Source organism: Peptococcaceae bacterium, from assembly GCA_024655825.1.
GTDB lineage: Bacteria > Bacillota > Peptococcia > DRI-13 > PHAD01 > JANLFJ01.
Window position 1 is genome coordinate 1 of the sequence record JANLFJ010000027.1, and the last position, 42,655, is coordinate 42,655.

General features: G+C 42.4%; 36 protein-coding genes and 2 pseudogenes. 1 reads left to right on the forward strand and 37 read right to left on the reverse strand.

The window, feature by feature from the left end:
* Positions 1 to 51: 51 nt before the first annotated feature.
* The 30 genes from NUV48_10635 to NUV48_10780 form a co-directional block, all read right to left on the reverse strand.
* Entirely contained in the window at positions 52 to 993 is a 942-nt protein-coding gene (locus NUV48_10635) for an NAD-dependent epimerase/dehydratase family protein (protein ID MCR4442595.1), read from the reverse strand.
* Between the two features lie 22 nt (positions 994 to 1,015).
* Entirely contained in the window at positions 1,016 to 2,317 is a 1,302-nt protein-coding gene (locus tag NUV48_10640; protein MCR4442596.1) for a hypothetical protein, read from the reverse strand.
* Positions 2,318 to 2,667: 350 nt separating this feature from the next.
* Positions 2,668 to 4,572 carry an asparagine synthase (glutamine-hydrolyzing) gene (asnB, locus tag NUV48_10645; protein ID MCR4442597.1) on the reverse strand — a complete coding sequence of 635 codons (1,905 nt, stop codon included), beginning with the start codon at positions 4,570 to 4,572 and terminating at the stop codon, positions 2,668 to 2,670.
* A gap of 12 nt (positions 4,573 to 4,584) precedes the next feature.
* Positions 4,585 to 5,877, reverse strand: coding sequence for a hypothetical protein (locus NUV48_10650; GenBank protein ID MCR4442598.1), 1,293 nt, complete (start codon positions 5,875 to 5,877; stop codon positions 4,585 to 4,587).
* 8 nt (positions 5,878 to 5,885) lie between these two features.
* Positions 5,886 to 7,058: a hypothetical protein gene (locus tag NUV48_10655; protein ID MCR4442599.1), complete on the reverse strand. Its 1,173-nt coding sequence runs from the start codon at positions 7,056 to 7,058 to the stop codon at positions 5,886 to 5,888.
* A gap of 25 nt (positions 7,059 to 7,083) precedes the next feature.
* Positions 7,084 to 7,878: an ABC transporter permease gene (locus NUV48_10660; GenBank protein MCR4442600.1), complete on the reverse strand. Its 795-nt coding sequence runs from the start codon at positions 7,876 to 7,878 to the stop codon at positions 7,084 to 7,086.
* Entirely contained in the window at positions 7,875 to 9,101 is a 1,227-nt protein-coding gene (locus tag NUV48_10665) for an ABC transporter ATP-binding protein (GenBank protein ID MCR4442601.1), read from the reverse strand. Before NUV48_10665 ends, NUV48_10660 begins: the two co-directional genes overlap by 4 nt.
* Positions 9,082 to 10,245 carry an ABC transporter ATP-binding protein gene (locus NUV48_10670; protein MCR4442602.1) on the reverse strand — a complete coding sequence of 388 codons (1,164 nt, stop codon included), beginning with the start codon at positions 10,243 to 10,245 and terminating at the stop codon, positions 9,082 to 9,084. The genes NUV48_10665 and NUV48_10670 overlap by 20 nt, the downstream gene beginning before the upstream one ends.
* A 21-nt stretch (positions 10,246 to 10,266) precedes the next feature.
* Complete coding sequence (locus tag NUV48_10675) at positions 10,267 to 12,741, reverse strand: radical SAM protein (GenBank protein ID MCR4442603.1); 2,475 nt, start codon at positions 12,739 to 12,741, stop codon at positions 10,267 to 10,269.
* A 13-nt stretch (positions 12,742 to 12,754) separates the two neighbouring features.
* On the reverse strand, positions 12,755 to 13,759 hold the full coding sequence (locus NUV48_10680) for a hypothetical protein (GenBank protein ID MCR4442604.1): 1,005 nt from the start codon (positions 13,757 to 13,759) through the stop codon (positions 12,755 to 12,757).
* Positions 13,760 to 13,828: 69 nt separating this feature from the next.
* Positions 13,829 to 14,944, reverse strand: coding sequence for a radical SAM protein (locus NUV48_10685; GenBank protein ID MCR4442605.1), 1,116 nt, complete (start codon positions 14,942 to 14,944; stop codon positions 13,829 to 13,831).
* The gene (locus NUV48_10690; GenBank protein MCR4442606.1) at positions 14,945 to 15,928 is read right to left on the reverse strand and encodes a radical SAM protein; all 984 of its coding nucleotides are present in this window, start codon (positions 15,926 to 15,928) and stop codon (positions 14,945 to 14,947) included.
* Positions 15,915 to 16,670, reverse strand: coding sequence for a WbqC family protein (locus NUV48_10695; GenBank protein MCR4442607.1), 756 nt, complete (start codon positions 16,668 to 16,670; stop codon positions 15,915 to 15,917). Before NUV48_10695 ends, NUV48_10690 begins: the two co-directional genes overlap by 14 nt.
* Positions 16,657 to 17,460: a methionyl-tRNA formyltransferase gene (locus NUV48_10700; GenBank protein MCR4442608.1), complete on the reverse strand. Its 804-nt coding sequence runs from the start codon at positions 17,458 to 17,460 to the stop codon at positions 16,657 to 16,659. Before NUV48_10700 ends, NUV48_10695 begins: the two co-directional genes overlap by 14 nt.
* Positions 17,450 to 18,196, reverse strand: a complete 747-nt coding sequence (locus NUV48_10705; protein MCR4442609.1) for a hypothetical protein — start codon at positions 18,194 to 18,196, stop codon at positions 17,450 to 17,452. Before NUV48_10705 ends, NUV48_10700 begins: the two co-directional genes overlap by 11 nt.
* 55 nt (positions 18,197 to 18,251) lie before the next feature.
* The gene (locus NUV48_10710) at positions 18,252 to 18,902 is read right to left on the reverse strand and encodes an acetyltransferase (GenBank protein ID MCR4442610.1); all 651 of its coding nucleotides are present in this window, start codon (positions 18,900 to 18,902) and stop codon (positions 18,252 to 18,254) included.
* 132 nt (positions 18,903 to 19,034) lie between these two features.
* A complete protein-coding gene (locus NUV48_10715; protein ID MCR4442611.1) occupies positions 19,035 to 20,033 on the reverse strand; it encodes a class I SAM-dependent methyltransferase in 999 nt (332 codons plus the stop codon).
* A 10-nt stretch (positions 20,034 to 20,043) separates the two neighbouring features.
* Entirely contained in the window at positions 20,044 to 21,921 is a 1,878-nt protein-coding gene (gene asnB, locus NUV48_10720) for an asparagine synthase (glutamine-hydrolyzing) (protein MCR4442612.1), read from the reverse strand.
* 1 nt (position 21,922) lies between these two features.
* Complete coding sequence (locus tag NUV48_10725; protein MCR4442613.1) at positions 21,923 to 23,089, reverse strand: DegT/DnrJ/EryC1/StrS family aminotransferase; 1,167 nt, start codon at positions 23,087 to 23,089, stop codon at positions 21,923 to 21,925.
* Positions 23,082 to 24,098, reverse strand: coding sequence for an NAD-dependent epimerase/dehydratase family protein (locus tag NUV48_10730; GenBank protein MCR4442614.1), 1,017 nt, complete (start codon positions 24,096 to 24,098; stop codon positions 23,082 to 23,084). The genes NUV48_10725 and NUV48_10730 overlap by 8 nt, the downstream gene beginning before the upstream one ends.
* A gap of 17 nt (positions 24,099 to 24,115) precedes the next feature.
* Positions 24,116 to 25,138 (reverse strand): Gfo/Idh/MocA family oxidoreductase, encoded by a 1,023-nt coding sequence (locus NUV48_10735; GenBank protein MCR4442615.1) that lies wholly within the window; start codon positions 25,136 to 25,138, stop codon positions 24,116 to 24,118.
* A 57-nt stretch (positions 25,139 to 25,195) separates the two neighbouring features.
* Positions 25,196 to 26,317, reverse strand: a complete 1,122-nt coding sequence (locus NUV48_10740) for a DegT/DnrJ/EryC1/StrS family aminotransferase (GenBank protein MCR4442616.1) — start codon at positions 26,315 to 26,317, stop codon at positions 25,196 to 25,198.
* Positions 26,314 to 26,892 carry an N-acetyltransferase gene (locus NUV48_10745; GenBank protein MCR4442617.1) on the reverse strand — a complete coding sequence of 193 codons (579 nt, stop codon included), beginning with the start codon at positions 26,890 to 26,892 and terminating at the stop codon, positions 26,314 to 26,316. The genes NUV48_10740 and NUV48_10745 overlap by 4 nt, the downstream gene beginning before the upstream one ends.
* Positions 26,889 to 27,332 carry an ArsR family transcriptional regulator gene (locus tag NUV48_10750; protein ID MCR4442618.1) on the reverse strand — a complete coding sequence of 148 codons (444 nt, stop codon included), beginning with the start codon at positions 27,330 to 27,332 and terminating at the stop codon, positions 26,889 to 26,891. The genes NUV48_10745 and NUV48_10750 overlap by 4 nt, the downstream gene beginning before the upstream one ends.
* Positions 27,333 to 27,545: 213 nt before the next feature.
* On the reverse strand, positions 27,546 to 29,768 hold the full coding sequence (locus tag NUV48_10755) for an O-antigen ligase family protein (protein ID MCR4442619.1): 2,223 nt from the start codon (positions 29,766 to 29,768) through the stop codon (positions 27,546 to 27,548).
* Positions 29,769 to 29,997: 229 nt separating this feature from the next.
* Positions 29,998 to 32,274, reverse strand: a complete 2,277-nt coding sequence (locus NUV48_10760) for a copper amine oxidase N-terminal domain-containing protein (protein ID MCR4442620.1) — start codon at positions 32,272 to 32,274, stop codon at positions 29,998 to 30,000.
* Positions 32,275 to 32,666: 392 nt separating this feature from the next.
* Positions 32,667 to 33,407 (reverse strand): WecB/TagA/CpsF family glycosyltransferase, encoded by a 741-nt coding sequence (locus NUV48_10765; GenBank protein MCR4442621.1) that lies wholly within the window; start codon positions 33,405 to 33,407, stop codon positions 32,667 to 32,669.
* A 197-nt stretch (positions 33,408 to 33,604) separates the two neighbouring features.
* Positions 33,605 to 34,540 (reverse strand): LCP family protein, encoded by a 936-nt coding sequence (locus NUV48_10770; protein MCR4442622.1) that lies wholly within the window; start codon positions 34,538 to 34,540, stop codon positions 33,605 to 33,607.
* Positions 34,541 to 34,637: 97 nt separating this feature from the next.
* On the reverse strand, positions 34,638 to 35,531 hold the full coding sequence (locus NUV48_10775; protein MCR4442623.1) for an LCP family protein: 894 nt from the start codon (positions 35,529 to 35,531) through the stop codon (positions 34,638 to 34,640).
* 97 nt (positions 35,532 to 35,628) lie between these two features.
* The gene (locus NUV48_10780) at positions 35,629 to 36,204 is read right to left on the reverse strand and encodes a copper amine oxidase N-terminal domain-containing protein (GenBank protein MCR4442624.1); all 576 of its coding nucleotides are present in this window, start codon (positions 36,202 to 36,204) and stop codon (positions 35,629 to 35,631) included.
* Positions 36,205 to 36,514: 310 nt separating this feature from the next.
* Here NUV48_10780 and NUV48_10785 point away from each other — a divergent pair, with 310 nt between their 5' ends.
* On the forward strand, positions 36,515 to 36,703 hold the full coding sequence (locus tag NUV48_10785) for a hypothetical protein (protein ID MCR4442625.1): 189 nt from the start codon (positions 36,515 to 36,517) through the stop codon (positions 36,701 to 36,703).
* A gap of 62 nt (positions 36,704 to 36,765) precedes the next feature.
* Here NUV48_10785 and NUV48_10790 read toward each other — a convergent pair whose 3' ends face one another.
* The 7 genes and pseudogenes from NUV48_10790 to NUV48_10820 form a co-directional block, all read right to left on the reverse strand.
* Positions 36,766 to 37,125 carry a rod-binding protein gene (locus NUV48_10790; protein ID MCR4442626.1) on the reverse strand — a complete coding sequence of 120 codons (360 nt, stop codon included), beginning with the start codon at positions 37,123 to 37,125 and terminating at the stop codon, positions 36,766 to 36,768.
* A 17-nt stretch (positions 37,126 to 37,142) separates the two neighbouring features.
* Positions 37,143 to 37,982 (reverse strand): flagellar basal-body rod protein FlgG, encoded by an 840-nt coding sequence (gene flgG / locus NUV48_10795; protein MCR4442627.1) that lies wholly within the window; start codon positions 37,980 to 37,982, stop codon positions 37,143 to 37,145.
* Positions 37,983 to 38,106: 124 nt separating this feature from the next.
* The gene (locus tag NUV48_10800; protein MCR4442628.1) at positions 38,107 to 38,844 is read right to left on the reverse strand and encodes a flagellar hook-basal body protein; all 738 of its coding nucleotides are present in this window, start codon (positions 38,842 to 38,844) and stop codon (positions 38,107 to 38,109) included.
* A gap of 113 nt (positions 38,845 to 38,957) precedes the next feature.
* Positions 38,958 to 40,001: a rod shape-determining protein gene (locus NUV48_10805; GenBank protein MCR4442629.1), complete on the reverse strand. Its 1,044-nt coding sequence runs from the start codon at positions 39,999 to 40,001 to the stop codon at positions 38,958 to 38,960.
* 119 nt (positions 40,002 to 40,120) lie between these two features.
* Positions 40,121 to 40,276, reverse strand: a pseudogene (locus tag NUV48_10810) (sporulation transcriptional regulator SpoIIID).
* Positions 40,277 to 40,823: 547 nt separating this feature from the next.
* Positions 40,824 to 41,882, reverse strand: a pseudogene (locus tag NUV48_10815) (recombinase family protein).
* 56 nt (positions 41,883 to 41,938) lie between these two features.
* Positions 41,939 to 42,136 (reverse strand): hypothetical protein, encoded by a 198-nt coding sequence (locus tag NUV48_10820; protein ID MCR4442630.1) that lies wholly within the window; start codon positions 42,134 to 42,136, stop codon positions 41,939 to 41,941.
* Between the last annotated feature and the right edge of the window lie 519 nt (positions 42,137 to 42,655).

The following is a 42,655-nucleotide window of genomic DNA, read 5'->3' on the forward strand; positions in this document are numbered from 1 at the left end:
TCCGAGTTCCTTCTAATTTTTGCGATTTTTATACGATTTTTTCAGGGGAAACTATTTAGGATTAACAGGTTTTAAATGAGTATACGTCTGGGTAATCCCATGGGTTTTGTACCACTCAATAGCTTTGTGAACTCCTATTTCCAATGGAGTACTAGTCTTCCAGTCAAAATCATTGTTGGTTTTAGAAGGATCTAACAAAATTGTATAAACATCATCTGCATTACGTGGACGAACTTCCACTTCTTTTTCGAGACTAATATTAAGGGCTTTTACGGTTGCATCAAATAACTCTTTGATAGAATAGTCAGTGCCTGAAGATATATGATAGGCACCTTTAATACCCCTTCCATCTACTGCCTTCATTACTACATCAACAAGGTCATCGATATAAATGAAATCTCTTCTCGTATCCATTACATAACAGGGTTTACCCGTTGTTATACGATGAAAGAAAGTTGGTAGAGGACCGCTTAAGTTTCTAGGGCCATATGCGTTAGCCAAACGAAACGTAATATATTCCAGCCCACTAAGTTTAATGTATAGTTCACCCGTCGTCTTGCTGATGGCATAACTGCTACCTTCAGGACGAATAGGATGATTAATGGTAATAGGTTGCTCAAGGGGATAAAGTCCATAGCAAAGAGCGGTCTGGAAATAGATTAACCTCATTATACCGACTTTCTGGGCAGCCTTAACTACATTAACTGTCCCCAGTTCATTGGTTCTTATATCTTCTACCCAGTTTTCAGGGTCTTTATAAGATGCTGCCGCATGTATTACCACTTCAGGAAGAAATTCAGCAAACATTTTACCGACCAGTTCATCTTCGGCAATACTGCCCTCGACTACCATCAGGTTTTTGTGGACATTCAGGTTATCATATCTTCCTGTGGAGAAATTATCAATTACTAACACCTCATCACCTCTGGCCAAAAGCCTGTCAGCAAGATGTGACCCAATAAAACCGGCGCCTCCTGTAATTAATACTTTCATAATTCTTCACTCCTTAATAGTTTTATGCGCGTTTCTTAAATTTCATATATTTTTCCCACCAGGGCTTAATAAATTTAAAGATAAACCTCTTGCCGGGAAACTGGTTAAACAAAAATGACAGCATTCTCTTTTTTATCCATCGCACTTTTTCGCCCTCTGAAAGATGCTGCTGAATCTTTTTCACTTCATAAGTATTCAAGTTAACTGGTATAAAGCCCTTTAATACTAAATCCTCATCAAAATCTTTTACAAATGCCTTATAACTGTATCTACCTGATGCTATAAGATCACGATATGCGTTTTCTGTTAAGTCTTTTCTTACATTTTCATTTTTAAATAAAGCTATAACTTCATTTAGATTGGAAAAATCTTTCTTTAAAGGGATATAATGTACCATCGGTTTCATAATACCGGAATATTTTCCTTCATATAGTATCTGACATACACGGAACGCAGCAGCTTCAAAATGGCGAGGGCTAATGGTACGATAGTAAATGTTGTCTTCCCATTTGTACAACAAATCTTTGTATATATCATCAAATGTGGCCATTGGATTCTTCGCAAGGTATACCTCGGACTCTCGGAAAACTGTATCATCCAGGTCAAAAATTGAGACACCTGCTTCAACCCCCAAACACCCCTTGCAATTTCCCAAAAACTTATACCAGTCTAATCCATAAATTCTTTTATCCTCCCTAGTTTCAATATCAAATATCAGTCCTAACTCTTTGGTTCTTTCCAGGAATTTAACAGCAATTTGGCTTTTTTCCTGTCCTCCTTTTCCCCAGTAAAAGGGAAGCTCTCTTCCCCGATATCCAATATCTATAGTCCTTTGATTATCCGGTTTTGAATATTTGTTTGCCAGCAATACTAAATTTTCGCTTACATATCCGGGAAGGATAGTTTTGATATCAATATTACCAATATTAGAATAAACAAGGTTTGCGTAATGCGGTTCTAGCAGTGTATAAATGCAATTAATATTATATTTTTTTATAAAGTCAAATCTCTGTTTACAAAAACAGTGTTCATCTTGAAAAATAGCAATATTATAGCTATTTAATCGTTTAATATAGTTTAAAAACTGTGTATTTAATGTATAAAAGCGATGAGCAAAAAGAGAATAATGCAAAATTAATACAGGAAAATGTATCTTATTTAAACCTTTGGGGAATCCATATTCTGTATTAACCGGCCATATTTTGTAAATGGAGTTGTTTACAAATTCCCTGACGTACTCTATAAGTGTAGGCGCCAAATTATAGACTCTATTATTATATATTAATAATATGCTGTTAGGGGATATTGCATTATCATATTTCATCAAAAAAGACTTCCTTTAAAATTTATTCTATTCGTAAAACGGGGCGCGAAGCCCGCGCCCCGATAATTGGACGAGCGAGCGCAGCGAGCGATGTCCGATTATCATAATGTTGGCGCACTTTGAATTTACTCTTGCAAAAAGTTAGCTAATATTTCACGCCTTGTTCATTATACCCAAAATGGGCTCAACGTCGCTATTTTTTGTTGCTGTTAATCCGTTTAACAGCAAAATTTTACTTAATATTTCCTAATATTTCCTAAGAATAAACCTGCTTAAAAGCCTGCAAACACGAATTTTTTCAACTAATCTAGCCCTGTGGAATTTACTTTTGCAAACTGGAAGTTACTTTTTCAATTGACCATTTTTTTGTAGACTCCTCTTTTGTCATGAAACTCTTGCTGCCAAATTTCTAAAGAAAGCAGTCCCCAAATAGTACGACCATATTTTGATTCTTTATCGATTTTTTCCAAAACTATACGGTTATTTATCAAATCCCTTGTTAGTGCTTTTTGTGTGGAAAAAATATCATAAACAAAATCTTTAACCTCTCCTCTAAACCATTCTTGTAAAGGTACGGGAAAGCCCATCTTATCCGTTCTATTAAGTATAACAGGCGGCAAATAATGTTTAATTGCGTTCTTTAACACATTTTTCATTGTACCGTCTTTAAATTTGATATTGGAAGGGATAGTTGCTGCCAATTCAACTAAAGGATGGTCAAGAAAAGGGACCCTTGATTCCAAGCCGTGGGCCATACTTACTCTATCTTCGACATGTAGTAATGCCGGCAATAATGTTTTAAAGTCAAAGTGGGTCATACTGTCAAAGTAGGATTCCTTATTTACATTGTCTGCCCTAAATATGCTCCTAAAAGTCTCAAAAGCAGAATAACCATCCAGAGCTTCCCAGTTTATCTCTTCCCCTAATTGAGGAGCACGGTTGATTAACCGGAAATATCTTTTATCAAGGTCCTCAAATAAACCTTCCCGCCAAAATTCCTGTAATAATGGCTTATAATCTTTAAGGGCAGTTAAATTAGGAATAATGGACTCATAGGTTACAATAAAATTTCCCGAATGCATGGTACCGTCAATGGCAGCTTTGATACACTGCTCAAAATAAGCAATTAAATAACGAGTATATCCTCCAAAAATTTCGTCCCCGCCTTGGCCCCCTAGTACTACCTTTCTATGCTTGCTTGCAAGTTTTGATACCATGTATTGAGGAAAGGAACCAGGTCCGGCCACAGGATAATCCAGGTGGTAAATTACTTTGCGTATGTTTTCAACAAAGTCTTTAGCTTCAATATCTAATTCCCTAAGGATAAAGCCCCTCCAATTCGCTAATTCCCTTGCATAATGACTTTCATCATAACTTTCGTTGATGGAAAATTTCCCGTTATATCCTTCAAAATCCCGACCACTGTTCCGGGTAGCCATGGAGGCCACTACTGCAGAGTCTACCCCACCACTCACATACGCCCCAATAGGGACATCGCTGCGCAAATGCATGTCCACTGACTCAAGAAGCAACTGCTCAATCTTTTCTTGAAAATACTTTTCAGTGTGATAGAAATCGAGGTTATAAAAAACTTGCCAGTATCTCTCAGTATTGATTTTACCGTTTTTTACGCTTAAGTAATGTCCTGGTAACAGCTCAGAAATACCCTTGAACAAGGTTTTCCCCGCTAGGCAAAACTGGAATGTTAGGTAATCTTTAAAACCCTCCAGGTCTGTTTCAATATATTTAACAAACGGTAGAAGCGCTTTAATCTCAGAAGCAAAATAAAAAACTCCGTCAACAAGGGTATAATAAAACGGTTTAATTCCAAAGCGATCCCTAGCACAAAAAAGTTCCTGTTTTTGTTCATCCCATAAGGCAAAGGCAAACATACCACGAAAATGTTTGACGCAATCTTTTCCCCATTTCCGGTATGCATATAAAATTACTTCCGTATCGGAAGTGGTCTGAAAATGCTCAATTCCCAATTCTTTTCTTAGTTCAATATAATTGTATATTTCTCCATTATAAGTCACCCAATTGCCATATTTATCTCTCATGGGTTGAGCGCCAGTTTTCAGGTCGATAATGCTTAAACGTCTGTGTGCAAAGCCGACATAACCTCTTTCATGCTCCCAGACCCCTGCTCCATCCGGTCCTCTGTGTTTTTGTAGTTCATTATAAATATATAATGCCTTTTTGAGATTGTATATTGGTTCCCTTGAAATATTAAATATTCCCGCAATGCCGCACATATAATGTCTCCTTTATTTCATTAGTTTAAAAAGCTTAAAGACTTTTTTTAATATTATAATAAGGTATTTTCTACCGGGGAATTGGGTTATAAGTATTCGATATTTAACATTGATAAAGAAGAAACGAACTTGATAGTCTTTATAAAGATAGTAATCAACTATTTTAATATTTTGATTAGAAATATCAGATATAATTCCTTCATTCTTTAATTCCTCATCAAATTCATTAACAAAACTTTTATAAGTGTATTTCTCGGATTTAATTAGATCATTATATGCATTCTCGATAATTTTTTTGCATTTTTCTTTATCAAAAAATGTATCGATTACTTCATCAAAGTTCGAGAAGTCCTTTTTCAAAGGAATATAATGTATCATTGGTTTTAAAATATTTGAATAGCTGCCTTCAAAAAGAATTTGACATATTTTAAAGGCTGCAGCTTCAAAGTGTCGGGGGCTTATTGTTCTATATGGTATATTATCTTCCCATTTAATCAAGATTTCCTTATATACCTCATCGAAGCTAGCAAGAGGATTTTTTCTAATATATTCATCATATTGTTTTTTTACAGTATCTTCAATATCATAAATTGATACTCCTGCCTCAACACCTAGGCAGCTGCGGCAATTTGCTAAAAAATTATACCAATCATATCCATATAAACGCCTGTTTTCTTTAGTTTCAATATCAAGCTTTAAACCCAATTCGCTTGCCCTCTTTTTGAACTCATGGGCGATATATGATTTCTCCTGGGCACCTTTGCCCATATAATACGGTAATTCACGGCCGCGGTAACCAACATCAATCTTTCTTTTCTCATAAGGAATACTCATTTTTCTCGAGATTTCAACCAGTTCATCACTGACATATCCCGTTAAGGTATGTACCAGTTTCGAGACACTGGTATATTTAAGATAGACTTCTTTGTAATAAGCTGGATCTAGCAAAGTATATACACAATTAATTTTATATTGGTTGATGAACTGGAATCTCTGTTGACAAAAATGGTATTCATCTTGAAAAAAGCAAATTTTATAGCTGTCAATACAACTCTGAAGATATTTTCTATATTTTTTGTTCAATCTATAATTACCAGTACCAAAAAGAGAGTAATGTAAAAGAATTACCTTAAATTTTAGGTGCCATAAATATCTGGGAAACCCTAATTCAGTATTTATTTTCCATATTTTAAAATGAGAGTATTTCTCAAATGCATTTACATGTTCCATTATCGTTGCGGCATTAGTTCCTAGAGTATGATGATAAATTAACAATATACCATTAATTTCTTTCATTTTATTCACTGTTTAAACTACCCTTTCAGTAAACTTAAATAGATTTGTTCACATCGTATTGCAGCAGCATCAGCAGAATGCCATTTTACAGCGAATGCCCGGCTTCTTTCTCCTATTTCCCGTCTTTTCTTGGGATTAATTATCAATTCCTTTAATAAATAATACACATTATCCGGAGTAGCGCTTATAATCGGTATTTCGTCAACATACTCAGGTACCTCTTTCCTCATACTTCGTAACCACTCAGGTCTCAAATAACAAATCACAGGTTTACCCAACATCATAGCCTCTCTAGCATTAGCTCCAAAAAAACCAAAAGTCAACATGTCCACCACAATATCTGCCTGAACCTGGTAATATCTTAGTTTTGGGTTAGGTACATCATGAAAAAATATTAATTCTACATTATATCCTTCCTTTTTTAATCGTTCAATCAAAGGAACATATATATGAGTACATTTAATATTTATTTGATTTTTATCTGTACGCATCTCATAATTCCCCACACAATGAAAAATTTTAATTGTATCATTGCTAAAAGGCAATTTATAGTTTGTTGGAACTAGCAGATTTGGATGCCAAAATGCGGGATCGAGGCAATAAAACTGAGGGACCTCATGTACTCTAGGATCATCGTTGTAATCTTTTCTATTACCACCAATTGTAATTTGATAATCTGCAAGACTGTTACGCAGTTTCCCCCAGGAAAGGTTACGTTCATCACTGCATACATCAGGATTGTTGCGCCACTGGCAAATATCACATACTGGTTCAGGCGCCCAAGAACGAAATGAGCTTTGAGATACACCATCAAGGCAGGAATTATTGCTGTATACAATCTTTTTGCCCAGTTTTTTTAACAACTTGATATCCCATCTTTCAGGGAGGATGTCTTTTATATAATCATCAAAATCATATAAAAACTTTAAGCTGTGAGCATTGCTAAAATGAAAAATATCGTATTGTTTTATTGAGTTTATAAAAAACTTAAGGTGTTTAAACTTATCTTTCCACCCATTATACGAAAATTTGAAGTCCTCCCCATGATAATATATTTGGGAATCCTCATTCGGGTCATAGTTTAGAACATCTGCTTTCCAGCCTAGCTTCCTTAAAGCCCTTGATAAATACCATGTATTGTAATAACACTGTCCTACAAATAAAACTCTACCCTTAATATTATCAGGCAATTACTTCTCTCCCCCTTGTAATAGTTTACATTACAATGGTAAAAAATCCTTTCAATGCTCTATAATACTTTAGACCTACAATAAAACATAGCAGAGAAACACATGTTAAGTATATAAAACCGGATAACTCAGGTAAAGTATGACTTATTAAGATGTTACGATATGATTGGATAACATGATAAAAAGGATTAAAATACTCTAATCTCCGAGCAATATCGGGTAGTGCATCAATAGAATAGAATATGGGGGTCCCAAAGGTTATCAGTAAAACAATGGTAGGTATTATTTGTGACAAATCACGGATAAAAACTGCTGTGGCACTTAATATAAGACCTATTCCTGCTAATAATATTACTTGCACTATAATAAGTGGAACTAAGACAATAAAATGCCAACTTGGGTATATCCCATTTATAAATAGCAAACCATTTACAAACAATAATCCCACAGTAAATGGCACCATGGCTACAAATGTATCAGCGATAGGTATGCATTCAACTTTAAATACGATATTTTTTACCAGACTTGCACTGCGAACCACTGAAACTGTGGTAAAACTCATACTTTCAGAAATACTTAAAAGAGGAACAAATCCACTTAAAAACCAAATAACATAAGCCATTCCAGAACTAGCTCCGGGGATCCTAGCTTTAAAAACAAAAGTGAATAAGAAAGAGTATATCACAAGAGTTAGGAGTGGATTTATGATAGCCCATAAGGGGCCAAGTCCTGAACCAAGATATCGGTCGCGTAAATTTATCTTAAAAAGGTTTATTATCATGATTAAGTCTTCACGCTTAAATCCAAAGAACGATGTCATTGGTCCTCCTCCAGCTCTTCAATACTCCAGGATTCAGGATAGAAATATATTGGATTCTCATATGGATAATTGTGATTATTTATTTTAAATAATTCTTTACCCCAGGTAAGCGTCCTCTTAATTCCATTATCCTGTATATCTTTAACTTCTATCACCGCTTCATAAATCCCTTTCCCTAAGAGTATATTCTCATATAAGGCATCAATTATATTTTTACCAGGGGATAAATTTATTTCCAATCTCTCTGCTCGCATGGAATTCTGTGAAATAAGTAGACCGTCAATACGTCTTAATGAAAATATTATATCTGGATTTAAAAAGGTATGAGAAACTATTTCTATTTTTGTATTTATACATTCTCCTACTTCAAAAACATTTTTTACTAAACCGTTTTTATCATAAAAATTTATACTTTCAATCCTGACTTTATCGCCCGGACAATACATTGTCCTTTCCTTGTACCGTTCCCTAATTAATTTTTCTTCCTTTTCCCTGCAGGACTGTAAATATGCTGCTGTTACTGTTTTAGGGTCACCATCCATTATTACTTTGCCTTTTTCCATCCAAATACACCTGTTGCATAAAGCTACAATTGAGGGCATGCTATGAGAAACAACAATCACAATATGACCCTTTTGACATATCTCTTTCATTTTGTCAAAAGCCTTTGTAGTAAAACGGGCATCTCCAACAGAAAGAGCCTCATCAATTATTAAAATCTCCGGGTCTATGTCAATATTCATAGCAAATGCCAGCCTGGCCTTCATTCCTGTGGAATATGTACGGACAGGGTAATCAATAAATTCTCCCAGTTCAGCAAATTCAATTACCTCATTAATAATTTCGTTAACTTGAAGCCGGCTCTTACCATTGAGTTCTCCATTAATGTAAATGTTTTCGCGCCCAGAAACGTCATCGCGTATTCCGGTAGCCAAAGACATTATACAGTTAACTCTTCCTTCAACTTCCACAATTCCATGAGAAGGTTTAAGAAAACCGGCAATCATCTGCAGTAGTGTAGTCTTACCTGCACCATTTTCTCCTATTATCCCAACTCTTTCTCCCGGGTTAATATCTAATGTTACATTATCTACAGCTTTAATAATTCTATTTGTTTTAATATTAACAGGTTTCTTATAAAGAGCATCACGGAAAACGGATATTGCTACATCAAACAATGACTTGCGGTAATATCTTGTTACATTACTTAATTTGATGTTCATAACTCCACCTTATCGGTATTTGAATATAAGGTATATGATTGCTTGATTTCTCTTTGTTCATTCCGAAGTATACCTGTTTTGAGTTATCCCAACCCCAAGCATCTTCTATTACCCCATCCCAGGTATTAATGCCTCCGCGAAAAACAACAACCGACACTATGCCTGACTGTAAACCCTGTGGTACCGGAATGCTAGAAGAAATCCGTACAGGCCCTGTTCCCTCAGGAATTTTTATGTTTCTCCATCCTGTATTAACAAGGCCAGCTATTAAGCCTCTTCTTGAATCGTGAATATATAATTGGCAGTTTAAGCTGGGATCAGGTTTTATCCTTTTAACAACTACACTTATATACAATTTATTATTACCAGATTCTACTTGGACTGATTTTATACAGGCAACCTGGCGCGGATATGTGCTGTCAACACTTCCAGCGTCCTTGCCAAGATAGGCCATAATAACGTCCTGTGTCGGGCCGATAGCTTTAATTTTCCCTTTATCAAGCCAAATAGCTCTTTTACATAGTCTTTCAATATAAAAAATGTTATGTGATGCAATAATAGCAGTTCTTCCGGAGGAACATATTTCCTTAATTCTTTGAAAACATTTTCCTTGAAAATATTCATCTCCAACCACCAATAATTCATCGATCAGAAAAATTTCATTAATATGGGCAGTCGCAACCGCAAAAGCCAGTTTAGCTATCATTCCCCTTGAGTAAGTAAAAATCGGCTGGTTTATTATATTGTTAAGCTCCGAAAATTCTATTATATCCTTTTCTATACTGGAAATTTGTTTTTTGGAAATACCTTGAAGTAATAAATGTCTATAAACATTATCCCGTCCTGATAGATAAGGCGAAAAGCTGGTTGTCACTTCAAGGATTGCACTGACCTTACCTTTGATATCGACTTCGCCCTTGTAGTCTTTCATTACCCCTGAGAGAATTTTTAAGATGGTACTCTTACCTGCTCCATTGGCACCAATAAGGGCAATCGCCTCTCCTTCTTCAACTTCGAAAGAAATATTGTCTAAAGCCCTATAATATTTTCGTTTACCCCCAAGCAAAGTGCGAATTACTTGACCTGGAGTGTCAAGAATTAAGTAATCCTTTGTTAGATTATTAACAATTACAGCTTTACTCATTTAACTCTCCATTAAGTTTTATTAGTTGATCCTCGTGTAGGTTTCGCTAATCGCAGTTCTAGTCACTTTCCAGTCGCCATTTTTTTCTGTTACAGAACGCATTCCAGCCCAATCGGGACATCCTTTACAATATAATATGCTCATATCATTATTAAGCTGAGCATCTCGCCAATGCCAGAACTCCTCCGAATTCCATATATCAACAATTGATGAATTTTGAATATTAAGGCCTGAAGTATCTCCACCAATATCAAATCCACAAAAGCTTATATCACCATTCCAGCGAACATAAAGAGTAGTCCATGCCGCCCAGCAAGCCTGTCGTTTACCCAAAGGATACCAAACAGGCAGTACCGGCTGGCAATTGGAGAACTGATCCTGCATAATGGCCCTGGAAACATAATCCACTTTATTTCCCCAAAACTCGAGAAATTCTTCAAACTGATAATGATTACGTTTTTCCATAACAAAATGAACACCAATACTAGGCTTTTTTTTATGCCCCCGCAACTGAATAAGCTTTTGAAGATTATCCCTTACTTTTTTTAGGTTGCCAGGAGGCTGTAGTAAACGATAAGTTTCCTCGTCCACTGCATCAATACTTACCACTAAAGAGTCTATCCCTAATTCCAGTAAATACCGGCTTATTTTTTCATTTAGAGCAAGACCGTTTGTGGTTATACCGATAGGAAAACCCATTTTTTTTGCATATTCCAGTACGTCGTACAATTGTGGGTATAATAAAGGTTCTCCACTAAAGGTAGGCGCTAAAGTAGGCTTTACTTTCCATGACTTTGTTTCATCTATAATCTTTTTTACCAACTCTACTGGCATCATCTTTGCTTCCGATAACTTAGAAGAATAAGGACTGCGAGCCGAGTGAAATTGACATTTATTACATTTCATATTACAGAAAGGCGACAAATCTAATGATATACATTTAGGAACACTAAAGTAATTCTTGAACTTTTCTTTTAGATAATATTGGTAATCCCCGTCACCTGGCCAAATAACAGGAAAATCCTTAGTAAAAGGAAGGTCTACAAGGTTGTCTTCATAATCATTTGTTTCTTTAATATTTTGTAATTGGTTACCGCTAATTATTTCCCATCGCGCCTCAGTAAACTGGCGGTAATCAACGAATGAGTATTCTCGACCCTTTTCTTGATGAATTTTATAGGAATTTAAAAGGCAATCATCTTTTAAGTCAGCATTATCCAGACGAAGGGCTATAGTTTCATCTATTCTAGGACTGTTTGATATTAGCCACTTCCAAAAGGATGTTCGGCTTTTAAAAAAATTGGGTGGTTTAGTAAGAAACAATTGCTGAGGGTAATAATAAAGTTTAAAAATACCCCGGGGAAACTTTTTTAATACGATAGTATTTCTACTCATGCCGCTTTTTTCACCTAGTTTCAATGCTAGTTTGATATCTTCATCAGTTTTACATTCAGCTATAAATAGCCTTCTATAATAATAATCCTCCGGAGGAAGAGTATGGTTATATAGTCGAAAATTGGATATTTTTAAACATAACATGCTAAATATTTGGGGGATTTTAAACTTTTTCCCTCCTAAATTAAAGTACTCATTAAGGCTGTATTCGTATGCCTTTTTGGCAAACCTATTGGATTTGTAATAGTCCTTCACATACTTATTAAAATTTTTTATTCTTAATTCATAATTATCGCCCTTTTCTCTGAAATCATAAGTTAGAGGAACCGTATCTTTCTCGGCAATACAGTACTGATAGGGATAATGATATCCCTCAAAAGTTACATGACCTGTATTGTTCTGGTTAACAATCCTAAAGCCCTGGGATTCCAACAGTATACGAAGTGTTTGTAAAGAAAACGTAACCATATGATCTGGAAAGAAGTTCTGCCATGGAAAACCGTGTAGCTGAGCCACATCATTAGTAGCAATAAAAATCTTACCACCTTTGCGAAGCAGGTTGTATACATTTCTGATAACTTCTCGAGGATTTTTAATATGCTCGAGCACATTATCCATAATAACCATATCAAAGTATTGGGGGGGAAAGTTTTGTTCCTCAAACATTCCTACCCTTATATCTATTTTATATTTCTCACGCCCATACTGGGCAAGGTCATATTCGGGATTAACCCCGACAAGTTCTAATTTAAGTCCGCTCTCCTCTTTAAGAACTTTCATTAAAGCACCAAAACTACAACCAATATCAAGAACACTATCCCCCTCTTTTAGATAATCTTTTAGGTAACTTAATCTTAATCTTGCTATAGCTAAAACATGTTCCTCAAATTCATGTGGGATATGGGCTATTTTTTTTTGAGTCATTTTAATGTAGTTCTCATAGTAATTTTTTAAATCATTATACGTGCTGTCTGTATTCTGGTATACTAACCCGCAATTAACGCAGATAACATTTTCTACTTTAATTCTTCTAGGAGCCCCATATTTATAAAAAGGTACACTGTTATTTGAGTAGCAGATTGGGCATTCCATCTTTGTCATTACATCCCCTCTATTAAAAAATATCAAAATTATATATTTCCATAAATCTCTGCCCACGATATCGGCGTATTAACTTTCTTGAATTACCATGTAAATCAAAAATTATAATTCTTTGTTTTCTTCTATCCTCGACCGCTATACATCTTCCATCTCGATTCCATCTAGGTAAATAGAGTTGACTTTGATCGCTACCTATTACCAACTCTTCCTTCAATTTATTCTTAAAAGATAATATTACTATTTGGGTGCCGCCGTTATTCTTTCTATGACAAGCAATTTTATCCCCATGTGGCGAAAACCTGGGTGAAGGGTTACAAGGAGTTTGCCATTCTGTTTCAATTATAATTTGCTCAGGTTGATTTTTATTAATAACGCATATATTAAAAAAGCCTGGATTGTTTTTGCTGCATTTTTCATAAACGACATAGTCCTTATATACATCTGGAATCCCATTGCCGTAATGTTGCGGGTCATAAACTAGTGGTATTTCCCTGGCAGCCCAATCTACCATAAATAAACCAAACAATTCATCCACTTTACCGCTTTCTGTTATTATATAGTTTCCGCACTGAGAGAAAACAGGATATGAATCCATTCTAGAATTATTTGTTAATTTCCTTTCTTTAAAACTGGGCCATTCAGATACAAATATTTCAGCTAAATTGGCAAACTTATATTCTTTTATAGGAACTCTGCACCATGCAATCCTTCTTCCATTTTTAGCCCAAACAGGGGCATAATTATCTTGATCACTATATGTTAACCTTTTAATTTTATTTGTTAATAAATTAAATTGAACCAACTCGAAGTTATTGCCATTATGCTCTGAATATAAAATATCTGTACCATTTGGAGAGAAAACTGGAGTAATACAATCATTACCAAAAAGAGAAGGCAATTCTAATGCCTTTTGGGTGCCGTCTGATAAAAATAATCCATAAAAACCTTTTTTGTTTTTGGCTGAATATACAACTTTACTTCCTGTTTCTTTTAAAACATCACTGCGCATGATCGACATTACTTTTTCACCTATATCTGAAAATGCCGTTTTACAAAGCACGTACAGTTTTTTATGCATAATCTCAAATTAAACCTTTGATTTATTAAAATTTAGTTCACCTTTGTTCATATTGGTGTATGTTGTCCAAAAACCGTTTCTAATTACTTTGACATCACCATAAATGACGTCAGGAAAACTAATTTGACTATACCACCGTTGGCATGTCTCACAAAATGTTTCTTTTATCTTATTCTTTAAATGCATATTTCTAAATTGGCGGTAATTTTTTCCTAACCATATCTCCTTAATAGTTTGGTCCTGAATATTACCTAAAATCATATTTGTTGTATTAGCCCTCGTAATGTAAATACTACAAGGAACCACATCGCCATTGTATGTTATACCGCATGTCTGCCAAGGCACTATACATACAGGGCGTTTCTTTAATTCCACTTTTGTCATCGTATCTGAAATAATTGTTCCGTTTTTATCGTTAACCTCCCCCATTGAAATGTAGTTAACTTGAGGAAGCCACTCTTCGTAAAATGCCCTTCTTTCCTCAATTGTCTGACCCAGATTACAAAGACTAACTCCTATTGTTATGGGAGAACCGGCTTCATTATTGGCATTTATAAAGTATTTCAAATTTTTTACAACATCATCATATTTTGCAGGAACGCGAATTTTTTCAAACCAGTTTTTGTTTCCATCAATACTAAAAAAAACACTGCCCCGATAAAAACCGACAAGTTCATCGGCGAATTCTTTGGTGAACATCGTACCATTGGTATTGAAATACGTGTTTATACCCATTTCTGTAGCTAAACGAAGATATCTTATAAAATCTTTATGAATTAAAGGTTCCCCATCATAGTTCATGAGAATAGGTATCTTATACTCGGAAATTTCCTCAAAAACTTTCAACACTAAATCATCCGTTATAAAACCACGATCCCTTGTATAATGCTCCAGGCCAAACCGGTAATTACAATGCTTACATTGTAAATTGCAGGCATTTGTTATTTCTAAAGCTATATAACTGGGGAAATCCGGTATTCTATTATTTACTGGTTCGATCACTTTTGGATATGGAAGAGCCGTCTTTGGGCCTAAAGTGCATTCCAAAGGTCTATTTTTAAACCACTTTTTAGCTGAAATTATATTCTGATATTTTCTAAGAAAGTTCTTAGTACCTGTCAGCATCTAAAACCACATCCTTTCCTGATTTATTAAGCCTATTTTTCTATACCAAAATTTAGGGAATAGAGACCAAACAATACAGTTCTCGCAGAACTCAATCTCGTTATATTTGTTTAAACAATGCTTTTCCCTAAGAATACGAAGCTTTTCTCCTTTCCAGATAGACTCAAAAGACTGATCCATTATATTACCAAGAGGATCTTTGTCCCCAGTAACATGAATAAAACATTTTGATACATCCCCGTTAGGCTCTATTTTAGTAGCATACCATAACCAGGCGCAGGGATAACGCTCTTCGGGGATTTCCTGCTTTTCAGCGGGGGTTACACTATTTTCGTTAACCAATCCTCCCCAATTACCGTAATTTCTGACATTAACCAAATCCACAATATTTTCCCACCGCTTAATAAAGGAATCAAATTCATGCGCTAATTCTTTAATCCCTATAATGTGAGTTGTAATTTTTAAATGTTTTGCTCCCATTTGGTTACGTATATTTACTAAATTCTCGAGATTTCTACAAACCCCATCATAATCATCAACTCCTGTTAACCATTTATAACTTTCCTTGGAACCAGCATCAAGCGAAAAAGATAAGTGGTCGATACCGCTGTCTACTATTTTTTTACATCTTTCAGAATTTAACAAAGTCCCATTTGTCGACACAACTATTGAAGCATTTGGGCATAACGTTCTAACCATATATAGATAATTGTCAGCTTGAGGATGTTGAAATGTTTCTCCATATGCACTGATTTCAATACTAACATTACGCCGACTTCCTACTTCTCGGCAAGCCTTTTCAAAAACATCTTTTGTCATAAACCTTGCTTTTTCAGGTGGCCTAGAAAACATGGGACACATGCGGCATAATCTGTTACAACGCCATTCACCCAACGAGATGCCGTATGCATATGGGAAATCCATACGCATATGTTGTTTTCGTTGTTTTCTCTTTTCCAACCAGTTTAAATTATGAATGTTCAAATGAATTCTCCTTTTGGGCTTTACTTTGTAATAATATCCTTTTTACATCATCAACTCCACAGTTCATAACAGCATCAATAATTGATAAGCCTGATACAAAATCGCCGTTCTTTATACCAATTTGACTATAAATCGGATGAATAAAGTTTTGATATATTAAGCTTATTCCTGCAGCAGGAAACTTATCATCTTCCTGATAACCAGCTGCCCCTCCACCACAAAGGTAAGCTGTTCCTCCGATTTTTTTAGTTATTTCTATCAGTAAATCTGTAGATTTATTGGTTGTCATTAAATCACTTTGGGATATAAACGTTGTATTAATATTAAGCATTCTGCATACTGCAGTTATATTATTAATATTGTATTCAATTAAATAGTCATATGGCGCAAATAAAAGCGGTGCCAACCACTCCATTGTCTGTTTAAAGAAAGGGGCTTTCGTATAATTATATATTAAAGTCTTGTATATTTTTCCCTTCCACTTCTGGCTGTTATCTATCTTTACATCTTTTATCAACTCAAAACCATGGCTTTTTATTATCGGACAACTAACCCATATCGGCTTCCCCTGAATTAATAATTTAACACGATTTAGCCAGGTACCGCTCCCTGTTCGTTGTCGAGCAACATTATCCAAAAATACAAAAACATCAGACCTGATTATTTTATCGAAATACCCCAGCCATGGAAAAAAGTTTGGCTGATGTATGGCAACTACTATTTCCTGTTTACTTAACGACACGTCCAATTCTCTCCTTTTGAAGTCTCTCTACATCATCTAGGTGCATAAAATAATCAATTATTATTTTCTGATCTTCTTGCCAGTACCAAGCACCAGGCCAAGGCGAAACCAGAGCACGTATTAGATTATAAATCTCTATCGCTGGCCGGCTCCAGTCAATATAACCATCTTCGGGTTTGCGTCGTCGAACAATAGTTGCATTTGACTCATCCTGTTCAATAATATTAATATTCTCATGATATAATAAAGGCAAAGTTTCAGTAATTAGTTCTTTTGCTGCCATAGCAATTTTTGTACGTAAAGATAAAGCCGTATCAAAGAATGAAATAGCTAATTTTTTTTGAGCTACAATCGGTCCAGCATCTACAATATTTGTCATTTTATGTATTGTTACGCCTGTTTCTTTTTCGCCATTTATTAATACCCAATTTACGACATTAGCACCACGATAACGTGGTAGGAGAGAACCGTGAATGTTAAATATCCCCTTTCTAAAAATGTTTAACACTTCAGGTTTTAAAATGCTGTCGTATGAAAAGCATAGTCCTAAGTCCGGATTTAGTGTTTTCAATTCCTCAATAAAATTGTAGTATTTACCAGGATCATTTTTAAATTGAGGCTGAAGTATACCTTTGCATCCATGTTTTTTTTTCCATTCTTCAACCTCCTTTTTAGCTTCCGGACGTTTTGATGAATACACAACGGCGCTAATATCTTCGTTTGTTAAAACATCCCTTAAGACGGCAAGGCCATATTCATCTCCAAAAACAATTATTCTATTATTTGACATTGTTCCTTCCCATCTCTTTAAGTAATTCATCGTATTTTAAGTGCTGTTTGGTGGCTCTTCCTTCGATACATCTTGTTACCCGTTCACGTGGAGTCATCGGTTGGGGTGTCCACCAACCCGGATGTGTAAGTACTTGTATTTTGTCAGGTTTCGACTGTTCCAAAATATCCCTCAACCGTGAGTGACGCCAATAACCATTTGAATCAGAACAGTAATAATAGTTTTCTTTTAGGTAGCGAGAATAAGTATTAACCATATTTTCAATAACATGTCTCTCTTCATTAATCCATTTTCCAGTTTCAGGATTATGAAAGGAAAATACTTTAATTTCTTGACCAATCATCTCTTCAACTATCCTTTTTTCAAATGCTAGGTATTTCTCAAACATTTTTTTATCTTCACCATATTGGAGGTTATAAAAAAGAGGATCAAAATGTAGCCCAACCTCATGACCCATAAAAACAATTTCTTTTACAAGATTTAAAATCTCCAGTTCAAAGAAATTATAAAAATTATTATGAAGGTGAATAAAATAAGTAGCAACAACACCCTCATTCTTTTCTATGAGAGCAAGTTTATAAGAACGATGAACAGACAAATCAATATCATGCCTCCAAAGGATGTTCTTTCCATTCATTTCAATATCTGAATAAGAAATAAACTTATACTTAAGTTTTGCCAATCTTAATAACTCCCGGTATTTTTCTTCAGTAAAATCTTCTATGTTATAATTCATTAAATACCTCAATTAATCGATTCTCCTTTGAAGACATATAATTCAGCCCAATTTTTTATTCATCAATAGCTTTAACTTGTCTAATAATCCTTGCAGGATTCCCTGCAACTACACAACATTCAGGTATATCATTAAGAACAACACTTCCCATACCCACCATAACATTATTACCTATAGAAATATTTCCGACAATCGTACTATTAGAACCAAGATAACACGACTCTCCTACATGAACTCCTCCTGAAACACAGACACCCGCAGCAATGCAAGTATAATCACCTATTACGTCATCATGACTTATTACAGTATTGGGAAGAATTATCACATGGTTACCAATCACCACATTTGATGTAATACTTACATTTTGAAATACTACTACACCAGTTCCCAATTTTGTCATTTTTGATATAGATGCTGCCGGGTGGATTATTGTTTCAAATCTGTCTAAGGAAATACGAGTTTTACCTATAATTTTCCTTTTATTTAAATAATTCTGTGGGCTTCCAATCCCGTTAACAAAAACACAGTCGTTCATTTCATGAGCTATTTCCAATGGTCCGAGAATTCTCACGCCGTGTAGCAGTTTACCCCACTTATCAGGATTATCATCAAGAAAACCAATACATTCGTATTTAGGTCCATATAATATATTAATTTCATACAGTGCATCTAAAATATCGATACAATTACCACCCGTGCCTAGGATTACTATTTTTTTAATTGCTTTCCCCCCCCATCAGAATTATTGTTTGAAAGCTAATGGAAAAAGAGTAATCATTCAAATAAAATAAATTTCATATAAAAGTATGTTAATACCATATCGTCCCGTTATTTATATTCATTCATTTTTCCTTGAAACAATAGTTATTCCGGAATCCTCTATATCCATATGTTCTATTGACAATCCGGCTTCTTCACACCAGTTCTTTATTTCCTCGGGTGTATGTCTATGACAATTTAAAGGTCTATACCAGTCGAAATTAACATGGTTCATTTCTTCAAGATTCCATTCAGGTCTATAATATGCTTTAAAAATATACCAGTAAAATAGCCGTTGTAAATCAATTTTTCCTGCCGGAATACCAAGATATGGCACATCCTCGGGTACATTAATCTCAACTTTTAATTCACCTAAAGTTTTTCCAAGCATTGTTAAGGGCATCAGGGCTTGCCACGCTTCTTCATTATTCATATTCTTTATATATTCCCTTATATGATCGTCACAAAATTCACGAACAGGAGCTTTCTTTTTATAAACATAAAACATAAACCTTCCGCCGGATAATAATAACGAGGCCAAATATTTAAACGACTTTTCTGTTGAATTAGTATGATGTAATACTCCTTCGGAAAAGATGATATCAAAAGTAGGACCTTCAAATGGCAGATTCATAAGATCAGCCTGCAAAAACTCCCCTTTAAGCCCCTTTTTTTCGAAAACTGAAGCGGCAATATCTATTGCCTCTGATATGTCCACTCCTAAATAGTTAATTTTATTAATGTATTTTTCAAAAAGTAGTAAAGTCGAAAACCCGGAACCGCAACCTGCATCTAAAAACTTAGCTCCATCAAATAGATAATCATTAAGGAGGTTTTCGTCTCCCTTTAAATATCTTTGGATAAGCCATGCCTTATGAGCGTCTAGAACCACCTTAGAATCATATGACTTCCTTTTTCCCCATTTAAAAGCAAAGGCGTTTTTAGTTTGAGCCTGGTTATCAGAGTATATTTTTATTTGTCGTAATATCGCATTTTGTACTACATAATCAGTGGAAAGAATCCTAATTCTGTTTCCCTCATTTAATCTATCCACCCCAAGAATCTTTGCCCAGTACACTAAATCACCTCTATAAGTATTCTCTACACCAGTGCTCAAAGTTCAGTAACGACCAAATAAATAGTCTCCTATTATCTTTACCCTTCAAATGATCATCAACTAGCTTCTGTATTGAATCCCTGTCTAAAAACTCGTAGATACGAGCATTGCCATTGTAAATAATCCTTTTTACATATTCTATACTTTCTCCCCTAAACCAGGAAGCATCTGGGGCTGAAAATCCCTGTTTAATACCCTCGGTTATCTGTGCAGGGATATAACGTTCCATAACTTTTCTTAAAATAAGTTTTCCATCTCTGGTTTTCTCAAAATACTTGTTTGTTTTAGGTCCTGGCTCATTTTCGTTTAACCTGACTATCTCGCCCAGATTCTTTAATTTTAGAACTACTGGCACTTTAATTGCAAAATCCACTAGATCATTATCTAAAAAAGGTACCCTTGTTTCTAGGCCATGAGCCATACTAAGCTTGTCTTCCACTATCAACAATCCATGGAGAAATGTTTTTGCTTCAAAATATAAAGAGTGATTAATATAGTCTTCCGGTTTTGTTAATTTTTTGTTATGTTTCTGAAAAATGCTGCTGAAAATATCACGTGTCCAAATGTGTTTTACATCATTCCAGATTGGTAAAAACACATTCTTTATTTCTTTATTGGGTATTAACCTCTTCCAAAAACTATAATATTTATCAATGTAATTTTCAAAATCTTCATTTACAACGGCCCTATAATAGCGCCAAGGGTATCCGCCAAAAAGCTCGTCTCCCCCTGTTCCCGACAAAACAACCTTAACAAACTTAGAAGCAAGCTGTGATACGTAGTAATTTGGATAGCTTTGGCCAACGCGAGGCTCCTCGAGATGCCAGGCTAACTTGGATAAAACCCTTTCCATATCTCCTGCTTTCAATACCATTTCATAATGTTCTGTCTTAAAGAGGTAGGACATTAGTTCAGCTTTTTCTCTTTCGTCAAAACCCACTTCCAAACCGGACGCTGAATGAAGGTCAAACCCGCAGGTGAAGGTTTTAATGTATGGAAGCTGGCGGGCCGCCACTGCAGTAATGGAACCAGAATCCATCCCACCACTTAAATACGAGCCAATTTCAACATCGCTGACCAGCTGTCGGTTGACCGCTTGAAGAAAGAGCCTGTCAAGTTCTTCCAAATATTCGTTTTCGCTTTTTGGTTTCTCTGGTTCATTAAAAAAGTAATCCCAATATTGAACTGGAGATAGCATGGTGTCGTTTTGTCCCAAACAAACAAACGCCCAATTGGCTGCAGGAAACAATTTTATCCCTTTTAACAATGTCTTATCAGTAAAAATATTTTGGAATGTAAAGTATTCCAACAAAGCCTCCAAGTCAAGTTCCCGTTTTACTTCCGGGTGAACAAGTATTGCCTTTTGTTCAGATGCAAAAATGAATTTTTGGTTTATAAAGCAATAATAGAGCGGCTTGATCCCATAACGATCCCTTGCCAAAAACAATTCTTGCCTGGTCCTGTCCCAAATCGCAAAGGCAAACATCCCGTTAAACCTTTTTACACACTCAGGGCCCCATATTTTATAAGAATAAAGAACAACCTCTGTGTCTGTTTTTGAACGGAATTGGCATCCTAAGCTTTCCAGTTCCACCCTCAATTCCTGGTAATTATATATCTCGCCGTTGTAGACAATCACATAATTATTATCGTTGCTGGCCATGGGCTGATGGCCGGCCGGAGAAAGATCTATTATTGCCAAACGCCGGTGCCCAAGCCCTAAGAAACTATCCGTATAAAAGCCTTCGCCATCTGGCCCCCTGTGAGCGATAGCATCGGTCATACGGCGAAGCAACACGGGCGATACAGGTTCTCCGTTAAGGTTAAAAACACCGGCTATGCCGCACATGTTATAGTCTCCTTAATGTTTCCAATACATGGTTATAGTCTTCTTCCGACATCTTGTTATGAAGAGGTAAAGCTATGCTGTACCTGTAAGCATCGCGAGAATTGGGGCATAAATCGTCGCTCAAGCCATACTTCTGTTTGTAATACCCCAGCATATGGACTGCCTGCGTGCCAACCCTGGACGATATCCCGTTCTCGAACAAGTACTTCAGCAGATCGTCGCGTGTCAGCGGGGCTTTTGTTTCGTCAACCCAGCAGACATAGGCCTGCCACGAATGAACGCAACCTTCGGGCTTGGAAGGCGTTCTCAACCAGGTTATGCTTGACAGTTCACGGTCATAATATTGGGCCCATTTTTCTCTCTCCCGGATAAAACCGTCCACTTTTTCCAACTGGACAAGGCCTATAGCGCCCTGCAGGTCGGTCATCCGGTAGTTGTATCCGAGCAGGTTAAAGTCGGGCATGAGGTAAGGCGCGTTGTTGCCGTGGCGCTGTTCCTCGGAAATCGAGGCCCCATGATTGCGAAGGCAATTAATGATTTCAGCCAGTTGGGGATCGTTGGTCGCGCACATCCCTCCCTCGCCCGTAACCAGGACTTTGCGGGGATGGAACGAATAGCAACCCACGTCCCCGATGCTCCCGGCGCATTTTCCCTTGTATGACGCCCCGCTTGCGCAGGCGGCATCTTCTATGACCCGGAGGTCATATTCTCTTGCCAAATTCATGATTTCATCCATGTCGGCATAAAGTCCGAACAGATGAACCGGAATAATGGCCTTCACCCTTACGCCTTTAGCCATAGTGTCTTTGATGGCTGCACGGGCGCTTTCCGGATCGATGTTGAAAGTCTCGGGAGCAATGTCGCAAAAAACCGGTATCCCGCCGCAATACTCAACCACATTGGCCGTAGCCACCCAGGTAAACGAAGGCACAACAACCGCATCGCCAGGTTGCACGCCGACTGCCAGGAGAGCAAGGTGCAACGCGGTAGTGCAACTGGTCGTAGCCAAGGCATACTTGACCCCGTGCCGCTCGGCGAATGCCTTTTCGAAGGCAGCCACTTTGGGTCCTTGTGTAAGCCAGCCGGTATCAATCGGCTCCCTTAAGGCGTCCCATTCTTCTTTGCCCATGCAAGGAGCGGCGATCTGAATTTGTTTCTGTTTACTCATCCGCTATTCCCGCTTCCTTCCTGCGCTGCTCTACCTCTGCCTTGTGGTTGTTTCGCCATTCGATGAGTCTTTTCAATCCTTCTTTCAAATCGACTTCGGCCTTATAACCTATTTCCTTTTCAGCCTTTACCGGGCACCCAATACGGTTTTTTACAAAGGTGAGACCTGCCGGTTCATATTGTATTTTCAAATTTGACCCCGTGACAGCCAAGACCATTTTGGCAAGCTCCTTGATGCTTGTCCTGATGCCGGTCCCGACATTGTAAAACGTATCCGTAGTATCCGCTTTCATCGCGCAGACATTTGCCCTGCCGCAGTCGCCCACATATACAAAATCGTAGGTCTGGGAACCGTCGCCGTAAACAACCAGGGGCAGTCCCTTATCCAAGCGGTCAAGCATCTTCATGATCACCGATACATATGTGCCGCGGTAATCCTGACGTGGTCCATAAACGTTCATGTAGCGGAGCCCCACATAATCAAAGGCCTTATCCGTGTTCTTGTATCTGTGGTACAAAGCCCTGCACATGTGTTCCCCGGCAATCTTCGTGGCTCCATAAAAATTGGTATTGTTATAGGGATGATCTTCCTTCATGGGTTCTTCGACGGCATCCCCGTAAACTGATGCCGAAGAAGAGTAAACCAGCCTTTTAACGCCGTTGTTTATACACGCTTCCAGGACATTGAACGTACCGCCGATATTGACTTCAAACGCCGAGCGGGGGAAATCATAACAATGGAGAAGCCAGAGCGCAGCAAAATGGAATACGCCGTCCACCCCTTTCATGGCGGCATTCAGAATGTCCCTGTGCAATATGTCGCCGCCGAATTCAAACACCTTCACTCTTGGGTCTTTCAAGGCTTTTTGCAGGTTTTCAACACGGCCTCGCGTGAAATTGTCATAGACGATAATTTCCCCGACGTCTTCTTTGCACAATTCATCCACAGCGTGCGATCCGATCAGACCGGCCCCGCCGATTACCAAAAACCTTTTCCCTCTTATGTCCAAATTCTTCTCCCCCATTTCTATAGCGGCAGCACTATCATTTTTCTTTCCCGGTTAGATTTATAAATAGCCTCAATCAGTTCCAGCGACTTTCTACCTTCTCTCCCATCAGTGAGAGGGTTTTCCCCGTTTCTGAGAGAGTTTATGACATTCCTGTAATAAGCAACATGGCCGTAGCCGTACACGGAATCGGGATACGTGGCCGATTCCTCCACAAGTCTATCGTCATCATGGTATTTGCTGAATTCCCAGTGAAGTATCTTATTGACAGCTATTCCCCCTATGCGCACCGTTCCCTTCTCACCGATTATCGTGATGGAACCTTCCAAATTCCTGGGATAGGTCAGCATCGTCACGTTGATGCTGGCTATCCCTCCCCTCCTGAATTTTAGAATCGCCACCCCCGTGTCTTCGGTTTCTATGTTGCGCGCCAGCGTATCCGCACAGGCCACTACCGATTCCACCGCGCCTCCCAGCCACTGGACCAGGTCTATATAGTGTGATGCCTGGTTGCAAAAGGCCCCTCCGTCAAACTCCCAGGTGCCGCGCCACTGCGCCTGGTCATAATACTCCTGGGGCCTTGTCCAAAGAACATTGGCGATGATCATATAAATTTTACCGAATCTCCCTTCTTCTATCGCTTTCTTGACGAGCTGGATTGAAGGGTTCAACCGGTTTTGCATAACGACAAACAAGCGCACCTTATTCTTATCGCAGGCTTTAATCAAATCATCAGCATCTTTGAGCCGGACTCCCATGGGTTTTTCCGACAGTACATGCTTGCCGTGTTCAGCCGCCATAATCCCGTGTTCCGGATGGAAACCGGAGGGCGTGCAGATGGTGATCATCTCTATATCGTCACGTTCCAGCATTTCTTCATACCTGGTCGTCCAAAAAGGAATATCGTATTTCTCAGCCGCCTGCCTGGCCCGCTCTTCAACTATATCGCAGCAGGCTACAATTTTTGCGTCGTTTTGTTTGCTAACCGCTTCAAAGTGGTTTTTCGCTATCCTGCCGCAGCCCACCAGCCCTATGCGCACCAAGTTCAACCGCCCCTCTTCCAAATCATTCTTCTCTAATACGGCTGACTCGTCACAAAGTCAGCCCAGGAATTCCTTAATCGAGTCAACCACATAATTTATTTCTTCATCATTTAATTCCGGGTCTATGGGCAACGCCAAAACCCTTTGTGAGGCCGCCTCCGATACCGGTAGGTCCCCCGGCCTGTACCCCAGCCCTTTGAAGCACTCCTGCAGATGAAGCGGCAAGGGATAATACACAGAGGTGCCAATTCCCTTTTTCTTTAAAAATTCGGCCAGCTTGTCCCTGTGGTCAACAGAAACAACGTACTGGTGAAAGACGTGGCCGTCTACAATCGCGGGACACGTAATCTTCCCCGCCAGCACTTTTTCTTCAAATGCTTTATTATACAAGGAGGCGACCCTGCGTCTTTTCTTCGACCATTCCGGGAGGTATTTGAGTTTAACGTTGAGAACTGCCGCCTGGATGGTATCCAGCCTGCTGTTGTATCCCACAACGCTGTGATAATACTTCGGTTTCGAACCGTGGACCCTTAATACAGCTATCTTCTCAGCCAAAGCGTCGTCATTTGTCGCAACGAGGCCACCGTCTCCATAACAGCTCAAATTTTTCGTCGGGAAGAAGCTGAAACATCCTATGTCCCCTATAGAGCCGGCTTTTCTTTTTTGACCGCGGTAGTTAACATCTGCACCTATTGCCTGGCAAGCGTCCTCAATAACTTTTATTCCATATTTTTCGGCCAGGTCCATAAGTTTCTCCATGTTGCAGGGCAACCCGAAAAGGTGGACCGGGATTATCGCCTTTATTATTTCGCGGTTAATGATATCCTCAACCTGTTCCGGGTCAAGATTGTAGGAAACAGGGTTTATGTCGACGAACACCGGCTCGGCTCCCAGCCTGCAAACAGCTCCCGCCGTCGCGAAGAAAGTAAACGTCGGGACGATGACTTTGTCACCCTTGCCTACTCCCAGCGCATGCAAAGAAAGGAGAAGGGCATCGGAGCCCGAAGCGACGCCCAGGGCGTGCTTGACTCTTAGGTATTCGGCGATGTTTTTCTCGAATTCATTTACTTGCGGTCCCATAATGTAGCTGCCGTTTATTAAAACCGTTTCCACCGCCCTATCAATTTCCTTTTTAAGCTGTAAATACTGTCCGGCTAAGTTTAACAAGGGCACTTTCATTCTTCTACCTCTTTTATTTCAAGGTCACTAATCATTATGTACATTGACGCGCACTTCTTACAAATCGACTTCTTGCCTTCAAAATTCAACTTTTCCCCGCACCTGCACACCCAACCTTTAAGGCCGGCCGGGTTGCCAAAAACAAGCCCATGATCCGGCACATCGGCGGTAACCACCGAACCGGCACCGATAAGGGCATATCGCCCAATAGTGTTACCGCACACAATGGTTGCATTCGCCCCAATACTGGCGCCTTTTTTAACTAGTGTCTTTTTGTATTCGCTTTTTCGTTCAATAAAGCTCCGTGGATTTATTACATTTGTGAACACCATGGACGGCCCGAGAAAAACGTCGTCCTCGCAAATGACTCCGGTATAAATCGAAACATTGTTTTGGACCTTGACGTTATTTCCCAAAATTACTCCCATGGCAATAAACACGTTTTGGCCGATATTGCAGTTTTCTCCTATCTTGCATTCTTTCATAATATGCGAGAAATGCCATATCTTTGTATTTTTGCCTATCCGGCAGGGCTCGTCAACGTATGAAGATTCATGAACGAAATAATCCCTCAACTTCTCTTATCCTCCGCTTCCCAAACGATTAGCGCATTATCAATGTCCAGGTTTCTTTTATATCTTTCAAACTCTATATTGCTGAACACTAATGTGCGAATCTTCCTGTTAATAAGCTGTTCGGATTTGTCTACCAGCAACTGTAGATAGTTTTTGTCGACATCTCCTACAATCACCAGATCGATTAAGCCGGAATCAATCCCCTGGGCATAGTCACCAGTAATAAAAGCTATTTCCACATTGCCGAGATGGGCTATCACTATATCAATTAACTGGTCGATCCCCGTATACTTAAGCACAAGACTATGTAAATCGGAAAAAAGGGAATGTTTCGTGTTCGCTTTGTATTTAATCGTTCTTCCATCTTTTTCAGTACACAGCAGACCGGCTTTAGATAGACGGTTAAGTTCCACCCTGATCCCATTTGTTGACTCACCCAACTCTTCTGCAAGACCCCGTAAATATGACTGGCTATGGGGATTGAGAAAAAACTTTAGCATGAGTTTTATCCTTGTTTTTGACGTGATCAATGATTCGAGCAAAAATATCACTCCAGATGTGAATTATAAATCGCAATGGTTTACGAGTAATATTATGACTCGTAAACCATTGGTTGTCAACCTTATGGTTTTGTTAAACGCCGTGCAATAATTTCATTTTACGCTCATTAACATTCCGATAGCTTTTTGGGCTTGATTTACTTCGTTTATTACCTTATCATCATATGCCTCAATATTATATCCATATACCAGAACCTCAGCCCATTCCATGGGCTGCTCATTATACTTTTTCGACGTCTCAAAATACTCTTTTGCCTTTTCCATATCATTAAGATATATATAAACATACCCAATTGTCTTTATAAGCTTGGGGTGTTTTAGCCGCCATTCAGTACGCCACGGGTAATCTTTCGGCACTTCTTTTTCCTGTCTCTCTGCCATTTTTTCTATTTCAATCGCTTGAAGCAGGTGTTTTTTACCCTCAATAATGTTTTCTTTATTAATTATTAAATCTTTAGCCAGAAGAAGTTCTATATTTGCCGCATCTGCATATTCGCTGCCGTCATATTTATTGATACTAATCGCCTTTTTATAATAATCAACGGCTCTCGCATCGCCAATAAATGCCAAATAATTAGCTTTAGTGGAATACCAGTCTGACTGGTAACGGTCATATTTAATGGCATAATCCACATGCTCAAGCGCTTTTTCCATATATTTAACATCCATTGAATCCACATATTTATTGAAATATATGTTGGCAATGTTCATATGGGTTTTTTCGGCGAAGGGATTAAAGCGCGCTGCTTTTTCCGCATATTTTAGCATCAGATCAATATCACCCTGCTTTTGAGCCCCTACTATTTTATCGTTATAATAAATCGACAGCACCAATGAACAAGTGCTCAAAATAAAAACCACTGTTATGATAATAGCTGCAAATCTAACCGGGCGTAAAACCCATCCCTTTGATTTTGTATTTCCATTAATTACACCCAACATCGACCAGAAAATAATCCCAATAGCTCCATATGAAAAATCAAAGTCCATAATCCCATGGATAAACAGCCCCAGCGCAATTATGCCAGGAAGAGCCAAGGCTCTATTACTTTTTGTAAATAAAGCTTTAATTATTAATAATAGCGATGCTCCGAGAAATGACAGCAGACCAAGTGCACCCGATTCCACAGCGATTTCAAGTATATTATTATGAACCTGAGTAGTGTAATACGGCAGCGATCGAGCTGTTTTATACATCGCTTCCCAGGCGCCGCCGCCATAACCAATTAAGGGAGATGCGGCAATCAATTTGATTGCGTCCTTATAGAATACTATCCTATGGTAAATGTCAACATCGTTAATGTTTAAGTTGATAATTCTACCCAGCAAATTATAAGCTATAAAGCCTCCTTTTGTAATCCCATATAAGAATATTGAGACAACCGCAGGAAATATTATGGCCTTTAAATATTTGTCTGCTTTGTCGTTATTGCTGAAATATCTCTGAAATATATAATTAAACCCTATTAATGCAGCAGCCCCTGTCAGCACTAACCCCCAGGCAAAAAAATAGCTCTTGCTAATAACCCTGTCCAGAAATAAAACGCCAATTCCCCCGCCTGCCATTAACTGACACATAATAAGGGCCAATGCCTTATTTTTATTCCAGGCCTCCCAATTATAAATGAATAATAAAGCAGTCATTATTGCAAAGGTTATAAAACCTCCCCTAGACTGAGTACCAAATAAGCATATCAAAATTAAATAATTAGCTATTAATAAAAACAATCTTTCCGCAGTATTTTTTGTTTTACCAAATCCATTTAAACCAATCATTAACACTGCAGACAAATATACTGCCAGCGTATTGGCGTAGCCAAAAGTTGAACCAATCCTGTTTCCGCTGAAGGACCGTTCAAAAAGATTTAAGCCGTCGGAAGCCGATAAAAGGCCAATCACAGCAACAGCAACACCAGTTATAAATATTGCTGTATAAAGCGATTCATGTTCCCTTTTAATACAAATACATTCTGCAGCAATCAAATATACCATAAACAGACCCAGATAATTATAAGCGGCCTGGATGGAAAGCCATTTATTTGCTCCATTAATTATGGCCATGAAGTTTATCAATACAAAAAAAGCAATTAATATATCAATTAATGAAAATTTACTATTAAACCCCTTAACCAAGGCAACTAAAAAAAGCATCCCTATTAGAAGGTTTATTATCAGTTGATCTCGTTCAAGAAAAACACCCTTCCAGAGTGGCGAAACCACCAAGAGAATTATCAAGCCATAATATAGGTATTTGATATAATCTTCTTTCTTTTGATGCCCTGCTAAATGGCTTCCCTTTTTAATATTTCTAGCCATTCAACTCCCCCTCTTATCAGGATTGTGTAAAAAGACCACTTGTTCAGAAAACACCACTTCTTCATTAGTACACATTATAAATATAACACATAACAACTTTATTGTAAGACACTACTTTATAGGAAACATTTGCCTTAGTTGACAATACAGCAAAGGGTAGTTTTAGTCCTACAAAACAGCAATTGGGCAAAAAAAGGAGAGGCTCGCGCCTCTCCTTTTTTAGTTGTGATTATTGGGTGTAAGACACAGCCTGAGTGGCCGCATCGTAACCTACTGTCGCGTCAAACGCTTCACCGACTGCCCGGAACGGCAGCACAGTGCGACCGTTCTTGATCTGGGCAGCAACATCAGCGGTAACCGTGGAGGTTACACCACCCTTGACCACGGTGATGGTGTTGGAACCAATAACGATGGTAACTGTCCTGTCGGAACGGGTCAGGGTTACAGTCTGGGTAGCTGCATCCCAGCCGATTTCAGCGCCGAAGGCGTCGGCAACGGGACGCACGGCTACGAAGGTGCGGCCGTTCTCAATAAACGGAGCTACATCGGTAACCTTGGGAGCGCCGTCCTGAACATAGCCGGTAGCGCCGATAAACATGGTAACTGACTTGGCGCCGACAACCACTTTCGGAGCGCCGAATTCAAGCGTGATAGAGTTAGTGAAGCTGATGTCATTTGCGCCGTCAGTAGCGGTGATAACCACCTGGGCTACAACTGTACCCGCCTTGTTGCTGGAGATCTTGAGAGTGGCTGAGCCTTTTTCCTTGATGTTTTTCACGATTTCAGAATCCGTGCTGTTGCTGACAATGGCATCAGCAGGCTTGGAGACGATGTAGTAGCTCGCTGTAACGTCGCTGATATCGTTGCCGCCCGGGACCTTGGAGCCAAGAGCAACAGGTTTGCCGTCAGCGTCTAGCAGTTGGGCGGTGATAACGGCATCCTTGCCAACCTCGGTAACCCCGGCAGGGCCGGTCAATTGCAGGCCGGAAGCCTGTTTCATAACGGTGATGGTAGCGGTGGCGCTCAGGTTCTTATCCTTGTCAATGACCGTGATGGTTTTTTCGCCTGCATATTTTTCGTCAACGTTTACCGTATCAAACGCACCAGTAGCAGCGTTAAGGTTTTTGATTGCGCGGGTGTCGCTGGCAACAAACTGCAGATTTGTGGTTATTTGCTTAGACACGCCGGCATCGTCCCATCTCTTTACGGTAGGTGCCGGGACAGTTGCGCCGATAGGCACCACACTGGGCTTGTATTCAACCGTCAATTTTGTGGGTGTTCCCTGCTTCTTGACGGTGAATTTGAGATCGACGTATTTGCCCGAATCGAAGTAGGCTTTGATGGTGTAGTCGCCTTCTTTGTCAAGCTCTTTACCAAATATCTTCATAACAAGATATCCGGTGGTGTCTTCGGATTTGAACAGATAATCGGTTGTTTCAGAGGTGTTTTGATAGATTTTCTCGTCCATAGCGGCATCGGTCGGCCTTTGAGTTGCTTCAAACTTGAGGCCCAAGTTGCCGGCCGCCAGGTTAACGGGAGCTGTAGAAATATCTACGCCGTCTTTGTTCGTAAGGCCGCTTACTTTCACCTGGTTCCCGTTGACGTCCAGGAGCTTGAACTTGAACTCTTTGTCCGCATCCTTGGCAATTAACTGGTTGTTGTCGGAAATTAGTTCGATGTTGTAAAGGTCGTTGGCATTAAAGTTGACATATACTTCTTTTTCTACATCTCCAGATTTGCCCTTGATGGAATATTTGCCAGGCTTGGAGGCGAACACTTTTACCTTAGCTATGCCGGCAGCGTCAGTGACAATCGATGTTTTGCTGAAAGAAATCTCGGGCTTGCTGGCAGTAAATTCGACTGTCGTATCCCGGACAGGCGCGTTGTTTTCAGCTGACAGCTTGAAGGATATCTCATAGTAGTCGACGCTGTTGCCGTTAACAGTAGCATCGTTATAGGGGTCTCCGCTGGTACCCGCAGAACCGTCGTTTTTGTCAATTGTCAATACCTCAAGGGTTTTAGCCGCGGGAGCTGTGAAGGTTACGTCAAATACCCCGTTTTGCAGGATCTTTGCGTCTTCAGCAGATGGAGCACCGCTGCCTCCATAGAGGTATTGCTCAATTATGGTTTTGCCGGCATCAGGCAAGCCGAGAGCGATTTTTGCCGCTCCAGGAACATTGGATTTCACTTTGAAGCTAGCCTTACCAGTGGTGACATCTGTTATAACATACTGTAAGGTGCCGTCAAATGTGCCTGAATCTGCGGCAAACGTTTCAGTGGTACGGTTACTGGCAAAATATACCTTTGTGCTGCCCGCGATGGAGTTATCGGAATTATAAGTATACACGGTAACTTTGATCGTGTCGGAGCCGTTCGCCGCGACCGAAGTCTTGTCAATGCTGGCAACTGAAGCGAACCTGTCGGCAGCTGCAAACGCAGACAGCGGCAGAAGTGTCATCATGAACACTACTAGTGTCAAGATGGCAAAAAGCTTCTTGGATTTCAAACTATATCCCTCCTTAAAGTTTTCAAGGTCCTCAAACCCAATGTCTTTGACAGTGGGCCTGTGCCCGGGTGAACTTACCCCCGGGGGCGGTTCCTGCCGCGAGGTCGGCTTCTTTCGGGAGCCTGACACCGGGCATCTTGCTTGGAACCTCTACGCACTTCTATGTATCTCCTTTACACTCTAAGTGGCCCAACCACCCCCTTTAACGGGATTTAAGCAATTAACCTAAAACCTAAAGGTTTGTTTTTTTACCTTTAGAAAATTAAGGACTGTGAAAATAAAAGCAATAGTACGCCAAGTTACTATACCACATTATATCACAGCAGGCGTCCAAGTCAATAACCATAAATAGTAAATCTGTGCAGATTCGGAGGAAATAATCAAGAAAAAGCTCATTTTTTGTTTTTCAGCCTAAAAAGAAGCACCAGCAGCACGAACCTCGGCAAGGCCATCATCCGCCGGATGCGAGAAGGCTGGCGGCACAGCCGGTAAAGCCATTCCAGCCCGCGGCGCTGCATCCATTCCGGCGCCCTCCTGGCCGTCCCGGCCAGGATGTCGAAGGACCCGCCCACGCCCACGGACACGGGAACCTTCAGCTGATCGATGTTCTCGCGGATGAACGTCTCCTGCCGGGGTACTCCCATGCCCACCAGGAGGATGTCCGGTTTCGCCCTGTTGATATTCGACACGACCTCTGCCGTTTCCTCCTGGGAAAAGTATCCGTGGTGGTAGCCGCAAACCCTTATTTTAGGGTGGCTGCCCAGGACGTTCAAGACAGCTTTTTCCACCACGTCCCTGGAAGCCCCAAGAAAATAGAGGCCCCAGTCCTTTTTCTCGGCGAGTTCGAGTATGCGGTAAACCAGGTCTATCCCGGTCACCCGGCCGGGGAAAGGGGTCCCCAGAAGGCGGCCCGCCAGGACAACGCCCGCCCCATCCGCCGTGACCAGGTCGGCCTTGTCCAGCACGGCATGAAAATCCTTGTCTATGTAAGCCCTGTAAATGATCTCGGCGTTGGCCGTGACGATCTGCCGGGGCTTTCCCTGCTCCACCATGACGCCTATCCATTCCACAACCTCTTCCATGGACATCCGGGCCACCCGGACCCCCAGGATGGAAACGGTCTCGATCTTCATAGACGTTTAACTCCTTTAAATTGTTCCTCAAGGGACTTTCGGAGTTTTTCGGGCGCCGGCTTGCGCAACCGGTTCCTTAATTATATTACCCTCGCACGCGGCAGGGCAAACACCAATTAGGCAACTGCAAACTAAAATGCGCTGTTATGAGGGCTGTTTTGGGGAATTTCCGCCGTTTCTTTCGTTATTGCTCCGGCCTAGCCCGTTTTTTTCCCGTAGATTTTTTCCAGCAGGGCGGTAAGGGCTTTTTCGTCGGCTATCCAGTAGCTCGCACCGTAGTTTATGTCATCGGCCTGTCCCGGGACGATGAACGCTTCGAGCTTTATTTCTTTCACATCGCGGAACCTGTTGGCCAGGGCGATCATTTTCTGCACCGGCATGTCGGTCTTCACCTGTTTGTTCAGTTCCTCCAGCAGGTCCGGTATTTTCCATATTGTGGAGAAGGTCAGGGCCTGGTCGGCCAAGGCCCGGAAAAACTTCTGCTGCCGCTCTATGCGGCCGATGTCGCCATGCCCGTCGCCGCGCCAGCGCACGTATGAAAGGGCATCCCGGCCGTCCAGTTTCTGCAGGCCGGCCTTCAGGTCGATCCCCTCTTCCGGCAAATACATCCTCTCTTCCACGTTGATGGTGATCCCGCCGAGGATGTCGATGATGCTGCTGAAACCCGCAAAGTTGGTCTCCACGTAATAGTGGACCGGGAGGTCGAGAAATTTTTCCACGGTTTTGACCGTCAGCTCGGCCCCTTCCACGGCGTGGGCGTAGTTGATCTTGCGGGTAACCCCCTTGCCCGGTATGTCCACCCTGGTGTCGCGGGGTATGGAAAGGAGGTGGATCGCTTTTTCCTTTATGTTGATGGAAGCCAGGATGATCGTGTCCGCCCGGGCCGGCTCGTTTTCCCGCTGGTCTATGCCCAGGAGCAGGATGTTCAAAATATCCTGCGAACTGTAGAGGGGCTGCTCTTCGCCTTTTTTATCGGGAGGCACGAGGGGATCGAACAGGAGCCGCGCGCCCCAGAAACCCAGGCACGCGCAGAGCAGGAAAAGTGCGGCTGCCAGGACCAGGCCTGCCGGGGTTAAACCCGATCTTTTCCTGCGGGCCAGGCGCGGCAGGTTTATTTCTTTTTCTGTTTCCATCTTTTACCTCCACCGGTTGCGCCGGCCGCCGCCCGCCTGCCGCTGCCTGTAAAAATTTTTTAATAGAAAGCGGAAACCGGAAGGCGGCAAGCGAAAATCATTTTCTCGCCACCTGAGCGGTGCTAAGAGGTATGGCCAGGAGTTCCCGGAGAGCGGGCATGTCCGGCTCCCAGTACCAGAGCCCGTCGATTTTCTTGTTTTCGCCGGGCAGCACGCAGGTGGAAATGCCCTTTTCCAGCACCTCGGGAGCGATGCGGGCTAAGGCGCCCATTTCCTTGACCGTCAGGTCGGTTTTCACGTCTTTCTGGAATATGGAAATGAACTGGGGCAGCTTTGCCAGGTTCTGGGCCTTCAGCACCTTTTCCGCAAGCAGGGTGATCACCTGCTGCTGCCTTTTTACGCGCCCGATGTCCCCTTCGCTGGTCCCCCGAAAGCGCGTGTAAGCCAGGACCTGCTCGCCGTTCAAGTGCTGCCTGCCGGGCTGCAGGTCAATCCCTTCCAGGGGCACGTACATCCGCACCGGCACGTCCACTTCGATGCCGCCCAATTCATCCACCAGTTTGACCAGGCTTTTGAAATCCGCGAGCACGTAGCGGTCTATCTCCACGTCCAAAAAATCGGAGAGGGTCTTTTTGGTGAGTTCCACGCCGCCGTATGCGTAGGCGGCATTGACCTTGTCCCAGGAGCCCTTGATCCTGACCCTGGTATCGCGCGGTATGGAAAGGAGCTGGGCTTCTTTTTTCTCCCCGTCCAGGGAAGCCAGAATGATCGTGTCGGCCCGGTCGTTAACTCCCTGCCGCCCGTCGAGACCCAGCACCAGGACGTTAAACCGGTCAAACTCCGGTTTCGCGCCGCTTTCGCCGCCCTGGCCCCTTTTTTCAGACAGGGTTTTGGGGTAGGGGAGCCGGAAATACCTGTCGAAGGCCAAATAACCCAGGCACAGGACGGCCGCCAGGACGACAGCCGTCTTAAACAGTGTTGATTTGCGCATGTTTTACCACCTTATTTTCGCTTTAAGAGGCACAAAGGGAACCGGGTTAAGTTAACCGGATGCAACGGGTATGAGATGTATAGAATCGCTGCCGGAATCAGCGGAACACGGCAGCGGTCTTGCTCTCCGGGTCCCATTCCAAAGAGGCCCCCATGTGCTCGCCGATAAAGCGGAGAGGCACCATGGTCCGCCCGCCGGCAATGAACGGGGCGGCGTCCAGGGAAACGTTTTTCCCGTTGGCGAGGGCCGTTTTCCGGTCAATAAACAGCTCTATGGTGGTATCGTCCAGTGAGCAGGTAACCCGGCGGGACTTTTCATCCCAGGAAAAAAGCGCGCCGAAGGCTTCCCCGACGAAGCGCAGGGGAACCATCGTCCGGCCGTTGACGATAACCGGCGCCACGTCCAGGCCAACCGGCCGGCCGTCGATGGAGGCGCTCGCCTGGCCGATGACAATCCTTATTTCCGTCATCAGCCGGCTTCTCATTTCCTTTACGTCACGCTGCATCTGGGCAAAAGAAGCCTGCAGCGCTTTTATCCGCTCCTCGAGCGGGCTGGTGGCCGTTATCAGCCAGTTGTCAAAATAGTGTTTCGTCATGAGCTGCTCCTGGGCCAGAAGGGGAAGGGCCAAGAGCAGCAAGGCCAGGAAAACGGCGACGGCTGGGCTTTTTTTCATGACCGCTCCTTAAATCGTCTGGTTATAAAAATATTAACGGCGGTAACAGGAACTATTCTACACGTAAAAGCTTAATCCTGCAAGTCTACCGCTGGTAATTTCCCCTTGCCGGCAGGGCGGCGATTACCTGTTCACGATAAAATTGTAAGTAAAAACCAGTTTTGATGGTAATATTTATAATTCGGTGATAAATTGTTCTTATTACAAAAAAATATCTTAACATTTTCTTATTTTTCTACTATAATATAGAAAAGGCACCTATCTTCCGGGAAAAATTTCGCAGAACTGAGCCAGAAACGAGGTGGATTCTTTGACAGAAAACCAGCTTAATCTTTTATTGTCCGAACGCGAGCGCCTGCTCAACGCATGGCGCACGGCAGACGGGGCCGACAGGATGGCTATTTTGACGCGCATCGAAGATATAGACGAGCAGCTCAATCACGCCGGCAACAGGCCGGTAACCCGCAGGATTTTACCGCGCCGCTTTTACAGGAGATAAGTGGAACAAAAAAATGAGAGCAGGGTTAACTGCTCTTTTTTTTGTGCTTTTGCGCCGTCATTTTATTTGCTTTCGCCCGCTTGTTCTTTCAGCTGCCTGTACAGCATATCGGCCAAGCCCAGGCTGTCGCGCGAGCCGGCAATCAGGCTGCTGTAGGATTCATCCAGCATGTCGCGGTACATTTTGGCGGCGGAGCTTTCCGGCAGCAGGCCGCCCTGCGGGATGGCCGACCGCATCTGCCTTAACATGAGGTGAATGAACACGGCCTCGATGTCCCGGCAGGCCTCTTTCAGTTTTTTATCGTCTTTTTCTTGCTGGACCTGCCTGATTATTCTTTGAAAGTCGCCGCTCTCCTTTTCCCGCACGCCCGTTTCAATGCTCGCGGCGGCAGGAGAGCTTCCGGCAAGTGAGTTGATCATCATCCGCTCTCGCCTCCCCGTTAGCGCTTCAGGTTGTTGGTCAGGCCCATGATGTCGTCGGAGGTCTGGATCGATTTGGAATTGATCTCGTAGGCCCGCTGGGCGATGATCATTTTAACAAGTTCTTCCACGATTTTTACGTTGGACGACTCCAGGAAACCGGAGCGCAAAAAGCCCATGCCCGGATCGGCGGGACTGCCCACGACCGCCTTCCCGCACACTTCATTGGCCACGTAGGTGGTGCCGCCCACCGATTCCAGCGCCGCCGGGTTGGGGAAGGTCGCCAGTTCGATCACCGGCGCGGCCGCATTATCGGCGCCCACCTTTTCGGTGGAAACTATCCCGTCCAGGCTGATGCTCACGGTGTTGGTATCGGTGTCGGGCTTAATGTACTTCATTTGTTTCCCTTCGACCTGCAGGGAACCCTCCGCGTTTGTGTTGCCTTTTGAGGAGAGCAGCGGGTAGCCGCTGGAATTCACCAGGTAACCCCTGCTGTCGATGCGGAAAGTCCCGCCCCGCGTGTAGCCGACCCTGCCGCCGGGGAGTTCGACCATGAAGAATCCCCTCCCCTCAATGCAGAGGTCCAGCGGGTTTTCCGTCTCCTGGGGGTTTCCTTGCGAAAAGTCGTTGATGGTGCAGGCGGCTCTCACGCCGCACCCCACTTCCAGGCCGTTCGGATTGAAAAAACCGCTTTCCGAGGCAACCGCCGGCCTTATGGTCTGGTAAAGCAGCGACTGGAAATCCACCCTGCTTTTTTTGAAGCCAATCGTATTGACGTTGGCCAGGTTATTGGCGATAACGTCGATGTTCAGCTGCTGCGCCTGCATTCCCGAACTGGCGATAAAAAGCGCGCGCATCATTTCTTGCTTGCCTCCCTCCCTTAAGTATTGATTTGGTGGTTGATGGTTTTTTGTCAGGCAGTCGCTGTAACGGTTTCCTCTGTCGGTCGGAAACCGGGAGGCCTCTGGCATGCAGTCCGGCCTCTTACACGCGGGCTATTTCGTTGACCGCTTTTTCCAGCGCGGCGTCATGGGTCTGGATCACCTTCAGGTTGGTCTCGTAGGCCCGCATAACCTCAATCATGTTCATCATTTCGGTGATCGGGTCGGCATTGCTGCCCTCAAGGAAGCCCTGCATGATTTCAGCTTTAACTTCCTGGGGGTCTTCGCCGCGAAAAAGGGAAGAGCCTTCTTTGGCCATATTCTTGACGGCCACTACGCGCAGGCGGTCCGTTATTTTCCCCTCGCACAGCACGTCGCCCTGCGCGCTGACCGTAAACTGCCCGCCTTTTACGGAGATTTCCCCCTTTTCGCCCATGACCGGGTACCCGTCCGTTGTCGCCAGAACGCCCTCCGGGGTCAGGTTGAACTGGCCGCAGCGGGTATAGCGCTCGCCCGCGGGCGTGTTCACCACAAAGTACCCGTCGCCCTTGATCGCCAGCTGGCACTGGTCCTCCGTTTGCTCGTACTTCCCCGGGCCGTAGTCCGTTACCGCGCAGTCGAGCCGCACGCCCAGGGACATTTTGCCCACGTAAGGAGGCCTGTCCCCTCCAGCGACCGGGTCATTGAGCCGGTAAACCAGCATCTCCGGGAACGACCTGGCGATGACCTGCTCTTTTTTGAAACCGGCGGTGCCGACATTGGCCAGGTTGTTGGCCGACACTTCCTGCCTGGTCTGTAAAAAGGCCAGGCTCATGGCGCTGGTATACAGTCCTTTTAGCATACAACACCCCCTTTCGCCGGCCGGCAGAGCCGGCATTATATTCTATATTCTGTCAATCATATGTAAATTCCTGTCGCTCCATTAAAAATAGGCCAATCTTTTTGGCGGGTTTGTCAGCTTTTGGTCACCCTGGCCTGGCGTTTGAAAGAGCGGGCGCTTTCCAGCGAATCCAAGTGTTCCAGGGCTTTGGCCGTGCCCATGGCCACACACTGGATGGGGTTGTCCGGGATGTGCACGGGAAGCTGCGTCTCATGCGAAATGAACTTGTCTATCCCGTGCATGAGAGCGCCCCCGCCGGTGAGCACGACACCCTTGTCCATGATGTCGGCAGACAGTTCGGGAGGGGTTTTTTCCAGGACCTCCTTGCAGGTTCCCAGGATTGCCTCCAGGGGTTCTCTGATGGCTTCGTGGATCTCCACGGCTGATACGGTGATGTTTTTGGGCAGGCCGCTGACCAGGTCCCTGCCCCGGATCTCCGTGGATTTTTTTTCCATTTCCTGCGGGAAGGCGGAACCTATTTCCATCTTGATTTCTTCGGCCGTTCTTTCCCCGATCATCAGGTTGTGGTACCGGCGCATGTAGCGGACAATGGCCTCGTCGACCTTGTCCCCGCCGATGCGGATCGACTTGCTGGTCACGATGCCCCCCAGGGAAAGGATGGCTACATCCGTCGTCCCGCCGCCTATGTCTATAACCATGGACCCGCTGGGCTCGCTGATATCAAGCCCTGCTCCCAGGGCGGCGGCCAGCGGTTCTTCGATTAAAAAGGCCTCTTTGGCCCCGGCGGAAACGGCCGCCTGTTTAACAGCCCTTTCTTCCACGCTGGTCACCCCGGAAGGGACGCCGATCATGACCCGCGGCCTGAAAAAGAACCTCTTTTGCAGGGCCTTGCCGATGAAATAGCGCAGCATCCTTTCGGTTACGTCGTAATCGGCTATTACGCCTTCTTTCATGGGACGGATGGCCACAATATTGCCGGGGGTTCTCCCCAGCATGCGTCTTGCTTCTTCGCCGACGGCAATGATCTGCCCGCCGGACTTGTCAATCGCCACGACAGACGGTTCATTAAGCACAATACCCCTGCCTTTGACATACACCAGCACGCTGGCAGTGCCCAGATCAATTCCAATATCCTCGCCAAAATTAAAGAAGAACATGAGGCCACCAATCCCCCTAACCCCCATAGTTTTCGTTTTCCCCTAGCAAAGAGAATTCCCGTGGCTCATATCTTCTACATTAATCGAGTTTTTTCCTTTTTGCTTCAAAAAAAATTAGATTAATTTTCTTGCGCTTCCTTATATTTTCTTTTGGTCGCCTCACCGCCGCGCAGGTGCCGTTCCGCCTTGTTTTGCTCCAGCACATACTTGACCTGCGCCGCCAGCTGTTTGTTGATCGCTGGCAGCCGTTCGGTCATATCTTTGTGTGTTGTATTTAGTATTGGTGTCGGTTTTGGTTTCAGGCGGCATTAGGAATGTGCCGGAAAGCAGGATAGGGAAGCTCAACCCCTCCAAGTCCTCGTTGATGTTGAAATGCACATAGATTTCTTCCTCGGACATCACCCGGATTTCCTTGATGATTTTCTTCAAGTCGGTATTGTCTATACTGTCGGTAAATTTAAAATTATCAAAGGCCTCCATAAACCTTTTCAGGCTCTCCCTGATTTGCCTGTTGAGCTCTCTGGTTTTGTCGGTGCTGTTTAACTTGAAGGAAAGCCTTTCTATTTCGGCGTTGAGAGGCTGCATGTCCTGCTTTGCTTCCTCCATGGTAATCAGCCCGTCCACCGCCAGCCTCTTGATGCGCTCGCGCTTGGCCTGCAATTCCTCAAGCTGTTCCCTGGCCTCGTCAAGGTCATAGCCCTCGCTTTCCCTGATGTATTCTCTGACCAGGGCATTGCATTTGCGCTCCACAGCCTCAAAGAAGGCTGCCTTATCCTTTATAAGATAATTAAAGAGCCTGTCCAGGCCCTCTTTAAGCCAATCTTCATTTACCCTTGCATATTCCGACTCGCAGCGGTTCTTTCCGTAAGCGCTCCGCTTGGAGCAGGTCCACCAGACATATAGGGGTCTGTTCTTGGAATGCCTTCTCTGATAGCGCCGGTAAGAAAAGCCGCATGACCCGCACTTAATCAAATTGGAAAACAGGTGCTTGTCGCTTCGCCGGGTAAACGTGCCCTCATAAGCCTCGGCGTTCAGCTTCATCTGTTCCTGCGCCTTGTAGAACTGCTCGTCTGAAATAATGCGGAATTCCGGCCTTTCAACGATATACCATTCGCTTTCAGGGTTATTGGCCCTTTTATTGGTGAATATATCAATGCTGCTCTGTTTCCCGTTGATCACGCGGCCGATATAAATCTCGTTTTTCAATACTTTGCCGACAGTATTCTGCGACCAGTTGCAGTTGGGCTTTCCGTCCTTCAACTTTTTGGTTTTTACCCTGTTCTGATACAAGTATGAGGCAATCCTGGCCATGCCCCACTTTTCCTCCGTATAGAGGTCAAAAATTCTCTTCACCCATTCGCATTCTTCAGGATTAGGTACAAGGGTATATCTGTCGATCCTGTCATAGCCAAAAACAAAGTTGGGCACCCGTCCTTTTTCCTTGCCGGGCTGCTTGCCGAACTTAACCTTTTCCGAAATGCGCTGAGACTCATTCTCCGCAAGCATGGCCATCAAATTCAAAGTGAAGCTATCAATATCCTTGCCCTCGCCCATATTGACAAGGTGCAGGCAAACCCCGTAGGAATTCAGCTCTCTGGTAACGGTGATAAAGTCAAGAGTGTTTCGGAAAAGCCTGCTGATGTCCTTTACATAAAGCTTCTGGAATTCTCCGCGTTTGGCCGCTTTGCGCAAACGCTGCAGGTCTTTTCTGTTTTGCATTTTGGTAGCCGACTTGCCCTTGTCGCAGTAAATGGCTACCAGTTCATCCCCCCTGCCGGGTATGTACCTCTCAAAAAACTCCCGCTGGTTTTCCAGGGAGCTTTGCTGTTCTTCTTTATCTGTACTGACTCTGATATAGGCGGCAGCCTTCACCTGAATCATCCTTTCTGTTACGTTTGTCCGCACTCAGGTGGTGGATTATAACGGAGTGCGTCTCATTAAGTCAATGAGTCATTCAAATTCTCTGTGTTATCCGAATTCTCATCGACTGAATCCGTAACAGCGGATTGAGTGACGGCTTCGACCGCCGAATTTATAATGCTCCTTGCAACCCCAAAGGACAGAGCATCCAATATCATTTCCAGGATGGCGGGATCAAGACTTTCTTTTGCGATATTCAGTTGCGCTTGTCCCATCTCCCCACCCCCAAACTTCTCTCTCTGTCTAATGTATATTAATGGCAAAGCGGTTTTATTCCCTGATAAACTTAACAGGCTTCGAGCCTTTGCGTTCCCTTTCATTGCTTTTTCTCCATCTTCTCTGCGCGCAAAGAGGTTTATTCAAGCTTGCAAGTCCATGCTATCAGGGATTGTCTGTTTTCATTTCGAGCGGGTTTATAGGGACGTCTTGAATCCGGTTCCGCCATGCCGAGCATGAAAAAACAGACGATGAATTGTTTTCACCGCCTGCCTGCTGAATAATTTTCTTTGAGATTTTAAAAATTTCTCTATCTTTATAAAAGCTGCTCTCGAATGCCTATGGCTTGCTCTTAGCCGGTTTTTTCACCGTAAGAGTCATTGGCCGGAGGTAACCCAAATCCCGTTTTTCAATATCCTTGCGTGACTTTACTAACGCAATCTGCTCGCCCCTGATTTTCCGTGTATTTGCAGGGTTTTTCCGTATATATAAACTAACATGAGTTACACTTCAAGACA

Excerpts from the sequence above, each read along its gene's own strand:
- NUV48_10635 (MCR4442595.1), bottom strand. The coding sequence starts at position 993 with ATGAAAGTATTAATTACAGGAGGCGCCGGTTTTATTGGGTCACATCTT.
- NUV48_10640 (MCR4442596.1), bottom strand. The coding sequence starts at position 2,317 with ATGAAATATGATAATGCAATATCCCCTAACAGCATATTATTAATATAT.
- asnB (MCR4442597.1), bottom strand. The coding sequence starts at position 4,572 with ATGTGCGGCATTGCGGGAATATTTAATATTTCAAGGGAACCAATATAC.
- NUV48_10660 (MCR4442600.1), bottom strand. The coding sequence starts at position 7,878 with ATGACATCGTTCTTTGGATTTAAGCGTGAAGACTTAATCATGATAATA.
- NUV48_10665 (MCR4442601.1), bottom strand. The coding sequence starts at position 9,101 with ATGAACATCAAATTAAGTAATGTAACAAGATATTACCGCAAGTCATTG.
- NUV48_10670 (MCR4442602.1), bottom strand. The coding sequence starts at position 10,245 with ATGAGTAAAGCTGTAATTGTTAATAATCTAACAAAGGATTACTTAATT.
- NUV48_10675 (MCR4442603.1), bottom strand. The coding sequence starts at position 12,741 with ATGACAAAGATGGAATGCCCAATCTGCTACTCAAATAACAGTGTACCT.
- NUV48_10680 (MCR4442604.1), bottom strand. The coding sequence starts at position 13,759 with ATGTCGATCATGCGCAGTGATGTTTTAAAAGAAACAGGAAGTAAAGTT.
- NUV48_10685 (MCR4442605.1), bottom strand. The coding sequence starts at position 14,944 with ATGCTGACAGGTACTAAGAACTTTCTTAGAAAATATCAGAATATAATT.
- NUV48_10700 (MCR4442608.1), bottom strand. The coding sequence starts at position 17,460 with ATGTCAAATAATAGAATAATTGTTTTTGGAGATGAATATGGCCTTGCC.
- NUV48_10705 (MCR4442609.1), bottom strand. The coding sequence starts at position 18,196 with ATGAATTATAACATAGAAGATTTTACTGAAGAAAAATACCGGGAGTTA.
- asnB (MCR4442612.1), bottom strand. The coding sequence starts at position 21,921 with ATGTGCGGCATAGCCGGTGTTTTTAACCTTAACGGAGAACCTGTATCG.
- NUV48_10725 (MCR4442613.1), bottom strand. The coding sequence starts at position 23,089 with ATGAGTAAACAGAAACAAATTCAGATCGCCGCTCCTTGCATGGGCAAA.
- NUV48_10740 (MCR4442616.1), bottom strand. The coding sequence starts at position 26,317 with ATGAAAGTGCCCTTGTTAAACTTAGCCGGACAGTATTTACAGCTTAAA.
- NUV48_10755 (MCR4442619.1), bottom strand. The coding sequence starts at position 29,768 with ATGGCTAGAAATATTAAAAAGGGAAGCCATTTAGCAGGGCATCAAAAG.
- NUV48_10765 (MCR4442621.1), bottom strand. The coding sequence starts at position 33,407 with ATGAAGATCGAGACCGTTTCCATCCTGGGGGTCCGGGTGGCCCGGATG.
- NUV48_10770 (MCR4442622.1), bottom strand. The coding sequence starts at position 34,540 with ATGGAAACAGAAAAAGAAATAAACCTGCCGCGCCTGGCCCGCAGGAAA.
- NUV48_10775 (MCR4442623.1), bottom strand. The coding sequence starts at position 35,531 with ATGCGCAAATCAACACTGTTTAAGACGGCTGTCGTCCTGGCGGCCGTC.
- NUV48_10780 (MCR4442624.1), bottom strand. The coding sequence starts at position 36,204 with ATGAAAAAAAGCCCAGCCGTCGCCGTTTTCCTGGCCTTGCTGCTCTTG.
- NUV48_10790 (MCR4442626.1), bottom strand. The coding sequence starts at position 37,125 with ATGATGATCAACTCACTTGCCGGAAGCTCTCCTGCCGCCGCGAGCATT.
- flgG (MCR4442627.1), bottom strand. The coding sequence starts at position 37,982 with ATGATGCGCGCGCTTTTTATCGCCAGTTCGGGAATGCAGGCGCAGCAG.
- NUV48_10800 (MCR4442628.1), bottom strand. The coding sequence starts at position 38,844 with ATGCTAAAAGGACTGTATACCAGCGCCATGAGCCTGGCCTTTTTACAG.
- NUV48_10805 (MCR4442629.1), bottom strand. The coding sequence starts at position 40,001 with ATGTTCTTCTTTAATTTTGGCGAGGATATTGGAATTGATCTGGGCACT.
- NUV48_10820 (MCR4442630.1), bottom strand. The coding sequence starts at position 42,136 with ATGGGACAAGCGCAACTGAATATCGCAAAAGAAAGTCTTGATCCCGCC.